This is a genomic window from Sphingomonas sp. PP-CC-1A-547 (assembly GCF_003610375.1).
GTDB lineage: Bacteria > Pseudomonadota > Alphaproteobacteria > Sphingomonadales > Sphingomonadaceae > Sphingomonas.
In genome coordinates, this window is the sequence record NZ_RAPZ01000014.1 from 112,525 (window position 1) to 170,195 (window position 57,671).

Below are 57,671 nucleotides of genomic sequence, written 5' to 3' on the forward strand. Positions count from 1 at the left end.
TGTTCCCCGACAGGTCGCCGCCGACGCAGAAGCCGGGCAGGCAGCCTCGGACCGCGCCGGAATTGTCGCGGGCGGGCACGCCATTCGAGCCATATTGGAACTGGAAGGGGCGGCCGCTCTGGTCGAACGCGGTGCCCTGCAGCGGACCGGCGGTGATGAGGCCGTATTTGGTGAAGTTATACGGCTGGGCGAAGTCGCGCAGGACATATTGCGGTGATCCGTCGTCGACGACGTTGCGGTTGATCATCGTCGTCTGCGTGAACCAGTCGCGACCACCGGCGAGGTCGGTGCCGAAATCGCCGGGGCCGACACCTGCTTCCTTGGCATATTCGCCGCTGACGACGAGGTGGAGTCGATCGTTCAGGTAGCTCCGTCCCGCGGCAAGCTGGATCAGGCCCTGGCCGTCGTCGCCGTAGTTGGTGATGCCGCCCTGGATGTTGCCCTTGAAGCCCTGGAAATGGGTGTCAGTGATGAAGTTGACGACGCCGCCGACCGCGTCGGATCCATAGGATGCGGACGCGCCGCCGTTGACGATGTCGACCCGCTTGATCAGCAATTGCGGGAGCAGGCTGACGTCGGTCACGCCGGTATAATAGGCGCCGACGACGCGCTGGCCGTCGACCAGAGTGAGTGTACGGATCGTGCCCAGGCCGCGGAGCGAGAACGAGCTCAGGCCCTGCTGGCCGCTCGACGTGCTGAACGTGTTGGTCGTCGAGCCGCTCGATCCCTGCAACGACGGCAGCTGCGCGATCGTCGTGAAGACGTTGGGCTGCGCGTTGTTCTGGATGTCGGCTTCGCTGAAGACCGTGGTCGGCGTCGGGGCGGTAAAGCCGCTCGACTGGATCCGGGAGCCGGTGACGATGATGTCGGCGGTTCTGACGGCCTCGGGTTCGGCGGGCCTGGGCGTCTCGGCGAGCGGCTCTGGGGCGGTGACGGTGTCGGTGGTTTGCGCTGGGGCGGCCTGTGCGAAAGACGGCGCTGCGTATAGCGAGAGGATGAGCGCGGCGATGCTGCTCGATCCGGCGATGAGGGTTCGCCGTTGCCGTGTAGTCGGACTGGAAACGGTAGAAATCGAACGTGCGGCCGCCGCTAAACGCGATGTCTCTTGCGCCCAAACGCTGGCGCGGACGTGAGCCGACAGAGTCGTGATACTGGAAACCATTGCATCCTACCCCCTTTTTAGGCGCGCCGATTTACCGGCGTTCCTGCAGCGTCATCCCGCAACTCGATGTTGCTGTTTGATAACGTTACCACGCAACAATGCGTCGACATCGTGGAGGAGTCAATACTCATACTATCGGTGGCGTAGGGTGGAGGTCGTCGACGTCCGCAGAAACGGCGAATGGCGTTAAGGCGTGGCGTCGTCCTGTGGCGGCGACGTGGACTGTCGCTTGACGATTTCGTGGTCCAATACCCGGTCGGCGCGCTTGGCGAGTGTTCTCGGCGGCGTGGCGATCTCCGCGACCAGCAGGCCGAGCGCTTCTGCGGCGAGGCGGCGGACCGGCTGGTGCACCGTGGTCAGCGGCGGCCACAGCATCACCGCCGCGGTGGTATCGTCGAACCCGACGACCGTCAGTTCGCGGGGTACGTCGAGCTGTCGCCGATGCGCGACCGACACGACGGCGGCAGCCATGTCGTCGTTGCTCGCGAAGATCGCGGTGGGGGGCGGATCGGCCTGGAGCAACTGGTCCCCGGCGGCGAGTCCCGAGGCAAAGCTGAAATCGCCCTGCGCGATCGTTGCGCGAACGCCCGGATGTTCGCGCACCGCGGCGTAGAAGCCGTCGAGCCGCTTGAGACTGGCGACCTGGTCTGGGTTGCCGACGACGAACCCGAGCCGGCGATGACCCATCGCGATCAGCTCGCGCGTCATCTCGTACGCGGCGAGACGATCGTCGATACGGACGCAGATCACGTTGTCGACATCGTGCGCGCCGACCGCCGCCACCGGCACGCGCGCCTCGCGCAACACGTCGAGGACCGCGGCGGACTCGCTCAACGGCGGCGCGCAGATCATGCCGGATATGCCCGATGCGACCAGATTCTCCAGCGCGGCGGGGCTCGGTGGACGGCCGTCCTCGCCCTTCAGCAGGATCAGGCGCGCGCCGCGGATCGAGGCCTCCTCGAACACGCCGGTGAGGAAGTCGCTCATGAACGCGGCGCTCGGGTTGGCGTAGATCACGCCGATCTTGAGCTCGGTGGACGTGACTAGGCTGCGCGCGGCGAGGTTCGGCGTGTAGCCAAGCGCGTCGATTGCATCCTGGACGCTGGCGCGCGTGGTCGGATCGACGCTGGCGCGGCCGTTGATGACGCGCGACACCGTCATCGGCGATACCCCGGCCTGCGCGGCGACATCGATGATCGTCGGGCTGCGCGAGCGCCGAGCGCGTTCCTTCACACCGATCCCTTCAACCCCGCCCGACGATCGTCACGTCGAGCCCCTCAATACGAACCATACACTTCGAAGCGACCTAGACCTTTGGCCCCGCGATGCAAGTTGGTCGGATCTCGACCAGAGTATGCCGACACGCCGAACGTCCATGTTGACGTTATCATTAGTCTGCGTAATGTATCTAGATATGCGCTGCGACATCGGGGTCGAACCGGCGCGTCGCGATCATCGCCGCAATGGCGAGCACGCACAAAAGGGGAGAGGTCGATGAAACCGGTCGTCGCAGCGTTCGTCCTGTTCGCGGGTCAAGCCACGGTCTCGGTCTCAGCCGAGGCGCAACGGGCTCAGCCGATCGCCGTCCGGATCGACGCAACGGCGCGGTCTGCGGCGGTCACACCCTATGAATACGGCATGTTCATCGAACCGATCGGCGGACTCGTCGCGCGGACGCTGTGGGCGGAGATGCTCGACGACCGCAAATTCTACTACCCGATCGGCCCCGCCGCCAGCGACGCGCCACCACCCGTCAACGCCGAAGGGCGGCCCGGTGTCCTCTACCGCAAATGGCGCCCGATCGGCGGCGACGCGGCCGTGACGATGGACACGCAGCATTCGTACGTCGGTACGCAGAGCGCGCGGATCGCGGTGTCCGCCGACCATGTCACCGGCATCGGCCAGAGCGGGATCGAGGTCGTCCGCGGCCGGCGGTATGTCGGCAAGCTCAGGCTGAGTGGCGAGCCAGGCGTGGCGGTGACGGTGGCGTTGGTTTGGGGCGATCGGCCGCAGGACCGGCAGGTCGTGTCGTTGCCGACGCCGGGCGCGGACTGGAGCGAGGCCAGCTTCGCGTTCACGCCGACCGCGGCGGCGACCGATGCACGGCTGGAGATCACAGGCACTGGCACCGGCCCCGGCGTTTTTCGGGTCGGCGTGGTGTCGCTGATGCCGGCGGACAACGTCAATGGCTGGCGCGCGGATGCGACCGCGATCGCGAAGTCGCTGAACTCGGGCTTCTGGCGCCTACCTGGCGGAAACTTCCTGTCCGACTGGGATTGGCACGAGGCGATCGGGCCCCGCGATGCCCGCCCGCCGATGTTCGATCACGCCTGGAGCGCGATGCAGCCGAACGATCTCGGCATGGACGAATGGATGGACCTGACGCGTATCCTGGGCGTTGAACCCTATGTCACGGTCAATGCCGGGCTGGGCGATGCGAACTCGGCGGCGGAGGAGGTCGAATATCTCAACGGCGCGGCGACCTCCGAATGGGGCGCCAAGCGTGCGGCGAACGGTCATCCAGCACCCTACCGCGTCAAATGGTGGAACATCGGCAACGAACCGTTCGGCTGGTGGCAGATCGGCAAGACCTCGCTCGATTATTTCATGATCAAGCACAATGAATTCGCGAAGGCGATGCGCGCGAAGGATCCGTCGATAACGCTGATCGCATCGGGCGCGATGCCCGACCAGTTGCATCCGAAGGGCGTGCAACAGAACTCTTCGATCGAAAGCATCCAGGCGAAGTTCGGTACCGAGGAGGACTGGACCGGCGGCTTCTTCGCCAAGGCATGGGGCAATTTCGACGGCATCACCGAGCATTGGTATGATCGCGCGGAGAAGCGACCCGATGCGCCGGCCGCCGACGAACTGATCGAGTTCGTCCGTTCGCCCTCGAACCATGTTCGCATGGAGGCGGAGGAATGGGCGATCTACGAGACGAAATTCCCGAAGATCCGCGCTGCCAAGACGTTCCTGTCGATCGACGAATATGCGTACATGGCGGGGCCGCCGACGCTGAAATCCTCGCTGGCCTATGCGATGGTGTTCCAGGAGATGCTCCGCCACACCGATTTCCTGACGATGTCGGCGTTCACGACCGGCGTCTCGACGATGGACATCTCACCATCCGCCGCGACCCTCAACGCCACTGGCACCGTATTTAAACTGTACGGCGAGCATTTCGGCGCCGGGACGGTTCCGCTGAAAGTCGATGGCGATGTACCGCAACCAGAGCCGAAGTATCCGGTCGGTCATGCGCATCCCAAGGTGCGCGCGGGCAGCCCGACCTATCCGCTCGACGTGATCGCGGGGCTGTCGCGGGACGGCACCAAACTGCGCGTCGCAGTGGTGAACGCGACGTTCCGGCCGCAGCGACTGAACCTTGCGCTTTCCGGCATGAGGCTGCGCGGCGGCGGCAGGCGCTGGGTCATGACCGGCAGGACGGTGGAGGCGGCGAACACGATCGCCTCCCCGAACGGCGTGAGGATTACAGAGAGCAAGGTGGCGGCGACGCGCACCGTGATGGTACCCGCGACCTCCGCAGCGATCTACGAGATGCCGATCGCGGCGGCGCACTGAGCCGGACCGCGACCGCGCCGCGCGTGGCTCCAGTTGCTCTCGACCGCAATTCGACGCGTTTTTGCAGCAGCAATGCTTGCCTAAGGCGAGCGTCGGCGGCTACCACGCGATGATAACGTTACCGAGGGGGTGAGGGTGCGGCGCTTCAGGAATATCCGCTGGACCATCATCGGTCTGTTCGTGGTGGCGATGGTCATCAACTATCTCGCACGCAGCGTGCTCGGCGTCGCGGCGCCGGCGATCATGGCCGAGCAGCATATCAGCGCCGCCGAATATTCCTGGATCACCGGCGCATTCCAGATCGGCATCATGTTCCAGCCGCTCGCCGGCTATGTGCTCGACGTGGTCGGGCTGAAGATCGGCTTCACGCTGTTCGTCGCACTGTGGTCGCTGATTACGATGGCGCACGGACTGGCGACCGGCTGGATGGGGTTTGCCGGCTTGCGCGGTGCACTGGGGCTGGTCGAGGGATCGGCGCAGCCCGCGGGCATGAAGCTGGTGGCCGAATGGTTTCCGGCACGCGAGCGCGGCGTCGCGGGCGGCATCTATCAGATCGGTGCCTCGTTCGGCGCGGTGTTCGCGCCGCCGTTGGTGGCCTGGGCGGTGCTCAACCATAGCTGGCGCGCAGCCTTCTTCATCGCCGGTGCGCTCGGGCTGGTGTGGGTGATCGCCTGGCTATTCTGGTATGCGCCGCCCGCAAAACATCGACGGCTGTCGCCGGCGGAACGCACGCTGATCGTCGAAGGGCAGGAGGCATCGCTTGCCACGCATCGCAAGCGTCCCCCGCTCGGCGAACTGCTGCGGCGTCGTAACCTGTGGGCGATCGCGGCGGCGCGGTTCCTCGCGGATCCGGTGTGGGGCATGCTGTCGTTCTGGATGCCGCTATACCTCGTGCAGGTGCGCCATTTCGATCTCGGCCAGATCGCGATGTTCGCGTGGCTGCCGTTCCTGGCGGCGGACCTCGGATGCCTGTTCGGGCCGATCGTGGTGGCGTGGCTGCAACGGCGCGGCGTCGACCTGATCGATGCGCGGCGTGGCGCCTTCACGGTGGGTGCGGTGCTGATGACGGGGATGATGTTCGTCGGCACGGTGACCAGCCCGATCGCGGCGATCGCGCTGCTGTGCCTCGGTGGTTTCGCGCACCAGACGCTGTCGGTGACGGTCATCACGCTGTCGTCGGACCTGTTCCCGCAGGATCAGGTCGCGACCGCGACGGGGATGTCGGGCACCGCCGCCAATCTCGGCGTACTGATCTTCACGCTGGTGCTCGGCTCGATGGTCGCGGAGGTCGGCTACCAGCCGTTCTTCATCCTGCTCGGACTGCTCGACCTGGTCGGCGCCGCACTCCTCTGGGTCCTGATACGAAAGCCCGCATGACCATTCGCAACCCGATCCTTCCCGGCTTCAATCCGGACCCGTCGATCGTCCGCGTCGGCGACGATTACTACATCGCGACCTCGACCTTCGAATGGTACCCAGGCGTCCAGATCCACCACTCGCGCAACCTTGCGACCTGGCGGCTGGTGACGCGGCCGCTCAACCGCGCGAGCCAGCTGGACATGCGCGGCAACCCGGACTCGTGCGGAGTATGGGCGCCGGACCTGAGCCATGCGAACGGCCGGTTCCACCTGATCTACACCGACGTGAAGCGTTACGGCCAGACCACGATCGACGGTGCGCGGGGCGCGTCGCTGCGCGATTTCCATAATTACTGGGTGACGGCGGAGCATATCGACGGGCCGTGGTCCGATCCCGTCCACCTCAACAGCAGCGGCTTCGACCCGGCGCTGTTCCATAACGATGACGGGCGGAGCTGGCTGCTCAACATGCTGTGGGACCACCGGCCGGGCGGGCGGCGCTTTGCCGGGATCGTCGTGCAGGAGATCGATCTCGCAACGGGTGGCATGCTCGGCGACCGTCGCATGATCTTCGAGGGGACGTCGCTTGGCTTCACCGAGGGCCCGCACCTCTACAAGCGCGACGGCTGGTATCACCTGCTGGTCGCCGAGGGCGGCACAGAGCGCAATCATGCCGTCGTGATGGCCCGGTCGCGGTCGCTGTTCGGCCCGTACGAGGTGCATCCGGATGGCCCGGTACTGACCGCGGCGGGGAAGCAGGGCGCGCCGTTGCAGCGGACCGGGCACGGCGATCTGGTCGAGACGCCGACCGGCGAAACCTGGATGGTGTATCTGTGCGGGCGACCGCTGCCCGTCAGCGATCGATGCGTGTTGGGACGCGAGACCGCGATCCAGCCGATGCGCTGGGGCGAGGACGGCTGGCTGCGGACGCTCGACGGCGACGCGAGTCCGGCGTCGGTCGTGGAGGATGGCATGGCCTTGGCCGCACCCGAACCGCGGCGCGATCGCAGCGCGTTCGATACCGCGACGCTGCCCGAGGCCTTCCAGTGGCTGCGTACTCCGGATGCCGACCGGTTGTTCAGCCTGACCGCGCGGCCCGGTTATCTGCGCCTCTACGGCCGCGAGACGATCGGGAGCCATTTCACGCAGTCGCTGGTCGCGCGCCGGCAGCAGGCGATCGCCTACGCCGCCGAGACGCTCGTCACGTTCGAACCGCGTCACTTCCAGCAGGCGGCGGGGCTGGTCTGCTACTATAATTCGACGAAGTTCCATTACCTGCACGTCACCGCCGACGACGATGGCCGGCGTGTGCTCCAGGTGCTGTCGGCGATACCGACCCCGCTCGGCAGCAGCGTGATCACCCAGCCGATCGCGATCGACGCGGGACCGATAGGACTGCGGGTCGAGGTGGATCGCGAAAGCCTTCGCTTCGGATACCGGTGTGCGGGATCGAGCGCGTGGACTTGGCTCGCGGACCGGTTCGATGCGAGCATCCTGTCCGATGAGGCGACCCTGCCGGGCCTGCCCAACTTTACCGGCGCCTTTGTCGGGATGGCGTGCCAGGATATGTCGGGCGCGGGCGAACCGGCCGATTTCAGCTATTTCGAGTATGTCGAAGCCGGCGGCGACTGAGCGGACTGAACGCGGCGTCGATCCGCGTTCAATCCGTGACCACTGGCCCAGTCTTACGCCGCGATCTTCAAGTCCTGCATCACGTCGGCGGTGATCGAGAGGCTCCGCTTGCGCGCTTCGTGATCGTAGATCGCGCTGGTCACCATGACCTCGTCGACGCCGGTCCGCTCGACGAACGCCGCGATCCCGCGCGCAACCTTGGCCGGACTGCCGACCGCCGAGCATTGCAGGACGTGGTCGAGGATCTGGTTGCCCTGCGCACCGAGCGACTCGCGGTAGCCGGCGAGGGGGGGCTTCATCTTGCCGGGGTTGCCGGTGCGGAGCGCGACGAACGACTGTTGCTGCGAGGTCGCGAGCAGTTCGGCTTCCGCATCGGTCTCGGCTGCGAAGACGTTGAAGCCGGCCATGACGTGGGGCTTGGCGAGGCGCGCAGAAGGGCGGAAATCGCGGCGGTAGATCGCCAGTGCGGCATCGAGCGCGTCGGGGGCGAAGTGCGAGGCGAACGCGTAGGGCAGGCCGAGCGCGGCGGCCAGTTGTGCGCCGAACGTGCTGGAGCCGAGGATCCACATCTCGACGTCTGCGCCTGCGCCCGGGGTCGCGACGATGCCGGTCTGGCCGTCGTTGGCGAAGTAGCTTTGCAGCTCCATCACGTCCTGCGGGAACGCGTTCGCGTCTGTTTCCAGCGTGCGGCGCATCGCGCGGGCGACGCGCTGGTCGGAGCCGGGCGCGCGGCCGAGACCCAGGTCGATGCGGCCGGGGAACAGCGCGTCTAGCGTGCCGAACTGCTCGGCGATCGTCAGTGGCGCGTGGTTGGGGAGCATGATGCCGCCCGAGCCTACGCGGATCGTCTTCGTGGCGGCGGCGATGTGCGCGATCACGACGGCGGTTGCGGCGGACGCGATGCCGGTCATGCCGTGGTGCTCGGCGACCCAGTAGCGCTGGAACCCGACGCTCTCGGCGTGCCGCGCGAGGTCGGCCGCGTTGGCGAGCGATTGGGAGACGGTGCCGCCTTCGATGACGGGGACCAGATCGAGCAGGGAATAGCGTGTCATGCGGCAGAGATAGGTACCGAGCGGTAGCTTATCCAGTGTTTGGGTCGAATGGTTTGTTTGGCTTCGGCTCCCCTCCCTGGAAGGGAGGGGTTGGGGGTGGGTCGGGTTCCGCATGTTCGCAGGGTTGTGGCTCGATCGGGCCGACCCACCCCCGGCCCCTCCCTTCCAGGGAGGGGGGAAGAAGTTAGAAGCCCAGGCTGTAGCGCATCGCCATGCCGTAATCGTTGGGCAATGCCGCGAAATTGCCAGGGTCGCGGCGGAAGAACAGGTTGGTGTCCAGGCCGCCGCCGAACGCGGGGACGCCGTAGCGCATCTCGACATCGAGTTCGCGGCCCTGCGGGGCGAGGTTGAGGCGCTGCGTGGTCCAGTCGGTGACGGTGTTGCTGGCGTAATCGAAATACGTTGGCAGTCCGAGGTCGATCCCGCCGCGCGCTACGCGCAACGGTTGTGCGATGCGGAGGCCGAGCGTGTCGTGCCCGAACACGCCGTCCTTGCCGATGTCGGCGGCGAGGGCGTTGGTGCGGACCAGGCCGTCGCCGCTGAGACCGCCGCGGACGGCCGCGCGGGTCCAGCCCTGGCGCATCGATCCGCCGATGCTCCAGCCGCTCCCCGCATCGAACCGCGCCTTCGTATCGACGAACCACGTCGCCGCGCGCGTCCCGCCGAGCGCGGCGTCGAAGCGTGCGCCGAGGACGGTGTCGCGCTCGTCCATCCGTGTGGCGGCGACCATCGTCGACAGCGCGCCGAAGCGTCGATCGACTGCAAGCGAGACGCGGTTGTAGCCCGAGCGTTGCCAGCGGCCGCGCAGGCGGAGGTCGTTGTCACGTTGCGTCAGGACGTCGCCATTCTCGATGCCCGCGGTGAAGCCGAACCCGCCGACGCTCTGCCGCATCGCGCTGGAGGCATGAATGCTGCTGTCGAAACCAAGGCCGCCGGTGTTGGCGATCAGGAAGGCGGGTTCGGACTGGCCCGACAACTGTGCACTGAGCGCGCCCGATCCTTGTGCGAAGCCGAAGCCGAACGACAGCGTGCTGCCGAGCTTCTGCGTCACCATCCCGGCGATCGCGCGCGCGCTGGTCGCGTCGGCGGTGGAGAGCGAGGTGCGATCGAGCGCGACGTCGCCGTTCGCGCGCGGCGCTAGCGTCATCGATACGGTCATGTTGCCTTGCGCCAATGCGACCGTGCGGAATCGCGACTGGAGCGCGCCACCGAGCGAGCGTTCCGGGCTGCGGCGGGCGATCGTCTTGGCGAGGTCAATCGCGAAGGCGCGGCTGTAGCCGTCGAGGATCACCGCGCCGAGTTCGCCCTGGGTTGCGTCGCCCATCGGCGCGGACAGGCTGGCGTTGCTGATCGTAGAGACGACCGCTTTCGATCCTGCGATCGAGGTCGTGCCGAGCGGCTGGAACGCGCGCGTCAGGTCGAGCACGCCGTTGCCGTAGACCGCGTCGACTCCGGGCGCGCCGGCGTCTCGCGCGCTGCGAAACAGGATGTCGACGATCTGCGCGCCGGTCAGGTTGGGGAAGGCTTGGGCGAGCAACGCCACCGCGCCGGAAATCTGCGGCGCGGCGAACGACGTGCCCGACCAGAGATAGGCGGTATCGGTCGCGTCGGGCGCACGGACGCTTTCGCCGACCGCGGTTAGGAAGTGCGCAGCGCCGGTCCCCGCGCGGTCGCTGAAGGTGGATATTCCGTTGCTCGCGCCGACCGAGCCGGCGATGATCACCTGGTTGCGGCCCTGTGCTTCGCCGGCGACGTTGGTGAACGGATCGGGATTGACCGAACCGTCATTGCCCGCGGCGATCACGACGACCAGCCCGGCGGCAGTCGCGCGGCCGATCGCGTCTTTCAGGCTCTGCGGCATTTCGGAGCCGCCGAGCGAGATGTTGACGACTTTCGCGCCTGCCGTGCGTGCCGCATCGAGCCCGCGGGTGATCGCGTCGGTGCCGAACTTGCAGCCCGAATCCTCGTCGTCCTTGCTGGCGGTGGCGCAGGTGCCGGGACGATCGGCGCGCAGGACGATCAAGGTCGCGTCGAACGCCACGCCGTGCGAGCCGCCGCCGTTGCGGCGGCCGGCGAGCGTGAAGGCGACCGCGGTGCCGTGGCCGCCCTCGTCGTCGATCGATGCGTTGCCGGCGACGTCCTGCGAGGCCGACGAGACCCGGCTGCCGAACTCCTGGCTTTGCAGGTCGATACCGCTGTCGATCACGCCGACGCCGATCCCCTTGCCGGTCGCGCCGACGTTGTACGCGGCCAGCGCGTTCATCGAGACCGCGCCGACGGTCGCGCGATATTCGCTGGTGTCGTTGCTGGACGGCGTGGGGGCGGGCGCCGGTGCAGGGCTAGGCGTTGGGGCTGGCGTCGGAAGCGGCGTTGGCGTCGGGGTGGAAACGGCGGGAGGAGCCGGCGTGCTGTTGATGCCGCCCCCACCGCCCCCACAGGCGGCGAGCAGCAGGCCGCTTGCCACTGCCGCCGATCTCAGCAGCCCCGCCTTCGTGCCGCGCATGCATCCCGCCCTTTTGTGATTTCCCGTAACGTACTGGAATGCAAAGTCTTACGCGATCGTAAACATCGGCTATCGAGGTCGGCAGCGTCGCACCCCGCTTGTCGCCGCGCGCCGTGGTCCGTAGAGGTTCCGGCCGATGCTTGCCCGCCTTGACCCCCGCCTTGACCATGTCCGCAACTGGATCTTCGATCTCGACAACACGCTGTATCCGGCGAGCGCGGACCTGTTCGCGCAGGTCGACGCGCGGATGACCGGGTTCATCCAGGATCTGCTGGGGCTGGAGCATGACGAGGCGCGGCGCGTGCAGAAGGGGTATTTCCACAATCACGGCACGACGCTGTCGGGGTTGATGGCCGAGCATCACGTCGATCCGCACGCGTTCCTGGCGCATGTCCACGACATCGAGATGGACGTGTTGGAGCACGACGCGCCGCTGGTCGCCGCGATCGCCAAGCTGCCGGGGCGAAAACTCGTCTTCACCAATGGCGACAAGCCCTATGCGCTGAGGATCCTCGACCGGCTCGGGCTCGGCGAAAGCTTCGAGGCGATCCACGATATCCACGCGATGAACCTGATGCCGAAGCCGCATGCGTCTGCCTATGCCGGGTTCTGTGCCGCATTCGATATCGACCCGCGGGAGTCGCTGTTCGCCGACGACATGGCGCGCAACCTGACGCCGGCCAAGGCGATCGGGATGACCACCGTGTGGATCGACAACGGCTCCGAGCAGTCGCCCGACGTCGCCCGCGATCACATCGATTTCACCGTGCCGGTGCTTGCGCCATGGCTCGAAACCATCCTGGAGACATCATGACCTTGCAGACCATCATCGACGCCGCCTGGGACGACCGCGCGAACCTTGGCCTCGATACGAAGGGCGAGGTTCGCGACGCCGTCGAGTCCGCGCTGGCGATGCTGGACGCAGGGACCGCGCGCGTTGCCGAACCGACCGCTGATGGCTGGCAGGTCAACCAGTGGTTAAAGAAGGCCGTGCTGCTCTCGTTCCGGCTCAACGACAACGTCGTGATCGACGGCGGTTCGGCGGGGTCCCCGGGGTTCGACAAGGTGCCGTCGAAGTTCTCGAGCTGGGGTGAGACCGAGTTCCGTACGGCTGGCATTCGCGTCGTTCCCGGTGCGGTCGCGCGGCGCGGGAGTTTCATCGCCAAGGGTGCGATCCTGATGCCGAGCTTCGTCAACATCGGCGCCTATGTCGGCGAGGGGACGATGGTCGATGCCTGGGCGACGGTCGGGTCGTGCGCGCAGATCGGCAAGAACGTGCATCTGTCGGGTGGTGCCGGCATCGGCGGCGTGCTCGAGCCGTTGCAGGCGGATCCCGTCATCATCGGCGATGGCGCCTTCATCGGCGCGCGCGCGGAAGTGGCGGAGGGCGTCCGCGTCGGCGAGGGCGCGGTGCTGTCGATGGGCGTGTATCTGGGCGCCTCGACCAAGATCATCGACCGCGCGACCGGCGAAGTGTTCAAGGGCGAAGTGCCGCCCTATTCCGTCGTCGTGCCGGGCTCGATCGGTGGCGGGGACGGCAAGCCGGCCTTGTATTGCGCGGTGATCGTGAAGCGTGTCGATGCGCAAACGCGTTCCAAAACCTCGATCAACGACCTGCTGAGGGACTGATCGGGTCGACAACCCGGCGGGCGCTGCCTATCCGGGTCGAAACATACCGAGGAGATAGACTTTGACCGCTGCTGCCAGCCAGGTTCTCGACCGCGTACTCGTCCTCGAAATGGTCCGCGTGACCGAGGCGGCGGCGATCGCCGCCTCCACGCTCGTCGGGCGCGGTGACGAGAAGGCAGCGGATGCAGCGGCGGTCGAGGCGATGCGCGAGGCGCTCAACTCGCTGTACATGGACGGCACCGTGGTGATTGGCGAGGGCGAGCGCGACGAAGCCCCGATGCTGTTCATCGGCGAGAAGGTCGGCTCGGCGATCGGCAAGGGCCCGAAGATCGACATCGCGCTCGATCCTCTGGAAGGCACGACGATCTGCGCGACCGCGGGGCCGAACAGCCTCGCCGTGCTGGCGATCGCCGAGGAGGGCGGGCTGCTCAACGCGCCCGACGTCTACATGGACAAGATCGCAGTCGGGCCGGGCTATCCTGAGGGCATCATCGATCTCGACAAGACGCCGACCGAGAACATCAACGCCGTCGCCGCCGCCAAGGGCGTGCCGGCGCGCGACCTGATCGTGTGCGTGCTCGATCGTCCGCGTCACGAGGCGCTGATCGCGGAGCTGCGCCAGGTCGGTTGTGGGATCATGCTGATCGGTGACGGCGATGTCGCCGGCGTGATCGCGACGTCGGATCCCGAGACCACGGTCGACGTGTACATGGGGTCGGGTGGCGCGCCAGAGGGCGTGCTGGCGTGCGCGGCGCTGCGCTGCGTCGGGGGCCAGTTCAAGGGACGGTTGCTGTTCCGGAACGACGACGAGCGTGGGCGTGCGGCGAAGTGGGGAATCACCGATCTCGACAAGCAGTATGACCTTTCGGAACTGGCGAAGGGCGACTGCATCTTTGCGGCCACAGGCGTGACGGATGGCTCGCTGCTGGCGGGCGTGAAGCGGAAGAAGGGCAAGATGACGACGGAGAGCGTGGTTATGCGCGCGTCTTCGGGGACGGTGCGGTGGGTGAAGGGTGAGCATCGGACTGATTGATTGGGCGACCATCGCAGTTGGAAAGTAAGCTCCACCCCGGCGAAGGCCGGGGCCCAATTGGGGAACGCCGCTAACGGAGCGATGCGCTTAGTTACTCTGGACGTTCCAATTGGGCCCCGGCCTTCGCCGGGGTGGAGCGATGGGTTAGGCTGGTGACCCAACCACCATGTGTCCCCGCGTAGGCGGGGACCCAGACTGGACTCCCGCCTTCGCGGGAGAACAAGGTTAGGGAGGTATGCGTATGATCCTTCCCAACGCCCTTCTCCTCGTCACGATCATGAGCCTCGTCTGGTTCCTCAAGGGCGACCTGCTCGGCTACCGCCGGATCAAGCGCCTCTCCGACACAGCATCGCGCGAGAAGACCTACCGCCTGTGGATCGCCAAGGCCGCGATCGGCTTCGTCCTGCCGGCGGTGATCGGACTAGCCCTGCTCGGCCGCCTCGACGCGCTCGTCACCGTGCCGCCCGAGTTCGACGCCCTCCGCACGCTCCTTCCCAGTTTCGAAGGCTACAGCCGCGTGGAACTGCTCGGCATGATCGGCGGCAGTGCGCTGGGTGGCCTGATCATCGGCGCGGTGCTCGCGACGCGGCGCAACTGGCGTATCCTCAAGACGATCGGCAATGTCGGCTCGCTGCTTCCCCGCAACCGGCAGGAGATCGCGCATGCCGCCGCCATGTCGATCGCGGCGGGCGTGTCCGAGGAGCTCGCCTTCCGCCTGTTCCTGCCGCTGCTGGTCGCGCTCGTCTCCGGTAGCGCGTTCGTCGCGTTCGGTGTCGCGGTCGCGGCGTTCGGCGCGATGCATCTGTATCAGGGGCGGGCGGGCGTGATTGCGACCACGCTCGTCGGCGCGCTGATGGCGGCGGTGTATCTGATGACTGGGGAGCTGTGGCTGGCGATGGTCCTGCACGCGCTGATCGATCTCAACTCGCTGGTATTGCGCCCGATGTTGACCGGAGCGTGGCGCGCGGCTTGACTTCGCACCCGCGGGTTCGTCCAATCGCGGCACGGTCCACGAAGGGAATTCCATGTTGCGTCACGCCCTCCTGCTCGCGCTTGCCGTCACCGTAGCCGTCCCGGCCGCCACGCTCGCGCAGACCGCGCCGCAAACCGTGACCCAGTCGCCCTTCACGTTCGAAGAGGTGATGGTGCCGATGCGTGACGGGGCGAAGTTGCAGACGGTGATCATGCGGCCGCGCGGCATGACCGGGCCGCTGCCGATCCTGCTCCAGCGAACGCCCTACGGCGTGCCCGATGCGCCGTTTCCCACCGCCGATCGCTTCGCGCCGTTGATGAAGACGGCTATGTGTTCGTCTTCCAGTCGATGCGCGGGCGGTTCAAGTCCGACGGGGTGTTCACGCTGTCGACTGCGGTCCATCCGAACGATCCGAAGGCGGTCGACGAGGCTACGGACGCCTATGATACGGTCGGCTGGCTGGTGAAGAACGTCCCCGCCAATACTGGTAAGGTCGGCATGTGGGGCGTGTCCTATCCGGGGTTTGCCGCCGCCGTCGCGCTGGCGAACCCGCATCCGGCGCTGAAGGCGGTGTCTCCGCAGGCGGCGTGGATCGATTACTGGCAGTCGGACGATCTGCACCGCAACGGCGCGCTGCGGTTAAGCTATGCGACCGACTGGGTGTCGTCGCTGCAACTCGACAAGACGAAGAATTCCGACTTTGCGTATCCGAGCGATACCTACGACTATTTCCTCAAGGCCGGCTCGGCGGAGGCGATCGACCGGAACGTGTTCAAGGCGCGCGTGCCGATGTTCACGTCGCTGCTTGATCGCCCAAATCACGATGCGTTCTATACCGCGCAACGCTGGACCGATGCGCTGGGCAAGACGACCGTGCCGACGCTGAACGTCGCGGGGTTCTGGGATCAGGAGGATCCGTGGGGATCGTGGCAGATCTACGCGCGTCAGAAGCGCAACGATCCCAACCACCTCGCGCAGATGGTGGCGGGGCCGTGGCGGCATGGCGGGTGGCAGGGGGTGGCGGATCACCTCGGACCGATCCCGCTTGGGACGGCGAGCGGCACGCAGTTCCAGGAGCAGATCCAGGCGCCGTTCTTCGCATACTGGCTGCACGGCAAGGGGCCGCGGCCGGACTTCGCGGCGAAGATGTTCCAGTCGGGGTCTAACGTGTGGAAGACCTATGCCGCCTGGCCTCCGATGGGCGCGAAGGCGACGGAGCTGTATTTGCGTGCGGACGGTAGCCTGTCGTTCACCGCGCCGGCCGCTGGCGAGGCATGTCGCGACTACGTGTCCGATCCGGCGAACCCGGTGCCGTTCCGTCGGCGACCGATGTCGGCGACGTATGCCAGCCCGGACTGGGCGTGGTGGGAGGCGGACGATCAGCGCTTCGTCGATCACCGGCCCGATGTTCTGGGGTATGTGTCGGAGCCTTTGACTGCCGACCTGACGGTGACGGGGGCGCTGTCGGCCACGTTGCAGGCATCGACCAGCGGGACCGACAGCGATTTCGTGGTGAAGCTGATCGATGTGCTGCCCGACGATACCGAGTCGATGACGGGGCGTAGCCTTCAGCCAGGCGACTATGCCCGGACGCTCAACGGGTATCAGTTGCCGATCGCGATGGAAGTGCGGCGAGGGCGGTTCCTGGCGAGCGATACGGCGCCACAGCCGTTGGTGCCGGGGAAGGTGGTCGCGTGGGACGTGCCGCTGCGTGACCACGATCATGTGTTCAAGGCGGGGCACCGGATCATGGTGCAGATCCAGTCGAGTTGGTTCCCGATGATCGACCGCAACCCGCAGTCGTTCGTGCCGAACATCGGGCGGGCGAAGGCGGGCGATTACGTGAAGGCGACGCAGAAGGTTTGCGTAGGCTCGCGGATTACGTTGCCGGTCATGCGCTAGGGTCTGCGGACAGCTGCCCACCCCGGCGGAGGCCGGGGCCCAGTTGGAAAGGTCGCGGTAACGGAGCGCGGTCCTTCGTTATTACCGTCCCCCAACTGGGCCCCGGCCTCCGCCGGGGTGGTGCTCTCTGGCGTCCAGATCAGTTCTTCATCCGCCAGCCGGTCTTGAAGATCCAGGCGATCGCGATCAGGCACACGGCAAGGAAGCCCGCCGTCACCGCGAGGCTCACCCCGACCGCGACGTCGCCTACCCCGAAGAAGCTCCAGCGGAAACCGCTCACCAGGTACACGACCGGGTTGAACAGGCTGAAAGTCCGCCAAGGCTGGGGCAGCATGTCGATCGAGTAGAATGCGCCGCCGAGGAAGGTCAGCGGCGTGATCAGCAGCGCGGGGACGAAGTTCAACTGCTCGAAGCCGTTGGCCCACACGCCGATGATGAACCCGAACAGGCTGAACGCGACCGCGGTGAGGATCAGGAAGGCGATCATCGCGAAGGGGTGTTCGATGCGAAGTGGCACGAAGAACGAGGCGGTGGCGAGGATGATCAGCCCGAGGATCACCGACTTGGTGGTCGCAGCGCCGACATAGCCGATCACCATCTCCATCGCCGAGACGGGCGCCGACAACAGCTCGTAGATCGTGCCGGTGAATTTGGGGAAGTAGATGCCGATCGACGCGTTCGAGATGCTCTGCGTGAGCAGCGACAGCATGATCAGGCCGGGGACGATGAAGCTGCCGTAACCGACGCCGCCGACCTGCTGCATCCGGCTGCCGATCGCGCCGCCGAAGACGATGAAATAGAGCGAGGTCGTGAGGACGGGTGTGACGAGGCTCTGCCACAGCGTGCGCAGCGCGCGCGCCATTTCAAAGCGATAGATCGCCCAGATGCCATGGGTATTCATGCGCGTTCTCCGACGAGATCGACGAAGATGTCTTCGAGGCTCGATTTGCTGGTTTCGAGGTCCTTGAAGCCGATGCCGAGTTCGCTGAGCTTGCGGAGCAGCGACGGGATGCCGGTGTGATCGGCCTGCGCGTCGAATACGTAGCGGAGGCGCTTGCCGTCGTCTTCCAGCGAGAGGTCCCAGTCGGCGAGTTCCGGGGGAAGCGCCGTCATCGGGTCCTGGAGCGCGATGTCGAGTTCGCGCTTGCCGAGCTTCTTCATCAGCGACGCCTTGTCGTCGACAAGGAGGAGCTTGCCCTTGTTTATCACACCGACGCGGTCGGCCATTTCCTCGGCTTCCTCGATGTAATGCGTCGTCAGGATGATCGTCGTGCCGCCCTGGCGCAGGCGGTGGACGAGCTTCCACATGTCGCGGCGTAGCGCCACGTCCACGCCCGCGGTGGGTTCGTCGAGGAACAGGATCTCGGGCTGGTGCGCGAGTGCTTTCGCGATCAGTACGCGGCGTTTCATGCCGCCGGAGAGTTCGCGGATCTTCGCGTCGCGCTTGTCCCAGAGCGAGAGGTCGCGGAGCACCTGTTCGATGTACGCGCTATGCCCCGAGCGGCCGAACAGGCGGCGGCTGAAGGTGACGGTGGCGAGCACCGTCTCGAACATGTCGACGTTGAGTTCCTGCGGGACGAGGCCGATGCGGCTGCGGGCCTGCTTGTAGTCGCGGATCGCGTCGTAGCCCGCGACCTTGATCGTGCCGGCGGACGGCGTGACGATGCCGCAGATGATGCTGATCAGCGTCGTCTTGCCGGCGCCGTTGGGGCCGAGGAGGGCGAAGATCTCGCCCTTCTGGATGTCGAGGTCGACGGGGTGGAGGGCTGTGGTGCCGCTCTTGTAGGTCTTGGTGACGCCCGCGATGGACAGGATCGGTTCGGTCATTGGCACCCCTTTTTGTGAGGGGAAGATGGGGGTGGGGGGGGAGGAATGATAGGGCTTCCCTCCCCTTCTTGTTCTCCCGCGAAGGCGGGAGCCCAGACTGGGTCCCCGCCTTCGCGGGGAAACAAGGAGAGGAGCGGTTAGCCGGCGCGGGCTGCCGCTACGGCTTTCTGGAGGTCTTCCAACGGCAGCGCCCCCGACAACACGCGGTCGCCGACCACCCAGCTCGGGGTGCCGGTCATGCCGAGTTTGGCGGCGGTTTCCATGTTCTTGGCGATTTCGGCGTCGGCGGTCTTGGTGAAGCTCGCCTGCGTGGTGTCGACTCCGGCCTTGCTCGCCGCGGCGGCGATCGAGGCGTCGCTGACCGGGCCGCCGGCGTAGAGCGCGTCGTGGAAGGTGGCGAACTTGCCCTGTTGTGCGGCGGCGAGGCTGGCGCGGGCGGCGATGCGGCTTTCGGCGCTGAGGATCGGGAGTTCGCGGAAGACGACGCGGACTTTCGGGTCGGCGGCAATCAGCTTGGCGATCATCGGCAGGCTCGCGCGGCAGTATCCGCAGTTATAGTCGAAATATTCGACGAGCGTGACGTCGCCCTTGGGATTGCCGGCCCAGGCGCTGCCGAACGGCGTGACGATCGCGTCGCGGTTCGCGGTGACGGTCTTGCCGGACTCGCGATCGCGCAGTTTCTCCATCGCCTCGGGGAGGATCTCGGGGTGCGCCAGGACATAGTCGTGGACGATCGATTCGACCTGCGCGCGCTCTACGCCGCCGCCTTGGCGGTCATAGCCCCAGACCGCGAGGCCTCCGATGACGGCGCCAGCGACTGCGATTGCCGGGAATGTGAGTTTGCTCATTTGCGGCGCTTATACTGCTTGGGGTTGTCGTCCATCTCGTTCTGCGCGGCCATCGCGATATCCTGCGCGCGGATCCAGTCGGTGGTGTTGGCCGGGATGTTCGCCAGCGCATATTGCGCGCTCGCCGAGGCGGTCCGCATGTCGCCGCCCATGCTGGCGCGCTCGGCGGTGGCGAGCGCGGCGCGCGCGGTATCGCCGGTCAGTTCGTAGACGGTGCCGAGCTGCATCCAGGCGAACGGGTTCTGGTCGTCGCGACCGACCGCGGTACGCAGGACCCTGGTCGCTTCGGGGTAGTTCGCCTTGTTCTCGGTCGCGATCAGCGCGTGGCCGAAGGTGGTGGCGATCAGCGGATTGTTGCGCGAGCCTTCGGTGGCTTCGCGTAAGGGAGTCAGCGACTCGACCGGCTTGCCCGCTTCGAGCAGGATCTGGCCCTTGATCTCGAGGAAATACGGGTCGGTGGGCTCGGCCTTTACCAGGGCGTTGGCTTCGGCGTCGGCTTTGTCGGGGTAGCCGGCTTTGTGATACGCATAGGCGCGGGCGTAGTGCGCGTAGATCGACTGGTTGCTGGGCGGGTAGGCCTGCAGCGTCTGGTCGGCGGGCATGACGTAGCCGGCGAGCTTCGCCTTCACGCGGCGGAAGCGTTCCTCGAGCGCGGCGTCGGGCTTGTTCGCCCAGGCGGGCGAGGCTTGCAGGTCGGCGGTGAGCGTCGCGACGCGCTCGCCCGAGAGCGGATGCGACTGCATGAAGGGATCGATGTTGGCCGTGCCGAAGCGATATTCCTGCTGCTGCAATTTCTTGAAGAAGCTGAGCATGCCGCGGCCGGAGACGTTCGCCTCGCGCAGGAATTTCGCGCCGGTCGCGTCGGCGGTCGATTCCTGGACGCGGCTGAACGAGAGGTAGCTGCCCATCGCCGCCTGCTGACCCGCGGCCATGATGCCGGCACCTGCCTCGCCGCTGCCGGCCGCCATCGCGGCGAGGCCGAGGACCATCGAGAGCAGGTACATGCCCATTGCGGGCTTGGTGCCGCGGTCGGCGAGGACGACGTGGCCGTCGGCGATGTGGCCGAGCTCGTGCGCGATGACGCCCTGGACTTCGTTGGCGTTGTCCGCGGCCTGGATCAGGCCTGAGTGGACGTAGACGGTCTGCCCGCCGGCGACGAAGGCGTTGATCGACTCGTCGTTGATGAGGACGACCTTTACGTCGCGCGTCGAGAGCCCGGCCGCCTTGATCAGCGGGTTCGACATCTCCGCGAACATGGTTTCGGTCTCGGCGTCGCGGAGGATCGACTGAGCCTGGAGGGGCGTCGTCCAGAGGAGGAGGGCGGTGGCTGCGGCGGCTACGAAGCGCTTCATATTACGGGGTATCGTCGATTGGGGGCGGGGGGGCAATGGTCGTGCGGTCGGGCGTGCGGTGGAGTGAAGTACAGGAAGTGCAGACGCTGGGAGCGGTTTTGCGGTTGGTGGGGAGTGTTGGTGGCATTGGGGGAGGGGAGCAGGGTTTGGGTGTGTAGGACAGGGGTTTGGGGGGGGCTTGATAGGTTGCTGCGCCGTCTATCGGCCACTTCGCCGGCTATCGGTTTCCTCCCTGACTATCAGGGTACCGCCCCGGCGGAGGCCGGGGTCCAATTGGGGGACCGGGCTAACTGAGGGTGGTGCTTCGTTATTGCCACCTTTCCAATTGGGCCCCGGCCTTCGCCGGGGTGGTGTTGGGTCGGGGGGAGTTCGGCGTGCGTCACTACGGCGCTGGAACTCAAACCTCGTACCGCCCGCGTGGCTTGTTCACCCGCGAAGGCGGGTGCCCAGTCTGGGTCCCCGCCTTCGCGGGGAAACATGCTTTTGTCGGACGGAGCGTCTCACCGGTAGCTTCCGCTTCCCCACAAACGAAAACGGGCGCGGCCTTTCGGTCGCGCCCGTTCTTTGGTCACGGCGTTCGGCGTTAGCCGAAGGTGCGCTGCCACCAGCCGCGGCGGGGGGCGCCGTCGGGGTCGTCGTTGGCGCCGTCGTTGGCGTCCGAGGTCGCGACGTCCTGGGGTTGGACTTCGGCCTTGGGCGGGGTGGTTGCGATCGGCTCGGCGAGGGGCTCGCTGGTAGGCGCCGCGTCGCCGGCTTCGACGATCGGCGTCTTCCGTGGGCGACCGCGGGGCTTGGCGACCTTGACGGGGGCTTCCTCGACGACCGGGGCTTCCACGACTGCATCCGACGCCTTGCGGCGCGCACGCTTGGGCTTGGGCGCCGACGCTTCGATGGTTTCGGCGGGCGTTGCGCTCACCTCGTCCATCGTCGCTTCCGCAACCGCTTCGCGACGGCGACGACCGGGCTTCGGTGCAGCCGGCTCGGCCGCGACGGGCTCCGGAGCGATCGGCTCAGGAACCACGGGCTCCGGTGCAACCGTCTCGGCGTCTGCTTCGACCGCGCGTGGCTTGCGACCACGACGCGCCTTGGGGGCTGCATCGGCGACCGCCTCAACGATGTTCGCCGCAGCGGCTGCCGCACGGGCACGCGGACGACGGCGCATCTTCGGACCCTCGGCGACTTCCGCCACCGGAGCTTCCTCGACGACTGGCTCGAATGCCGGCTCGTAAGGCGGCTCGGCGTAGGTCGACTCGACCGGCTCGTACGCTTCCGGCTCGGGAGCCTCGGCGATCAGCTGGGCATCGTCGACGCTGCTGACGGCGACCGACTGGCCATTCTCGGCACCCTGCTCGTTGCGGCGACCGCCACGACGTCCCCGACGACCGCGACGACGACGGCCTTCGCCCTCTGCGCCATTGGCCTGCTCGGATGGCGCACCAGCCGAGACCAGGTCGCCACCGCCGACTTCGACGATGTCGCCCTCGACCTCGTCGATCTCCTCGACGTTGGTGTCGGCGTCCTCGAAATTACCGTCCTCGTTGACGCCCTCTGCCGCACCTTCCTCACCGGGACGTGCACGACCGCGACGACCGCGACGACGACGACGCTTCTTGCCGCCTTCACCGTCCGCATCGCGAGCCTCACGCGGCGCACGCTGCTCGCCATTGCTCTCGCGGGGCTCACGACCCCCCTCACGACGGCGCGGCTGCTCGGCCTCGGCCTCCTCGACTTCCTCTTCCTCGATCTCGTCCTCGATCTCCTCGGGGAGGTCGTCCTCGTCTTCCTCGATGATCTGGACGAACTTCGGGGCGTGCGCGGGCGGCGGGCCGCTGGCCTCGACCGTCATATGCGCGCCTTCCTCGTCCTGGCCGGGGATGATCTCGACGATCACGCCGTAGCGATCCTCGATCTCGGCGATGTCGGCGCGCTTGCGGTTGAGGATGTACACGGCCGCTTCCTGGCTCGCGCGCAGGGTGAGCAGCGAGCCGCGACCACGCGCGGCCTCGTCCTCGATGAGGCGAAGCGCGGAGATGCCCGACGACGACGCGGTGCGGACCAGGCCGGTGCCCTCGCAATGCGGGCAGGCGCGGGTCGACGCTTCGAGCACGCCGGTGCGGAGGCGCTGGCGGCTCATTTCCATGAGGCCGAACGACGAGATGCGGCCGATCTGGATGCGCGCGCGATCGTTCTTGAGCGCCTCCTTCATCGCCTTCTCGACCTTACGGACGTTGGAATTGTTGTCCATGTCGATGAAGTCGATGACGACGAGCCCGGCCATGTCGCGCAGGCGGAGCTGACGGCCGATTTCCTGCGCGGCCTCGAGGTTGGTCGCGGTCGCGGTCTGCTCGATCGAATGCTCGCGCGTCGACCTCCCTGAGTTGATGTCGATCGAGACGAGCGCCTCGGTCGGGTTGATGACGAGGTAACCGCCCGACTTCAGTTGGACGACGGGGTGGTACATCGCGGCAAGCTGATCCTCGACGCCGGCGCGCTGGAACAGCGGCACGGGATCGGCGTAATGCTTGATGCGCCGCGCGTGCGTCGGCATCAGCAGGCGCATGAACTCGCGCGCCTGGCGATAGCCGTCCTCGCCCTCGACGATGACCTCTTCGATTTCCTTGTTGTAGATGTCGCGGATCGCGCGCTTGATAAGGTCGCTGTCGCCGTAGACGAGCGCGGGGGCCGACGCCTTCAGCGTGGCTTCGCGGATGCCGTCCCAGAGGCGGGCGAGATAATCGAAGTCGCGCTTGATCTCGACCTTCGAGCGCTGCAGGCCCGCGGTGCGGACGATGCAGCCCATCGACGGCGGCAGCTGCATGTCGGCCATGATCGTCTTGAGGCGCTTGCGATCGCCCGCGTTGCTGATCTTGCGCGAGATGCCGCCGCCGTGCGACGTGTTCGGCATCAGCACGCAGTAGCGACCGGCGAGGCTCAGGTACGTGGTCAGCGCTGCGCCCTTGTTGCCGCGCTCCTCCTTGACGACCTGGACGAGCAGCACCTGGCGGCGATGGATCACGTCCTGGATCTTGTAGCGGCGGCGCAGGTTCATGCGACGCTCGCGCAGGTCCTCGACCGCGGCATCGTCGGCGCTCGGCTTGCGTTTCCGTCGCGGGGCTTCGCCGGATTCGCCGCCCTCGAGTTCTTCGGCAACGTCGGGGTCTACACCGCCATCGTCCTCGAAGCGCTCGATGTCGTCCTCGTCGTCACCCTCGTCTTCGTCCGAATCGTAGTCGGCGCGCAGAGCGGCTTCCTCGGCGGCGTGCTCTGCCTCTTCACGGAGCAGCGCGTCGCGATCTTCCTTGGGGATCTGGTAGTAATCGGGGTGGATCTCGCTGAATGCGAGGAAGCCGTGGCGATTGCCGCCGTAATCGATGAACGCCGCCTGGAGCGACGGCTCGACCCGCGTGACCTTGGCGAGGTAGATATTGCCCTTGAGCTGCTTGCGTTCGGCACTCTCGAAATCGAATTCCTCGATCCGGTTACCCTTGACGACTGCAATCCGGGTCTCTTCCCGGTGGCGTGCGTCGATCAGCATGCGCGTTGTCATTATAGATTCTCCGCGCGCGCGCCGGGCCTGTCGGCAGCCGTCGCGCGCTTGATGGTGGTGCGGTCGGGCACGGACGCCCGGACTCGCGGATGGTATGCGAAACTGCCTCTGCGCGAAGTGCATGCCGCGGGAACTCTCCCTGCGGCGCCCGCACGACCGCGAGTCCGTCGGCGAAGGCCGGTCGGAGTGCGGGGCGGGGGGAATGCGTCATTCGAGCGTCAACCTGAATTGCCGCGCCGGCGAGAATCCGCTGGCGGGCGTAGAGACCGGCGCGTCGCTGGTAAAATCCAGGCGACACACGGCTGTACGACAGGACTAGCACTGCATACCCGATCTCGCAACTAGCCCCGGAACCGTCGCTTTCACGGGCGTTTCGGCTCGAATTAGGGGCAGCGAGGCGCAGACTTGCCGGGGCGGCAGAGCCTTGCCGGCCAATACGTGGCAAACGGCAAATTAACCGCACTGCGCAACCGCGTCTTGTGATGCGAGGCGCTATCGCTCGCTCGCAGAGATCGGATGTATCGATCAAAGGGGTGTAGCATGGGTTTTCGCTGGACCGGCGGCAGGACCGCACGGCAAGGACGTGGGGTGTTGACGGTCATCGCCCTCATCGCCGGCTGGCTGGCGAGCGTCCCCGCCTGGGCGGCGACCGTGCAGAGCGTCGCGATCAGGGATGGGCGGATCGTCATCCGCTTCGACGAGGCGGTCGGCGATGCCGCCAGCCGCGTGCTGACCGGACCGCGCCAGATCGCGGTCGACGTGTCGGGTGCGACTCCGGGGCGGGAGGTCATGGGGCGCGGTCTGGTGACCGGCGTCACGCAGATGCGCAGCGGGCGATCGGGAATGCGGATGGTGTTCGATCTGGCCGAGCCGGCGATCGTGACCGATGGCGGGTTCGACTCCGACGGGCGCGAGTTGACGCTCGCATTGCGCACGGTCGATTACGATCAGTTCGCGGAAGCCGGGATCGCCGGGCCGCTGAACTTCTTCCCGTTCAATTTCGGGGCTGCGTCACGGCCCAAGTACAAGGTGTCGGTGCCGGTGCCGCCCAAGGCGCGGGGCATGAAACTGCCGCGCGTGCAGGGCGACGATACGCGACCGCTGGTGGTGATCGACGCGGGGCATGGCGGTGTCGATCCCGGCGCGATCGGGCCGAACGGACTGCGTGAGAAGGACGTGACGCTGAAGGTCGCCAAGGCGATCCGCGACGAGTTGCTCGCGTCGGGGCGCGTGCGCGTGGCGCTCACGCGGAACGACGACCGCTACCTGATCTTGCGCGAGCGCTACGGCGTGGCGCGGCGGTTGAAGGGTGATCTGTTCATCTCGATCCATTGCGACAGCACGGGTTCCGAGAACGCTACCGGGGCGACGGCGTACACGTTGTCGGAGGTGGCTTCGGACAAGGAAGCGGCAAGGCTGGCGGCGCGTGAGAACAAGGCGGACGTGATCTCGGGCGTGAACCTCGGCGAGGCGCCCGCGGACGTGTCGTCGATCCTGATCGACCTGACGCAGCGCGAGACGATGAACGCCTCGGCGACCTTCGCGCGGCTGCTCGGGCGGGAGGCCAAGCCGTTGATGCCGTTGAAGGCGAACTTCCACCGGATGGCGTCGCTGATGGTGCTGAAGGCGCCGGACATGCCGTCGATCCTGTTCGAGACGGGGTATATCTCGAACCCGCAGGATGCTGCGTTCCTGGATAGCGACGAGGGGCGGCACCGGATCGCGGAGAGCGTCACGCGGGCGGTCGAAGTGCATTTCGCGCGGCGGATGGCGGCGCGGTAGGTCTGGGTTGCGGGTCGAGTCAGCCCGCCTTTATTCTCTGTTTTCCTGCGCACGCAGGAATCCAGGATCAAGCAGAACGACGCCGTCCGGCATGCGAGACTCCTGGGCTCCTGCTTTCGCAGGAGAACGATCGGGTTTGAGAGACTCGCTCGTCACGGTCGATACGGTTTCCTCACGCCCCACATCATGTCACAAGTCGCCCGAATTGCTTTGAGGCTGACCAGATGACCGACGCGACGCGGGGCGTAACCGACACGGGCCCCGAGACCAGCATGCGCGAACTGACGTTTCGCGGGATCGTGCTCGGCGGGATCATCACGCTGCTGTTCACCGCGGCCAACGTGTATCTCGGGCTCAAGATCGGGCTGACGTTCGCGACGTCGATCCCCGCCGCGGTGATCTCGATGGCGGTTCTGCGGTTGTTCAAGGATTCGACGATCCTCGAGAACAACATCGTCCAGACGATCGCGTCCGCTGCGGGGACACTCGCGGCGATCATCTTCGTGTTGCCCGGCCTCGTGATGATCGGCTGGTGGCAGGGCTTTCCGTTCTTCACCACCGCGGCGATCACGATGTTCGGCGGCGTGCTCGGCGTGCTGTTCTCGGTACCGCTGCGTCGTGCGCTCGTCGTCGACACTCTGCTGCCGTATCCGGAAGGCCGCGCGGCTGCCGAGGTGCTAAAGGTCGGCGCAGGTAGTCGTGAAGGCGGCGAAGAGAGTGCGCGCGGGCTGGGCATCATCGTCGCCAACGCGGTCGTCTCGGCGGGGTTCGCGATCCTGACGCAGACCAAGCTCGCCGCCGCGGAGGCCGCGACGTGGTTCCGCGTCGGCGCTGGCGCGACCGGGATTTCGGGCGGGCTGTCGTTCGCGTTGCTCGGCGCGGGGCATCTGGTCGGCATCTCGGTCGGCATGGCGATGTTCGCGGGCGTGGTGATTGGCTGGTGGATATTGCTGCCGATCCTGACCTCGGGCGGCAGCGTCACCGGGACCGCGGAAGTGATCGCCAACACCGTGTTCCGCTCGGACGTGCGCTTCTTCGGTGCAGGCGTGATCGGCGTCGCGGCGATCTGGACGTTGCTCAAGATCGCCGGGCCGGTGGTCGGCGGCGTCCGCTCGGCGCTCGCTGCGTCGGCGGCCAAGCGTGGCGGTGAGGTGTTGGCGCTGGAAGAGCGCGACATTCCGATCGGGATCGTCGGGATCGGCTCGCTGGCGATGCTGGTGCCGATCGGCATCCTGCTCTGGACCGTGCTTCTGGGTGGGCCGCTGGAGGCGTCGGCGATCGGACTGATCGCGGGGAGCCTCGTGTTCATCCTCGTCATCGGCCTCGTGATCGCGGCAGTGTGCGGATACATGGCGGGGCTGATCGGCGCGTCGAATTCGCCGGTGTCGGGGATCGGCATCCTCGCCATCCTCGCGGCGTCGATCCTGCTGGTGTCGTGGTTCGGCCGCGCGGTCGAGCCGGGGACGACGCAGGCGCTGGTCGCGTACGGGCTGATCGTGACGGGGATCGTGTTCGGGATCGCGACGATCTCGAACGACAATCTGCAGGATCTGAAGACGGGCCAGCTGGTTGGTGCGACGCCGTGGAAGCAGCAGGTCGCGTTGCTGATCGGCGTGGTGTTCGGCTCGATTGTGGTGCCGCCGGTGCTCAACCTGCTGGGGAGCACGCTCGGGTTTGCGGGGGCGCCGGGGGCGGGGCCGAATGCGCTGGCGGCGCCTCAGGCGGCGTTGATCTCGGCGCTCGCGAAGGGTGTGCTGGGGGGGAACCTCAATTGGGCGATGATCGCGTATGGGGCGCTGACTGGCGTTTTGGTGATCGCGGTCGATGAGTTGCTCGGCAAGGCGGGCAAGCTGCGGTTGCCGCCGCTTGGTGTCGGGCTTGGGGTGTATCTGCCGATGTCGGTGACGTTGCCGGTGACGATCGGGGCGGTCGTGGGGTTTGCGTATGATCGTTGGGCGGACCGTGCGCGGGATCCTGAACTTGCCAAGCGGATGGGTGTGCTGACCGCTACCGGCATGATCGTCGGGGAGTCGCTGTGGGGCGTTGGCTTTGCGGGGATCGTGTATCTGACCAACAAGGAGACGCCGCTGGCGATTGTTGGGGATGGGTTTGCGAGTGTGGCGCTGGTTGGCGGGACGCTGCTGTTCGCGGTGCTGACTTGGGTGATGTACCGGCGGACGATGGCGGCTTCGCGGTAACGCGCACGCACTGAAGTAAGCTTGTTTCTCCGCGAAGGCGGGGATCCAGACTGGGCTCCCGCCTTCGCGGGAGAACAAGATTCGGTCGGGACCTTGGCCCGTTCCACCACCCCGGCGGAGGCCGGGGCCCAATTGGAAAGGCGGGCGTAACGGAGCGCAGTTTGCCGTTATTTGCGTCCCCCAATTGGGCCCCGGCCTTCGCCGGGGTGGTGCTTACGCGTGGGAGAAGGATGGCGTCCGTCTGGACGCCCCCCCGTCACTTCATCGCGGCAAGCATGTCCTTTATCGGCACGAACGCGAAGCCCACCGAGCTGTCCGCGATCCCGTACGGCATGAAGATCGTATCGCCATGCTTCAACGCGCCGCAGCTGTAGACGACGTTGGGCACATACCCCTCGCGGTCCTGATCCTTCGCGGCGAGGATCGGCTGGCTCGTCCGGCCGATCACCTTCGACGGATCGTCCTTGTCGAGCAGTACCGCGCCGATCGAATACTTCCGCATCGCGCCGACGCCGTGGGTGAGCAGCAGCCAGCCCTCGTCGAGCTCGATCGGCGGGCCGCAATTGCCGATCTGCACCAGCTCCCACGGATATTCGGGCGTCAGGATCTTCTCGCCGTCGTCCCAGTCGGTCAGCGTGTCGGACTTGAGCAGGAACAAATTCTCGCCGTCCTGCCGGCCGATCATCATGTACTGGCCGTTCACCTTCCGCGGGAACAAGGCCATGCCCTTGTTGCGCGCGGCGGGGCCGGTCATCGGCACGAGGTCGAACGCGCGGAAATCGCGGGTGCGCATCAGTTCGGACTGGATCACCGAGCCGTTATACGCGGTGTAGGTGCCGATCCACTCGTAATCGCCGTCCTCGTGCTGGAAGCGGACGATGCGGAGATCCTCGAGGCCCTTCGACTGCGCCTGCGTGATCGGGAAGATTACCGTGCCGCTCAGCGTGCTGTCGCGGTGGCGATAGACGGTGACGGGGCCGATCGGCATCTCGTCCTCGCCGCTGCCGACCGCATCCGTGGCCGTCGCGAACGGCGGCTCGGGCGCGAGCTTCATCTGGTTTTCGCAGGTGATGATGCCTTCGCGGAACGCCACGGAGGAGATGTGACCCTCGCCGACCGCGCGCAACGACATGAGAATGCGCATCGAGCCCGGCGGCATGCCCGACTGGTCGAAATGCGGCACCGCACTGGGGTTCATCAGCGCGGCGGCGGCATAGCTGTATTCGTGGCAGAAATACGCGCCGATCAGCTGGCGCTTCTCGTCGCCGATCTCCGCACCGTTCAGCCCGAGCATGTCCTCGATCTGGTCGTAGCGCGTCATGAACACGCGCCGCGTCTGCCAGTGGCGCGCCTCGAAATCCTTCAGCACGACCTCGAGTTGCGCGCGCGCCTGTGAGGGCGACATTTCCAGCACTTCGCCAACGAGCCGCTCGGTGCGGCTCGGTGCGCCGCCATGACCGCCCCAGGCGATATGGAACGGCCGCACGACGACACGCGAAGGGTCCGCGTGCAGCCGCAGCTGGTGGTTGAACAGATCCATCGTAGCAGTGCCCCGCGTCGTTCCACTCAGCGCACCGTCGCCTGTCAGGCTGTCACTAGCGTGGCTAGGCGACGACGCGCGCCGCTCCTGCCACGCTTTGCGCTGCCTTTGATACCCCTGAAATGGCACAACTTGCGAGTTGGAGTGCCAAAATCGACTCGGCGCCCTGGTTTCGGTTGAGCCCGTTGGGCATCAGGCCGTCATAGCAACCGCCGTCCGCGACGCTGGCCAGCGGCAGGTCGAGGTCGTTGACGCCGAGGAACCAGCCGTATGCGCGCAACGCCTCGTCACGCCAGCGCACGTCGCCGGTCGCGTCATACGCCGCGGCGCACGCGTCAACGGTCGCCTGCGCCTCCAGCGGCTGCTGGTCGAACTGCAACGGCTCGGCATAGGGCCGGTTGAAGCTCTCCGACCCGACCGCGCGGAAACGACCCTCGGGCGAGGTCTGCTTGGCGACGATCCAGTCGAGCGTGGCGAGACCGCAGTCGATCAGGTCCTGACGGCCAAGCGCCTGACCTGCGCGGATCAGCGCCTGCGGAAGCCGCGTATTGTCGTAGGCGAGGACGATCTCGAACCACTGCCACTCGGGACGGCGGGCCTTGGCGAGCAGGTCGAGATGGACCTTGGGGAAGGCTTCGAGGATCGACAGCGACAGCTGGTGACCGGGCTTGGCCTCCAGCATCGCCGCCGCGCCTAGCATTGCGAACGCCTGCGCGCGAAGGCTGCCGAGCTCCAAGGCCATCGACGCGGTGGAGTCGAACATCGCGGTCGCCCAGTCGCGGTGCTTGGCGGCCTGCGCATCGCGCGCGGTGACGCCGAGCGACCAGAGCGTGCGGCCGTTCGAATCCTCCGAGCCCGAATCCTCGCACCAGGTGCGATCGAAGTTCATGAAGTTGCGGAAGCGGCGCGTGTCCGGGTTCCAGGCATACTGCACGAACGACGCATAGATCGTCATCCACTTGTCGCGCGTCACGTCGTCGAGACCCGGCATCGCGCTCATCAACATCAGCGCGCGGCAGTTATCGTCGATGCAGTAGCCGTGGCGCCGATCGGGGATCGAATAGATCGAATGCTGGAGCATGCCGGTCGAATCGCTCATCCGCTCGACCGCGGCGAAATCAGGCGTCAGCTGCTTCAGCGGGGCTGGCACCTTGGCGAGGCGAAAAGGGCGCGCCGCCACGATCGCACGGATCTCCGTCATCATCGCCTCGGCGAGCTTCGGCCAGATCATCGTACGGCCACGCGCATAGGCGCGCTCGGCCAGACGATTGCGATCGCGGTCGTTCGACATCAGCGCGTCGATCTCGCGCGCAAACGCGTCGACATCGCCGAACGGGACGAGCACGCCGTGGCCATCCGCGAGGATCTCGGTCGCGTGCACGTACGGCGTCGAGATGACGGGCTTGCCGACGCCGATCGCGTAGCTGAGCGTGCCCGACGTGATCTGCGCGGGGTTGGTATACGGCGTCACATAGACGTCCGCCGCCTGGAGGTAATCGAGCAGTTCGCCATGCTCGAGGAAGGCATCGACGAACGAGACGTTGTCGGCGACGCCCTTCTCGGCGGCGAGTGCCTTCAGCTTGTCGCGGTACTTCTCGCCCTCGTACGCGACGAGGTTCGGGTGCGTCGCGCCGAGCACGACGTACAACAGGTCGGGATGCTTCGCGATCACCGCGGGCAGCGCGTTGATGACCGTCTCGATCCCCTTGTTGGGGGCGAGCAGGCCGAACGTCAGCATGACCTTCCGACCTTCCCAGCCGAACTTGTCCTTCAGCGCGGCGGGATCGAGCAGGTCGCGATCGGGCACGCCGTGCGGGATCATGACGATCTGGCGCGAATTGGCACCGTAGACGCGCTGGAGAATGTCGCGGCCACGCTCGGCCATGACGACCACGCGGGCGGCGCGACGCAACAGCCCTTCGAGCACGCGGCGCTCGTCGGCATTGGGCTTTTCGAGGATCGTGTGCAGCGTGACGATGACGGGCAGCGTGGTGCGATCGAGCAGCGCGAGGATGTGCTCGCCTGCCGGACCGCCGAAGATGCCGTATTCGTGCTGAAGCCAGATCGCCTGCGCGCCGCTGGCCTCGATCTTCCGCGCGGTGTCGATATAGGCCGACAGATCGGGCTCGGGGATCGTGCCGGTGACTTCGGCCGGGTAGTCGTATTTGCCGGGGTGATCGTCCATCGCATAGACGTCGACGGCGATCTCGGGGAAGCGCGCGCGCATTGCCGTGAAAACGTCGGTCGTGAAGGTGGCGATGCCACACTGTCTCGGCAGGAAATTACCGATCAGCGCCAGTCGCGCGATATTCCCACCGTCCGCCGGTTTCACCATACCCTGTCCCTCGTTTGAGCGCGCACTTCTGGGAAAACCCGGTCGCGCATCCATTTGAACGGTTCAGGTAGCATAAAGTTTCATCACATACTGCAGTGCAGCACGGGAATACTAACAACCCAGATCAAACCTATTTTACGCGTGCCTCATCCGCGACCGCGATAGGAGGCGACCCCCTGGTCCGGCAGCCACAGATCGTGCGGCGGTGCACTCGATTGCCAGAACACGTCGATCGGGATCCCGCCACGCGGATACCAGTAGCCGCCTATCCGCAGCCACACCGGTTTCATCTCGTCGAACAGGCGCTCGCCGATGCCGACGGTGCAATCCTCGTGGAACCCGGCATGGTTGCGGAAGCTGCTCAGGAACAGCTTCAGCGACTTCGACTCGACGATCGTCTCGCCGGGGACGTAGTCGATGACGAGGTGCGCGAAGTCGGGCTGGCCGGTGACCGGGCACAGCGACGTGAACTCGGGCGCCGCGAACCGCACGAGATACGTCCGGCCCGGGCGCGGGTTCGGAACATAATCGAGCACGGCCTCTTCTGGAGAGGCGGGGAGGGCGCTGTTCTGGCCGAGATGCAATGGGTTCTGGGGAGCGGTCATGTGCCGCCATGTAGGATGCGATGACGCGCAAGAAAACCACACTCGTACCGATCCTCGGCGACCAGCTCACGATCGACCTCGCCTCGCTGCGGGATTGCGATCCGGCGGCGACGATCGTGCTGATGATGGAGGTCGACGAGGAAACGACCTACGTTCGTCACCACAAGCGCAAGATCGCGTATATTCTGTCGGCGATGCGGCATCATGCCGAGGCCCTGCGCGAGGCCGGGTGGGCGGTCGAATACACCAGGCTCGACGACCCCGATAACGCGGGCAGCTTCACCGGCGAGATCGCGCGCGCGGTCGAGCGGCATGACCCCGAGCGGATCGTCGTCACCGAGGGAGGCGAGTGGCGCGTGATGGCGATGCTCGAAAGCTGGGAGACGCTGTTCGGCATCCCCGTCGAGATCCGCAGCGACGACCGTTTTCTCGCCAGCCACGCCGATTTCGAGACATGGGCGGCGGAGCGGAAGTCGCTGACGATGGAGTGGTTCTACCGCCAGATGCGGACGCGCACCGGGCTGTTGATGACCGCCGGCAAGCCCGAGGGCGATCGCTGGAACTTCGACAAGGAGAACCGCAAGCCAGCGAAGAACGACCTGCTGATGCCGCGCCCGCTGGTGTTCGCGCCGGATGCGATGACTAAGGACGTGCTGGCGCTAGTGGCGGAGCGGTTCGCGGACCATCCGGGGAGCCTCGACGGGTTCGAATACGCCGTGACCGCGGAGGATGCGGAGCGACAGGCGGCGAATTTCTTCCGCCACGCGCTCGCGCAGTTCGGCGATTACGAGGATGCGATGCTCACCGGGGAGCGGCATCTGTGGCACTCGATCCTCTCGCCGTACATCAATTCGGGGCTGCTCGATCCGCTCGACCTATGCCGGCGCGCGGAGGCGGAATACCGCGCCGGTCGGGCGCCGCTCAACGCGGTCGAGGGGTATATCCGCCAGATCATCGGCTGGCGCGAATATATGCGCGGGATCTACTGGCGCGAGGGGCCGGATTATGTCGAGCGCAACTTCCTCGATCACCACCGTGAGCTGCCCAGCTGGTACTGGACCGGCGAGACCGACATGCACTGCCTGCGCGAGGCGATCGGCCAGACGCTGGAGACCGCGCACGCGCATCACATCCAACGGCTGATGGTGACGGGCAATTTCGCGCTGCTGATCGGCGCGGACCCGGCCAAGGTGCACCTCTGGTATCTCGAGGTGTATGTCGACGCGTATGAATGGGTCGAACTCCCCAACACGCTGGGGATGAGCCAGTTCGGCGATGGCGGCTTGTTGGGGTCTAAGCCGTATATTTCGTCGGGTGCGTATATCGACCGGATGTCCGATTATTGCGGGCAATGCCGGTATAACGTGAAGCAGCGGATCGGGCCGGATGCATGCCCGTTCAACGCGCTGTATTGGGATTTCCTGGCGCGGCACGAGGACAAGCTCGGGCGCAACAACCGGCTGGCGATGCCGTATCGCAACTGGGCGAAACAGTCCGAGGCGGACCGTGAGGCGACGCGCAAGCAGGCGGCCGGGTTCCTCGCCTCCCTCGACGCGAGCGGCCCGGCTGGCTACTGACCGATCGAGCATAAGGAGCCGCATATGGACGCGTTGGTAAGCACCGATTGGCTGGCGAACGAACTGGGCGCGGCATCAGGAGGGGGCGATCTGCGGATCGTCGACGCGAACTACGCGGAGGGCCGCGATGCGGCGGCGGAGTATGAAGCGGCGCATATCCCCGGCGCAGTGTTCATGAACCTCAGCGAGTTGCGCGATACCGACAGCGACCTCCCCAACACGCTGCCATCGGCGGAGAAGTTCGCAAGCAGGATGCAGACGCTGGGGCTCGGCGATGGCAGCCGGATCGTGCTGTACGACAGCTCACCCTGGCACACGGCGGCGCGCGCGTGGTGGATGCTGCGGCTGTTCGGCGCGCACAACGTTGCGATCCTCGATGGGGGGCTGGCCAAATGGCAGGCCGAGGGGCGCGAGACCGCGACGGGGAAAGAGACGCCGCGGCATCGTCACTTCACGACCTGGGCGGACCTGAAGGGCGTGCGCGATCTCGACCAGATGAAGGCGAACGTCGCAAGCGGCGCGGAACAGGTGCTCGACGCGCGGTCCGCGACGCGCTTCACCGGCGCGGAGGAAGACCCGCGGCCGGGCACCGCGCCGGGGCATATTCCTGGTTCGAAGAATCTGCCGCAAGGCGTTGTGTTCAACGCGGACGGGACGTGGAAGACCGGCGATGCGCTCAAGGCGGAGTTCGACAAGGCGGGCGTCGACTTGGCGAAGCCGATCGTGATGACCTGCGGCTCCGGCATCACCGCGTCGGTGCTCGCGTTCGGCGCGCACCTGCTCGGCAACGACGCGGCGCTGTACGACGGGAGCTGGTCCGAATGGGGCGGCGATCCCGAGACACCCAAGGCGACAGGCACAGCATGAGCGACACGAACAAGCCGGTCGGCGACGCGACCAAGGTCGTCCTCGCCGGCCGTCGTCCGGAGTGGACTCAGGGTATCGTCAGCCCGCCGGTCTGGCGCGCCTCGACCATCTTGTACGATTCGGTCGGCCACCTCCGCGAGAGCGCGACGCGCGATACGCATCACCGGCTGTTCTACGGGCGTAAGGGAACGCCGACGCAGTGGAGCCTCGCCGACGCACTGACTTCGCTCGAGCCCGGCGCGGAGGGGACGTTCCTCTATTGCTCGGGCGTCGCGGCGATCGCGGCGGCGTTGCTGTCGGTTCTGTCCCCCGGCGACGAACTGCTGCTGGTCGACAGCGCCTATGACCCGACGCGTGGCATGGCGGGCGGCCTGCTCAAGCGGTTCGGCATCACCACGCGCTATTACGACCCGATGATCGGCGCGGGCATTGCCGACCTGATCGGCGAGAACACGCGGGCGATCTTCATGGAAAGCCCCGGCTCGCTGAGCTTCGAGGTGCAGGACGTCCCCGCGATCGTCGCCGCGGCGAAGGCGCGCGGCGTGACGACGTTGCTCGACAACACCTGGGCCACCCCGCTGTTCTTCCCCGCGATCGAGCGCGGCGTCGACCTGACGATCCTCGCCGGCACGAAATACGTCGTCGGTCATTCGGACGTCATGCTCGGCTCGGTCACCGCCGGCCCTGGCCATTTCAAGAAACTCCGCGAGACGAGTTTTCAGCTCGGGCAGGTCGCCAGCCCTGACGATTGCTGGCTCGGCAGCCGGGGCCTGCGGACGATGGCGGTGCGCCTCGCGCAGCATCAGTCTAGCGCGCTGACCATCGCTAAGTGGCTGCAATCGCGATCCGAAGTCGCGCAGGTACTCCACCCTGCGCTTCCCGACTGCCCCGGCCATGACCTGTTCGTACGCGACTTCAAGGGCTCCAGTGGCCTGTTCTCGTTCGTCCTGAACGGCGGTGATGAAGCGTCCCGCGCCGTCCTGATCGACACCCTGCAACTGTTCGGCATAGGCTACAGCTGGGGCGGTTTCGAAAGCCTCGCCATCCCCGCCGACCCGCATCGCTATCGCAGCGTCACCAAGCGTGATGCCGCAGGCCCGATGGTCCGCCTTCAGATCGGCCTCGAAGACCCCGCCGACCTGATCGCCGATCTCGAAGCCGGGCTCGCCGCCTTCTCTGCCGCAAAGGTCTAGACGATTTCCGATCGAGGCGTGTCCGCGCGGGAGGCTGACGCACCCATCTTCGGCCCCGCGTTCCAGGCCGAGCTGGACACGCTGTTCCGTTGGCGCCGAGACGTCCGGCGGTTTCGGCGCGATGCGTTGCCGGGCGGGCTGCTCGACCGGTTGCTGGAGGTCGCCAACGCCTCGCCGTCGGTCGGGCTCAGCCAGCCGTGGCGGTTCGTCACGGTCGACGACCCGGCCCGTCGCGCCGCGGTCCACGCGGACTTCGAGGCGTGTAACGCGGCGGCGTTGACGACGCAGGAGGGGGAGAGGGCAGCCACCTACGCGCGCCTCAAGCTTGCCGGGCTCGAACGGGCGCCGTGCCACGTCGCGGTGTTCGTCGAACCCGATCCGGAGCAGGGCCACGGACTTGGACGCCGGACGATGCCCGAAGCCGTCGCATATTCCGCGGTCATTGCGGTCCATACGCTCTGGCTCGCTGCTCGCGCGCAGGGGATCGGCCTCGGTTGGGTCTCGATTCTCGACCCCTCGCGCATCCGTACGATCCTCGACGTGCCCGGGACCTGGTACCTCGTCGCGTATCTGTGCATTGGTTATCCCGAGACCGACGCGGTCATCCCCGAACTCGAGCGCGAGAGTTGGGAAAACCGACGGTCGACCAATGTTCTAGCACGCTGAACGCACGTTGGACGCGACGGCTGTCTTTGAAATGAGTGTGGCGGTTGCGCAACATGCGTGCTGTCAAAGCCCGATTGTACGCAAGATTCGCTTGTGCGGCGCACCATGGGCTGTCATCGCGGTGTCACCGTTGGAAAGACCGCACTGGGGTTCGGCCCCGAAAGATGCGGCGTCCACGGATGCAGGGCGGACATCGACTTCCGGTATCGAAAGGGAAACGATGCGCTTCACCACACTTCTTCTCGGCGGCATTGTTTTGGCTGCCGCAACGCCAGCGTTAGCGCAGGACGACACCGCACCTCCCAAGGAGGTCACGGTCAGCGGCGCGGTCGGGCTCGTCAGCGACTATCGCTTTCGCGGCGTGTCGCAGTCGGACGAGAATCTCGCCGTCCAGGGCGGCATCACGATCACGCACAAGAGCGGGCTGTATATCGGCACCTGGGGTTCCAACCTCGCAGGCTGGGGCACGTTCGGTGGCGCGAACATGGAGCTCGACCTGATCGCGGGCTACAAGGTGCCGGTCGGCGGCGGCGCGCTCGACGTCGGCGCGACCTGGTACATGTACCCGAGCGGCTTCGACAACACCGACTTCATCGAGCCCTATGCCAAGCTGTCGGGCACCGTCGGTCCAGTCGCACTGCTCGCCGGTGTCGCCTACGCGCCCAAGCAGCAGGCGTTGGGGCCGTGGTATACCAACGGTGCGTCGGCGGCGGCCGGCGTATACGACCGGGTGAATGCCAAGGACGACAACCTCTATCTGTGGGGCGACGTCAGCAGCGGGATCCCGAACACCGGGCTGACCGTGAAAGCGCATGTCGGCTATTCGAACGGCAACAAGGGCCTTGGCCCATTCGCGACCAGCGTGTCGCCGACCGGCGAGTATTTCGACTGGCTGTTCGGGGCGGACTACGTGATCCCGACGACGCCGCTGACGCTGGGCGTCGCGTATGTTGATACCGACATCGGCAAGGGCGAGTCGGCGTATCTTCAGCCGAGCTTCAGCCGAGGCCAGGACGGCAATGGCTCGATCGCCAACGGCAAGGTACTGGTGTCGCTGACCGCGGCGTTCTGATCGCTCTGAGGGGAGGGCGCCCCTGAACCTTGTTTCCCCGCGAAGGCGGGGACCCAGACTGGGCTCCCGCCTTCGCGGGAGAACAAGGAAGGGCGCTCTGAGTTTGGATCAGGGCCTCCAACTCATCGATCGCCCCATCCGACCCGTCATCCTGGGCTCGACCCAGGATCCAGAGTCGCACGCGTCGCGCTCCATGGCTCTGGACCCTGACTTTCCTCAGGATGACGGGGGAGGGCGGCGGAAAGAACCGTCAGACACGAAAAGGGCGGCCCCGCGAGGAGCCGCCCTTTTTTCATCAGCCGCTAGGACTCGATCAGTTCGCGGTGGTCTTCGCGTCCTGGCCGTCACCCTCCGGCGCCGCGACGATGTCGCGCGTCGTCGAACCCTTGTCGACGACCGTCGTGGCGGGATCGCCTGCGCTGGAGCGGATGCCGGGATCGTCATTGTCGGCGCCCGCATCAGCGACGACACCCGACTCGGCCGGGCTGCGCGCAGCGGCTCCACCGAACAGCGCGTCTAGCGTCTGGGCATTGGCCGCGGTATCCTGCGGGCGGGCGGCGCCCGGCTGCGGCGGGACCAGCGCGAAGTCGGGCGGGATCACGAGCGGCGCCTGGCGCGCGACGGCGAACTCGTCCGGGCGTGCGCGATCGAGGCTTCGGCCTGCCCCGCAACCCGAGAGCAGCGCGACGCAGGTGAGGCCGGCGGCCAGGGGTACGAACTTACGCATGGGAATTCTCCACAGGGGGCTTCTCGCGCACGAGGAGCGCCCGAACAAGCAGGACGAGCACGCCGACAGTAATGGCTGCATCGGCGACATTGAAGACCAAAAACGGACGCCACTCACCGATATGCAGGTCGCAGAAATCGACGACGTAGCCGAGCCGGATCCGGTCGAGGATATTGCCGATCGCGCCGCCGAGTACGAAGCCCAGCGCGACCTGGTCGGCGGGGTTCTTCTCACGCGTCATCCACACCGCGACGCCGACCGCGATCGCGCCGGTCAGCAGCACCAGCGCCCAGCGGGTCAGGTGGCCGTCGGCGGGTAGCAGGCCGAGCGAGATGCCGATGTTGGGCACGAAGCGCAGGTCGAAGAACGACGTGATCGTCTGCGAGTCGCCGAGCGAATCGATCCCGAGCGGCTTGGTCACCGCCCATTTGCTGATCTGGTCGGCGAGGAAGAGCGCGATCGCGGCGCTGAACCCGGCCTTTGGCAGGTTACGCATCGGCCACTACCTCGTTGCATCGGTTGCAGAGGTCGCCATCGACGGTGACCTCGGGGAGGTGGCGCCAGCAGCGGCCGCATTTGTGGAAGTCGGTGCGCGTCACGGTGACCGCGTCGCCCGGCGTGACCTTGGCGACGATGAACGCTTCGGCCAGTTCCGCAGCTTCAGTCGCCCCAAGAGGCGACATCGATTTGATCGTGACCTCTGCCTCCAAACTCGAACGCACGGTCTTTTCGCGACGCATGGGTTCGATGGCTTCGGTAACCGTTTCGCGAAGTGCACGGATCTGCGTCCACTTCTTCCCGACTTCGACGCCATCCTCCACCTCGGGCAATGACGGCCATTCGAGGTAGTGCACCGAGCTGTCGTCGTTGGGGAAGCGCGACTGCCACACTTCTTCCGCGGTGAAGCAGAGCACCGGTGCGGCGTAGCGGACCAGCGCGTGGAACAGCACGTCCAACACCGTGCGGTACGACCGGCGCTTGATGTCGCTCGGGGCGTCGCAATAGAGCGAATCCTTGCGGATATCGAAGAAGAACGCGGACAGGTCTTCGTTCGCGAAGTCGGTCAGCAGGCGCGTGTAGCGGTTGAACTCGTAGGCTTCCGCCGCCTGGCGCAGTTCGGTGTCGATCATGCCGAGGCGGTGGAGCACGTAGCGCTCCAGCTCGGGCATGTCGGATACGGCGACGCGCTCCGACTCGTCGAAGTCTTCGAGCGCGCCGAGCATGTAGCGGAACGTGTTGCGCAGCTTCCGGTACGCGTCGGAGGCGGTGGCGAGCACCTCCTTGCCGATCTTCACGTCGTCGAAATAGTCGGTCGAGGCTACCCACATGCGCAGGATGTCGGCGCCGGACTCGCCGATGATCTTGAGCGGATCGACGACGTTGCCGAGCGACTTCGACATCTTCCGGCCCTGGCCGTCGAGCGCGAAGCCGTGGGTGAGGACCGCGTCATAGGGGGCGCGACCGCGCGTGCCGCAGCTTTCGAGCAGCGACGACTGGAACCAACCGCGATGCTGGTCCGAACCTTCGAGATACAGGTTCGCGCGGGTGCCTTCGCCGTAGCGTGCTTCGACGGTGAAGACGTGCGTGCAGCCCGAGTCGAACCAGACGTCGAGGATGTCCTTCACGACCTCATAGTCGGCGAGGTCGTAGTCGGGGCCGAGCAACGCCTGGTGGCCGTCGGCATACCACGCGTCCGCGCCGTTCTCGCGGAAGGCTTCGACGATGCGGGCGTTCACGGCGGGGTCGTTGAGGTACTGGCCGGTGGCGCGGTCGACGAACAGCGCGATCGGGACACCCCAGGCACGCTGGCGCGAGATGACCCAGTCGGGGCGGCCCTGCACCATCGACGTGATCCGGTTTTCCGCACGCGCGGGGATCCAAGTGGTCGCTGCGATCGCATCTAGTGCGATTTCGCGGAGAGTGGCGCCGTTGCCACTCTCTACTCCCCTCCCGCTTGCGGGAGGGGTTGGGGGAGGGGAGGCGTCGAGCGCCGCATTTGCGGCACTGCCCTCCCCTAACCCCTCCCGCAGGCGGGAGGGGGACTCTGTGTCGCTCCGGTCCATCGGGATGAACCATTGCGGGGTCGCGCGGAAGATCACCTTGGCCTTCGAGCGCCACGAATGCGGGTAGCTGTGCTTGAAGTCGTCGCTCGCCGCCAGCAGCGCACCTGTCTCGCGCAGGTCGGTACAGATCGGGCCGTCGGCGCTCACGAACTTCTTGTTGATGACGCTGCCCTGGCCGCCGAGCCATGCCCAGTCGGCGCGGTACATCCCCGCGCCGTCGATCGCGAAGACCGGGTCGATGCCGTATTGCTTGCAGAGTTCGAAATCGTCCTCGCCGTGGTCCGGCGCCATGTGGACGAGCCCGGTGCCTGCATCGGTCGTGACGAACTCGCCGGGGAGGAACGGGCGTGGCTTCGCGAAGAACCCACCGAGCGCGTGCATCGGGTGGCGTGCGGTGGCGTCGGCGAACGCAGAACCCTTCCCGCGCCAATGGATGGCAACGCCACCCTCCTCTCCGTCACCCCGGCGGAGGCCAGGGCCCACCTCACCGCGGTCTTCCCCGTTGGTAAGTGGGTCCCGGCCTCCGCCGGGATGACGGGGGGGGAGGGTACGGGCGTAAAAACTCTCGATGAGCGCCTCGGCGACCAAGTATCGGCGATCGCCATCCACCAGCAGAACATACTCAATCTCAGGCCCATAGCTCAGCGCCTGGTTCACCGGGATCGTCCACGGTGTCGTCGTCCAGATCACCGCATGCGCGCCGACCAGTTCGGGCGCGTTCGGCGCAGAGTCGATCTCGAACGCCACGTCGATCTGCGTGGAAACGATGTCCTCATACTCGACCTCGGCCTCGGCGAGCGCGGTCTTCTCGACCGGCGACCACATCACCGGCTTGGCGCCGCGGTACAGCTGGCCGCTCTCGGCGAACTTGAGCAGCTCGCCGACGATGGCGGCCTCGGCCTCGTACTTCATCGTCAGATACGGATCGGCCCAGTCGCCCATCACGCCGAGGCGCTCGAACTCGGCCTTCTGCACGGCGACCCACTTCTCGGCATAGGCGCGGCATTCGGCGCGGAACTGGTCGACGGGGACGTCGTCCTTGTTGAGCTTCTTCGCGCGATACGCTTCCTCGACCTTCCACTCGATCGGCAGGCCGTGGCAGTCCCAGCCGGGGACGTACGGCGCGTCCTTGCCCATCAGCGACTGCGAGCGGACGATGATGTCCTTCAGGACCTTGTTCATCGCGTGGCCCATGTGGATGTCGCCATTCGCGTACGGCGGGCCATCGTGCAGGATGAACCGCTCGCGCCCGAGCCGCTGTTCGCGCAACCGGTCGTAGATGCCGAGCTTGGCCCAGCGCTCCAGGATCGCCGGCTCCTTTGCGGCGAGGCCCGCCTTCATCGGGAAGTCGGTCTTCGGCAGGAAGACGGTATCGCGGTAATCGCGGGCGGGCGCGGGAGTATCGGTCATAAGTGAGCCGGGCTGTAGCGGGTAGCGGCTCACGTTGCCATCCCTGTCCCGCTCTTGCTCCCCTCCCCGGAAGGGAGGGGCTGGGGGTGGGTTGGTTCGGAATTGCCGTCACGTCCGCCAAGCGGCCGACCCACCCCCAACCCCTCCCTTTCAGGGAGGGGAGAAACCGAGGATCGCGCGCGCACGAGCGCAGTCGGCATCCATCTGGGTCATCAGCGCTTCGAGACTGTCGAACTTCGCTTCCGGGCGGAGATACTCGACCAGCGAAACCTCGACGCGACGGCCGTACAGATCCTCCGAGAAGTCGAAGAAATACGGTTCCAGCAATTCCTTCGGCGGATCGAAGCTCGGGCGGATGCCGAGGTTCGCCGCGCCCTTCAGTACGCGGCCGTCCTCCAGCCGCCCGGTCACCGCATAGATCCCGTATGCCGGGCGAAGATAATTGCCCATGTCGAGATTGGCGGTCGGATAGCCGATCGTGCGGCCCAGCTTGTCGCCGTGCTGCACCACGCCCTCGATCGCGAACGGTCGCGTGAGCAGGCGCGTCGCGGTCGCCATGTCGCCGCTGCGCAAGGCATCGCGGATGCGCGTGGACGAGACGGTCTCGCCGTTCAACGCGACCGCGCCGACGGTTTCCGCGCGGAACCCGTGGACCGGGCCCCGCGAGGCGAGCGTGTGGACGGTGCCGGCCTTGCCCTTGCCGAAGGTGAAGTCCTCGCCGGTGACGACGCCGCCAACGCGGAGATTGTCCTCGAGCCGCTGGGCGATGAACTCCTCGGCGGTCAGCGCGGCGAGATCGCCGTCGAAATGGAACACCACCATCGCGTCGGCGCCCGCTTCCGCGAACAGCCGCTCGCGCTGGTCGAGCGTGGTGAGGCGGAACGGCGCGGTGTCGGGGCGGAAATGGCGGACCGGGTGCGGATCGAACGTCGCCACCAGCGCGGGGCGGCCCTCCGCTTTGGCCCAGGCGATCGCGCGCGCGACCACCGCCTGGTGACCGAGGTGGAATCCATCGAAATTGCCCAGCGCGACGATCCCGTTCGCGAGATGCGAAGGAATGGACGCGCCGCCGTCGAGCCGCTGCATGCGCGGTTCAGTAACCAGCCGCCGCGAAAGGCGATAGTCCTTCCGTGCGGTCGTCTCCCGCAACTCCTTGTTCTCCCGCGAAGGTGGGAGTCCAGCCTGGGCTCCCGCCTTCGCTGAAACAACTCAGGGGCGGGTGAGGGTGACGAAGCTATAAGCGGGCCGTTGCTTTTCGCCTGGGTGGTCCTCGCGAGCGATCTCGCGCCAGCCCTCGAACGCGGGGACGACGGCGTCGCCTTCGGGTTCGTCATGGACTTCGGTCAGTTCGATCCGGTCCGCATGGGGGAGCAACTGCGCATAGATCTGTGCGCCGCCGATCACCGCGACGTCGTCACCCGCGATCGCCAGCGCTTGCTCGACCGAATGCGCGACCTCGGCGCCTTCCGCGCTCCAGTCGCCCCGCGTCAGGACAATATGCCGGCGGCCGGGAAGGGGGCTCGGGAAACTCTCGAAGGTTTTGCGCCCCATCACCATCGGCTTGCCCATCGTCAGCGCCTTAAAGCGCTTCAGGTCCGCGGGGATGCGCCAGGGGAGCTGGCCATCGCGGCCGATGACGCCGTTGGTGGCGCGGGCGAGGTAGAAGGTGATCATGTTCCGGTCATGCCGGAATGAGGGAAGGGGGGCTACACTTCCGTTTAAGTCGGCATACTCTACCTAACGAACAACCACCCCGGCGGAGGCCGGGGCCCAATTGGGAAACGCTGCTGATGGACGCCGCGCCCTGTTACTCCGACCTTTCCAATTGGGCCCCGGCCTTCGCCGGGGTGGTAGATAAGCGGTGTGGCTCACCCCGGCGCATGCTGCTTCACATACGCCTCGGGATCCTTCTCGACGACCGTCACCCCGTTCAGATGGTTCGCCTCGAACGCCGCAAACCGGACGCCCAGTTCATGCCGCTCTTCCAGCGTCGCATGCTTGCGGAAATCGGTCAGACCCTGGCGTTCTTCCTCCGCCAGATGATCGCTGTTCGCCTTGTTGCATTCGCCGACCGCCTCGAACCAAGCGTCCGAGCCGACCGGATGCTTGTCAACCGCTTCGCCGGTGTCGCGGATGTCGTTGTGATCCTCGATCGCGTCCTCCGTCTCCTCGGCGGCCGAACCTGCGTCGTTGCCGCCGGTGCCGATCTTCATCAGCCGCGGGTAGAAGAAGCGCTCCTCCGCCTCGGCATGCGCGTCGAGCAGGTTCTTGAGGCGGGTCCAGAGCGCCGACAGCGCCTCGGTATCCTTGGCGTCGATCGAATCGATCTGCGCGAACAATGCGCGCTGCTGCGCGTGTTCATCGAGAATGAGCTGTGTGATATCCATGCGCATCTGAACCGCACAGCGCCCGCCCGGTTCCTATTGCGATTCGCTCTCGTCAGACCGCGACGGGCGCCTTGATATGCGCCTGCGCGACGTAGTCGTGGAGGACGAAATCCTCATACTCGTACACGTCAATCGAGTCCGGCTTCCGCAATATTTCAAGGCGCGGGAGAGGTCCGGGCGCGCGCGTCAGTTGCAGTTGCGCCTGCTCCAGATGGTTCGAATAGAGGTGGCAATCGCCGCCGGTCCAGATGAACTCGCCGACCTCCAGCCCGCATTGCTGCGCGAGGATGTGCGTGAGCAACGCGTAGCTGGCGATGTTGAACGGCACGCCGAGGAAGATGTCGCCCGAGCGCTGGTAGAGTTGCAGCGACAGCTTGCCGCCCGCGACATGCGTCTGGAACAGGCAGTGGCACGGGGCGAGCGCCATCGCGTGGAGGTCGCCCGGATTCCATGCGCTGACGATCTGGCGGCGCGAGGCGGGGTTGGTTTTGATCTGCGTTATGAGTTCGGCGATCTGGTCGATATGGCGACCGTCCGCGGCGACCCAGTCGCGCCACTGCTTGCCATAGACCGGGCCGAGATCGCCCGCTTCGTCCGCCCATTCATCCCAGATCGCGACTTTCCGGTCCTGCAACCAGCGGACGTTGGTATCGCCGCGGAGGAACCAGAGGAGCTCGACGATGATCGAGCGGAGGTGGAGCTTCTTGGTGGTGAGCACGGGGAAGCCCTGCGCGAGATCGAACCGCATCTGCGCGCCGAACACGCTGAGCGTGCCGGTGCCGGTGCGGTCCATCGTCTCGACGCCGGTCGAGAGTACGCGGTCCATGAGGTCTAGATATTGGCGCATCGGGTTTGCGTAGCGATGCAGGGGCAGGGGCTCAAGCGGATGTAGTTGCGCGTGCGATCGACGGTGTCGCGGGGCAGGCGGGTATGTGCTGCGACCGTCCGAGTCTTCCCCTCGTATCGCCGACCTCGCCGCGGCGCGGGCGCTGTTCGCTGGGCTGCGTGATGCCACGGTGGAGACGGTGGCGGTCGCGTATCTTGATCCGAATCGGAGGCTTCTCGGAATGCGGCATGTCGTCGGGGGGCGGGATCAGGTGACGATCTCGATCCGGACGGTCGCGGTGGATGCGCTGGCGTTCGGTGCTCACGGGGTGATCATCGCGCATAACCATCCGAGCGGGGATGCGACGCCGAGTGCGCGGGACGTCGCGTTCACGCGGGCACTGGCGGCGGGGTTGCGGACGTTGGAGGTGGTGTTGCTCGATCACCTGGTAATCGCGGGGGACGAGGTGGCGAGTTTGCGAGCGATGGGGATCGTCTGACTTGTCGCATCTATCCCGACCGAACCTGTAGCTAGCCTCAGCGAGATGGGGCCGTCTCCCAGATGACGACACAAAAGCTTGTTTCCCCGCGAAGGCGGGGACCCAGCCTGGGCTCCCGCCTTCGCGGGAGAACAAGGAAGCGTGGGCTGTCGTCGGACTGCAAGCGACCGGTTCACAACTCTGCGGGAATGGCGTGGTGTGGGGAGCGCCTTCCAAACACACCACCCCGGCGAAGGCCGGGGCCCAATTGGGGGGGCGTTGCCAACTACGCACAGTTCGTCGTTACTGCGACCTTTCCAATTGGGCCCCGGCCTACGCCGGGGTGGGGCATCCGGATCGGTTAGGAATGAGAACCAGATGTCATCCGAGCCGGCACGCCCGGATCGCTTCCGGCGCCGGACGCGGCCCAGACGCACGGAACGTCGCGATGTAGCCCCCGGCCGACGGCATGTCGTCGGTATCCACCTGCGTATACCCGACCGCCGCGAACTCGCACTTCAGCAGTGCCGGCGGCGTGCCGTGATTCTGCGTCGGCCGGTTAGCATCGACCACCACCACCAGCCCGTCGGGCTTCAGCGACGGCCGCAACCGCCACAGGAACTCGTAGGGCTGCTCGATCTCGTGATACATGTGCACCATCAGCACCCGGTCGAAACTCGCCTCGGGCAGCTTCGGATCGTTCGCCTCGCCCAGCTTCACGCTGACGTTCGCCAGATCCTCGCGCGCGACGCGTTCCGCCAGCTGGTCGCGCACCGCCGGGATGATGTCCTCCGCAAGCACACGACCGTCCTTGCCGACGCGTGCCGCGAGGCGGATCGTGTAGTATCCCTCGCCCGCGCCGATATCCGCGACCGTCATGCCCTTGCGGATCTCGCCCTTGTTCATGACCTCGCCGGCCTCGTTGAGCCGATCGCGCGCTTCCTCGTTCGACCAGCGCGTCGAGACGATCGACGCGACCGGACGGTCGGCGGCGGGGAACACTGGCTCCTTGGGCTCGCGCTTGATCAGCGGCTTGCTGCCGTCACACGCGCATAGCGCAAGCATCGGCAGGACCATCAGGGCAAGGACACCCCGCAAGCTCAATCGACGTCCTCCACCTCGACGGCCTCGCCGGTCACGCGCTGCGACAGCGCTGCCGCCATGAACATCTCGAGGTCGCCGTCGAGCACGTCCGACGGGCTGGTCGAGACGACGCCGGTGCGCAGGTCCTTCACCATCTGGTACGGCTGAAGCACGTACGATCGGATCTGGTGGCCCCAGCCGATGTCGGTCTTGCCGGCGTTCTCGGCATTCGCCGCAGTCTCGCGGATCGCCAGTTCGCGCTCGTACAGACGCGCGCGGAGCTGATTATACGCCTCGGCCTTGTTCTTGTGCTGCGAGCGCTGGTTCTGGCACTGCACGACGATCCCGGTCGGGATGTGCGTGATGCGCACCGCCGAGTCGGTCGTGTTGATGTGCTGGCCGCCTGCACCCGACGCACGGTATGTGTCGATTCGCAGGTCGCTCTCGTTGTATTCGACCTCGATATTGTCGTCGACGACCGGATACACCCAGACACTCGCGAACGACGTGTGCCGCCGCGCCGCCGAATCGTACGGGCTGATCCGCACGAGCCGGTGCACGCCGCTCTCGGTCTTCGCGTAACCGTACGCGTTCTCACCCTTGAGCAGCAGCGTGGCGGACTTGATCCCGGCCTGCTCGCCCGAATGCTGGTCGACCAGTTCGACCTTCAGCCCGTGGCGTTCGCCCCAGCGCGAATACATCCGGCTGAGCATGCCTGCCCAGTCCTGGCTCTCGGTGCCGCCCGCGCCCGCGTTCACCTCGATATAGGTGTCGTTGGCATCGGCCTCGCCCGCGAGTAACGCCTTGATCTTGTCCTTGTCGGCACGCGCGGCGAGTTCGGCGAGCGACGCAACGCCGTCCGCCTCCATCTCGGTATCGCCCTCGGCCTCGGCCATCTCGATCAGCTCGGCGGTATCCGACAGCTCGCTCTGGATCGCGCGTGTCGCGCTGATCGCCTCGTCGAGACGACGACGCTCGCGCATCACCTCCTGCGCGGCCTTGGGATCGGACCAGAGCGCCTGATCCTCGACGCGCGCGTTCAACTCGTCGAGACGACGCAGCGCGCGGTCCCAATCGAGGAAGCGGCGCAGCAGCGCCAGCGCGTCGTTGATGGTGTCTACGTGAGCCTGCGCTTCGGCGCGCATGATATTCTCCAATAATTCCGCCGCCCCGGCGGAGGCCGGGAATTTCGTCGTCCCAGCGGAGGCCGGGATCGCCGTCCCAAGCGAGCGGGGCGGGTCACCGGCGGGCGCCGGGATGACGTCTATATAAGCGCGCTAGTAGATTCCGCCTTGTCTTTGCAAGAAATCGCTGTCGCGCGGGGCTTCGGCCTTCTTCACCGCGGTCGTCGTCGTAGCAGCCGTGGGGGCAACATCGGAGCGACGCGCGGCGCGCCGCGGCTCGCTCTCGGGCTTGAACGCTTCCCAGATCACCGCGGGCTTTGGATCGCTGGTGTCGGGCCACGTGCCATAGACCGGCCGGCCGCTACCGCGATCGATCCGAACCATGCGGATTCCGGGGGGGGCGCGGAACGGCAGCTTGGGCAGATCCTCATACGCCTTCACCGCGAACTGCTTGAAGATCGGCGCGGCGAGCGTACCGCCTTGTGCCGCGCCACCAAGGTTCTTCGGCGTGTCGAAACCGATGTACAGCCCGCCGACGAACTGCGGCGTGCCCCCGACGAACCACACGTCGGTCGGGCCGTTGTTCGTGCCGGTCTTGCCGAACATCGGCCGGTCGAGATCACGCAGGGTCACCGCGGTACCGCGCTGGACGACGCCTTCGGTGATGTGGACCATCTGATAGGCGGTCATGGCGTCGAGCACCTGGCGCTGGCGCGTGATCGGCCGCGGCATCGGCTTGCCGTCCCAGTCGGGCGCGTTGCAGCGATCGCAGGGCCGCCAGTTCTCGGGCCAGATCACCTTGCCGTGGCGATCCTGGACGAAGTCGATCAGCGACGGCGGGCCGCCCTTGCCGTTGTTCGCGAGGATCGAATACGCGTTGACCATCCGCCCGACGGTCGTCTCGCCAGCGCCGAGCGCATAGGAGAGATAGGGCGCGTAATCGCCGACGCCCATCTTCTTGATCGTCGCGACCACCTTCGGCATGCCGGTCTGCGCGGCGGCGCGCACGGTCATCAGGTTGCGTGACTGCTCGATACCCCAGCGCATCGTATGCGGGCCGGACCCACGCGAATTGCCAAAGTTGCGGAAGCATTTCTGCCCCAGCCGCGCGCCCTGATAGACGCAGAACGGCCCGTCGACGATGATCGACGCGGGCGTCATGCCGTTGTCGAGCGCGGCGGAATAGACGATCGGCTTGATCGTCGAGCCCGGCTGGCGCATCGCCTGAGTCGCGCGGTTGAACGCCTGCAACCGGTCGTCGAACCCGCCCTGCATCGCCAGCACGCGGCCCGACGCAGGCTCCTCGACGACGAACGCGCCCGAGACCTTGGGAATCGCCCGTAACGCGAACGAACCACCGTCCGGCGCCACCGCGATGATGTCGCCAACCTCGATCGCCCCGAACGCGTTGCCGCCCTTGCCGCGCACCGGCATCTGCGCCGCGTAGCGTGGCAACGTGCCGGTCTTGCCGGTGCGGAAGCCGAGGCTCCAGGCGTTGCCGTCCTTGCCGGTGACAATCGCCGCGACCCAATCCCGATAATCGAGCGCGATATTGCTGTTGAGCAGAGGCTGGAGCCAGTTGTCGTCCTCGATCTCGACATGACGGATCGGGCCGTTCCAGCCGCGTCCGCTGTCGAACCGCACCAGGCCATCACGCAAGGCCTGCTGCGCGAGATCCTGCAACTTCGCGTCGAACGAGGTCCGCACCCACAGCCCGCCCGAATAGACGCTGTAGGGGCCATCCTTCGCGTTCTCGCCGAACTTGGCCATCAACTGGCGGCGGACTTCCTCGACGAAATACCCGCCGACGCTCTCGAACTTCGGCGTGCGGCGCATCACCGCGCCGAGCGGCTCGGCATTCGCCTGGTCATGCTGCGCGCGGGTGATGAAGCCGTTGTCGAGCATCCGGTTCAGCACGTAATTGCGCCGCGTCATGGCCTTCTCGGTGTTGCGCACCGGATCGTAGTTCGACGGACCCTTGGGCAGGATCGCGAGATACGCCATCTGCGCCAGATCGAGCTGGTCGAGGTCCTTGTCGAAATAGGCGTGGGACGCCGCCTCGACGCCGAACGCGTTACGGCCGAGCGCGATCTGGTTGAGGTACAGCTCGAGGATCTGCTCCTTGGTCAGCGTGTCCTCGATCTTGTACGCCAGCACCGCCTCGCGCAGCTTGCGCGACGGCGAATAGGCGTTGCCGATCAACAGGTTCTTCGCGACCTGCTGCGTGATCGTCGAGCCGCCCTTGGCGCGCTTTCCCGTGCCGAGCTTGGTCGCATAATCGTACACCGCGCCGGCGAGGCCGGGATAATCGACGCCGTGATGCTCGAAGAACGACTTGTCCTCGGCGGCGAGGAACGCCTTTACCAGCAGCGGCGGATATTCGGCATAGCTCAGCTCGACGCGCCGTTCGCGGGCGTAGCTGTGGATCGGCGCGCCATCGATCCCGCGGACGTTGGTCGGCAGCGGTGGCTCGTAGGTGCGCAACGTGTCCACGGAAGGCAGGTCACGCATGACCGCGAACCAGAACGCGAAGATCGCGACGAAGCCGAGCGCGACCAGCGCCAACGCCGCCTTAGTCCACCGACTCGCCCACGCACGCGAGACCCTGCCGCGCAGCCGGTCGGAAGTGCGGCCTGTCGCCGTCGTCGAGGTGGGGGAGGGATCGGACGCCATGATTACTGGCGGAGCGTCTAGCAGGTTCGCGAGCGCTTGCCAGCCTTCGGTGGTGGGGGGGGCGGGGTGGGCTGTCGCAACGCGTTCGGCAAAGGTTGCTGCTCCAAGCTCGCCCGGTGCTAAGTCCGCCCGCCTATGCGCACCACCCCGGCGAAGGCCGGGGCCCAATTGGAGAGGTAGCAATAACGGAGCGCAACGGCCTTCACCGCCGTTTCCAAATTGGACCCCGGCCTTCGCCGGGGCGGTATGGTTGGCGGTTGGGTAAGCCATCGACTTCCACCGAGCCCAGCGATCCTCCCCCGCCAGGGGGAGGTGGCGCGAAGCGACGGAGGGGGAGGATACGAAACATCGGTTTCCCTTACCTCCCCCTCCGTCAGGCAAGTGCCTGCCACCTCCCCCTGGCGGGGGAGGATCGAAGGCGCGCAATCATCGGTTTGAACCCGCGCCTTCCCAAGGGACCGCTCAAGCAAAACCTGTCGCCAACCCCGCTACTGTGGCAGCAGGCGCGCATGACCCCGCCGCCGCTCCCGATCCTAGCCGTACTCCCCGAGCTCCTCGCCACCCTACGCGACCGCACCTCCGCGGTCCTCGTCGCTCCCCCAGGTGCCGGCAAGACCACGGCAGTAGCGCCGGCCCTCCTCACCGAACCCTGGTGCACCGGCGAGATCCTTCTCCTCTCCCCCCGCCGTCTGGCCGCCCGCGCCGCCGCCGAACGCATGGCCTCGACTGCTGGCGAGCCCGTCGGGCAGACCTTCGGCTACGCGACCCGCATGGACAGCAAGCGCTCCGCCGCAACGCGCGTCACGGTCATCACGGAAGGCATCTTCGTCGCGCGCATCCAGGCCGACCCCGAACTCGCCGGCGTCTCCGCGGTGCTGTTCGACGAAGTCCACGAACGCAGCCTCGACGGCGATTTCGGCCTCGCGCTGGCGCTCGACGTTCAAGCCGGCTTCCGCCCCGACCTCCGCATCGTCGCGATGTCCGCAACGCTCGACGGCGCAAGGTTCGCGGCGTTGATGGACGAGGCCCCCGTCATCGAAAGCGAAGGCCGCAGCTACCCACTCACCCTCCGTCACATCGGTCGCCAAGCCGAACTCCGCATCGAGGACTCGGTCGCCGCCGCGATCCGTCGCGCACTTGGCGAAGCGGAGGGCGGCGTGCTCGCCTTCCTCCCCGGCGTCGCGGAGATCGAACGCACCGCCGACCGCCTCGCCAACCTGCCCGACGACATCGTCCTCCACGAACTCCACGGCAGCCTCGATCCCGCAGCCCAGCGCGCCGCGATCCTTCCCGAACCGGACGGCCGGCGGAAGGTCGTGCTCGCCACCAGCATCGCCGAGACCAGCCTGACGCTCGACGGCATCCGCATCGTCGTCGACTCCGGGCTGGCGAGACGCCCCCGCTACGACCGCGCGGCGGGGATGACGCGCCTGGTCACCGAACGTGCGAGCCAGGCGGCGGTCACGCAACGCGCCGGCCGCGCCGCGCGGCTCGGACCGGGCGTGGCGTATCGATTGTGGGAGGAAGCGGCGACGGCCGGCCTTCCACGGTACGACCCGCCAGAAATCCTGGAGGCGGACCTGTCCGCGCTAGTCCTTGCCTGCGCACTTTGGGGCGTCGGTGATCCGCGAGACCTCCGCTGGATCGACCCGCCCCCCGCCGCCGCGATCGACGAGGCGATGGCGCGGCTGACGACGTTGCAGGCGATCGAAGACGGCCGTCCGACGTCGCATGGCCGCGCGATCGCGAAACTGCCGATGCCGCCGAGACTGGCGCACATGCTTCTGCGGGCGGGGGAGCGCGGCTTGGCAAATACGGCAGCCCAAATCGCAGTCCTGCTCGGCGAACGCGGCATTGGAGGTCAGGACGTCGATCTAGAAACCCGCCTCCGCCGCTGGAAAACCGAACGCGGGTCCAAGGCGCAGGCGGCAAGAGCGATGGCGGACAAGTGGGCACGCCTTGCTCCCCTCCTGCTTGCGGGAGGGGTTGGGGGAGGGCGCGACATACCCCAAGTGCGCGGCACTGCTGGGTCAGCCCCTCCCCCGACCCCTCCCGCAAGCGGAAGGGGGGCAGAAGTTTGCGTCGCGCTGGGCTTCCCCGACCGTGTCGCACGCCGCCGTGATCCGTCCGGCGAAACCTGGGCCTCGGTCGGCGGACGCGGGTTCAAACTCGACCCGACCTCACCACTCGCCCGCTCCGAATGGCTCGCCGTCGCCGACATGCAGGGCTCTGCCGCCGGCGCGCGCATCCTCTCCGCCGTAGCGATCGACCAGGCTACCGTCGAAACCCTCTTCGCCGATCGCATCGACTCCCGCCGCACCGTCACGTTCGACCCGACGACCGGCGGCATCCAGACGCTGCGCGAACGCCGCCTCGGGGCGATCCGTTTGTCGAGCGGCCCCGACAGCGGCGCCGACCCAGACGCGATCCTTGCTGCGCTCATCGACGGCGTCCGCGAGCACGGCCTCGCGCTGCTACCATGGAGCGACGGCGCCCAGGCCCTGCGCGACCGCGCCGCCTATGCCGGCGTCCCGCTCGACGACGCGACCCTGCTCGACCGCGCCGACGAATGGCTCGCACCGCTTCTGACCGGCAAGCGCCGACTCGACGTGATCGCCCCCGGCGCGCTCGCCGAAGCCTTGCGCAACCTGCTCGGCTGGGACGCGATGCAGACGATCAACCGCCTCGCGCCGCCCGATTTCACCAGCCCCGCCGGCAGCACGCACGCGATCGACTACGCAGCCGAAGGCGGGCCGCGCGTCGAACTCCGGGTTCAAGCGCTGTTCGGGCTCGCAATCCACCCGGTGATCGGCGAGGCGCGCGTACCGCTGGTGCTGAGCCTTACATCCCCCGCCGGCCGCCCGATCCAGACCACACGCGACCTCCCCGGATTCTGGGCCGGCAGTTGGACCGCGGTGGCGAAGGAAATGCGCGGCCGCTACCCCAAGCATCCCTGGCCCGACGACCCCGCTGCAGCGTCCGCCACACTGCGCACGAAAAAGGCGGATGCAAGGGCCGCCGGTTCGCGATAAGGGGGGCTCATGCCAACCGCCCGTATCTTCCAGCGCCCCAAGAACGCCATGCAGTCCGGCAAGCACCGGACCGACGCCTGGCAGCTCGAATTCGAACCGTCGGAGCCCAAGCGCCCCGACCCGCTCACCGGCTGGGCCGGCAGCGGCGACACCCGCGACCAGCTGCGCCTGCTGTTCCCGACTGCAGAAGCCGCGATCGCGCACTGCGAGCGCGAGGGGTTCGGCTACACCGTCGTGCCAGCGCCGCAGAAGACGCTGAAGCTGCAGAGCTACGCGGACAACTTCAAATAAGCCCGCGGGAGCGGCGCTAGGCCCTCCCGCACCTCCTTGTTCTCCCGCGAAGGCGGGCGCCCAGTCTGGGTCCCCGCCTTCGCGGGGAAACAGGTCTTGGTTAGAGGATCGACCCAGCCAGGATCAGCAGCATCTTGGTATCGATCGCCACGCCCGCCTTCCGCTTCTCGGCCACGAACGCCGGCACGTCCGCCAGCGGCACCCGGTGCACCGTGATGTTCTCGTCGCCATCGCCGCCGCCATCGCTCACCTTCGTGAGCCCGGTCGCGCGGACCAGCGTGAAGCATTCCGACGTCATCCCCGGCGACGAATAGAACACCCCCAGGTCCTCGATCGCGTCCGCGCGGTAGCCAGTCTCTTCCTCCAGTTCGCGGCCGGCGGCTACCGCGACGCTCTCGCCCGCGGTTTCGTCACCGACCAGCCCGGCCGGCAGTTCGAGACACGCGCGGCCCAGCGGCACGCGGAACTGCTCCACCAGGATAACGTCGCCCTCGTCGATCGCGACGATTACCGCCGCTGCGATCTCGCCCTGGCGCGCGGCGAATTCCCATGTGCCTTCGGTCTGCACGGTCAGGAATTTCCCGGCCCATACGGTCTTGCTCATAATTCGATCAGCCTGTCCGGAAGTTCGTTCACCGGCGCACCGGTCCGTGGAAAATGTTCGGCGAGCACCGCCCCGATCTGCGCAACCGCGTCTGCCATGCCGTCGGCGGGACGATCGTCGCGAACGCCGGCAAGCACTGCCGCCATCGCCGCGCCCCAGGTCTCGTTGGGCACGCGCGAGTGGATCGCGTCGTCGGCGATGATCTCCGCGCGGTGCTCGGCCAGCGACAGATACAGCAGTACGCCGGTCGAGCCCTTGGTCCGCTTCTCGGCCCCCGCCCGGAACAGGAGCAAGGCCCGCCGCCGCACGCGCCGCGCCTTGGTCGCACCCGGGGTCAGCGCGAGCCGCGCCGGCGTCCATGCCAGCACCAGCCGCACCGCCAGGAACACAAGGGTTACCAGCACCAGCGCGACCACGTACAGCGCACCCTGTGGTGCCGCCTGCCAAGGATCGACCCGCGCGTAGATATGGTCCGCCGCGACCGGATGGTACGCGAGCAGCGCCAGCGTCAGCAGCATCGCCAGCGCGCCCCAATGCATCGACACGTCGTGATAGGCATCGGACTGCCGTGCGACGATCGTGACGATCTCGCCGGTCGTCGCGGTCTCCGCCTTGGTGACCGCGGCGGTGACGCGGTCGTGGTCGGTGTCGCTCAATCGCATGTCACCATCCCCCCGATGCGCCGCCGCCGCCGCCGGATCCACCGCCGCCGCCGCCGAAACCACCACCGCCCCAGCCGCCGCCGCCGCTATCGCTGCCGCCGCCCCAGCTTCCGCCGCCGCCACTGCCGCCGCTGCGGGTCATCGCGTCGGCGATGCTCCACAACACGATCGGCAAGGCGCCACTGCCACCGCTCCGGCTGCCGCCATCGACGTAATTCTTGCCACCCGCGCGCCGCGATATCATCGGAATGACGATCGCCGCCAGGACGATCCCGAAGAAGATCAGCCCGATCGGCACACCGCCGCCGCCTGAGTTCGAACGACGATGCGTCTTGTCATACTCGGCCGCCGCAGCCGTAACCTTCGCGCGCGCCTCCGCATCGGGCAGCGCAAGCTGGTCTGCCACCGCGTTGGTCCCCGCGACGATCCCGCCGGGAATGTCCCCCGCCTTGAAACGCGGCAGGATGTCCTGGTTGATGACGACGCTGGAGAACGCGTCGGTCAGCACCGGCTCAAGCCCGTAGCCGACCTCAATCCTCACCTTCCGGTCGTTCGGCGCGACCAGCAGGATCGCGCCGTTGTTCGCATCCTTCAGCCCGACGCCCCAGCTCCGCAGCAGGCTATTGCCGTAATCCTCGATCGGATAGCCTTCGAGATCGGGCACCGTCGCGACCACCAGCTGGTTGCCGGTCGTCTTCTGGAGCTCGTCGAGCCGCTTGGTCAGCGCCGCTTCCTGATCGGGCGGGATGACGTTCGCGGTGTCGACGACGAAGCCGGTGAACTTCGGGAAGGTCTGCGCGGTTGCGGTACCGCTTCCCAGCAGCACCGCGAACGCCAGCGTCAGGAAATGGCGGAGCATAATGCCCCGATCAGCTCGCGTTGCCGAAGTTCACCGTCGGCGCGGTCTCGGCGCCCGGCGTGGTCGCCGCGAACGGCACCATCGGCTTGGCGCCATAGAAGATCTTTGCGCCGACCGCGTCGGGGAAGGTGCGGATCTTGGTATTATAGGCCTGCACCGCGCCGTTATAGTCGCGCCGCGCGATCGTGATGCGGTTCTCGGTGCCCTCGAGCTGGCTCATCAGCGTGGTGTAGTTGCCCTGGCTCTTCAGCTCGGGATACGCCTCCTGCAAACGCTGCAGCGACACGCCGACGGCACCCTGGACGCGCTGATACTGCTCCATCTTCGCCGGATCGGAGAGATCGGCGGCTGAAACCTGTACCGAGTTCGCGGCCGAGCGCGCTTGCGTCACCTGGACGAGGATGTCCTTTTCCTGCGCGCCTGCCGCCTTCACGGTCGCGACGAGGTTGGGGATCAGGTCCGCGCGGCGTTGATAATTGTTCTGGACGTCGGCCCAGCGTGCCTTCGCGGTCTCTTCCGCGGTCGGAATGCTGTTGATCCCGCACCCGGCCAGCGCCGATGCGAGGAGGATCGCGGCGGTACCGCGGGCGATTGGGGCACGTGACATCGGGGCTCTCCTGAATACCTGTATCACCCTCATAGGACAGTCGCGAGGGTTGGCGAAACCGAAATCGGTGGTTAGCGTCGGTGGTCCAACAGAGGGGGCGTAGATGCTCAAGGAATTCAAGGCGTTCATCATGCGCGGCAACGTGCTCGATCTCGCCATCGCGGTGATCATCGGCGCGGCGTTCGGCAAGATCGTCACGTCGCTGACCGACGACGTGCTGATGCCGGTAATCGGCAAGATCTTCGGCGGGCTCGATTTCTCGAGCTATTTCTGGCGGATGGGGCCGGTGCCGGAGAACTATGCGGGCTCGCTGAGCGATTACGCGGCATTGAAGAAGGCGGGCGTGCCGCTGCTCGGCTATGGCGCGTTCGCGACGCAGCTTGTCAATTTCGTGATCGTCGCGGGCATCATCTTCATGATCCTGCGCGTGGTGAACCGGACGGCGGCGCTGATCGAGCGCGAGACGGCAAGGTTGAAGCGCGAGGAAGAGGCGGTGGCCGTCGCACCTGCGCCGGAGCCGGTCGAGATCGCGCTGCTCCGCGAAATCCGCGACGAGTTGAAGGCGCGGGGGTGATCGCCATGTCCCTCTCCCCTGCGGGGAGAGGGAGGG

The 57,671-nt window shown here is 66.7% G+C and carries 45 protein-coding genes (1 of these 45 running past the window's edge); 19 read left to right on the forward strand and 26 right to left on the reverse strand.

Annotated elements, in window-relative coordinates; all coding sequences use genetic code 11:
* Both C8J39_RS15760 and C8J39_RS15765 read right to left on the reverse strand, forming a co-directional pair.
* Positions 1 to 1,162 carry the beginning of a TonB-dependent siderophore receptor gene (locus C8J39_RS15760; protein ID WP_183038019.1) on the reverse strand. 1,925 nt of this gene lie to the left of the window's left edge, so 1,162 of the gene's 3,087 nt are visible here — the first part of the coding sequence; the start codon lies at positions 1,160 to 1,162; the stop codon falls past the left edge of the window.
* Positions 1,163 to 1,348: 186 nt separating this feature from the next.
* Positions 1,349 to 2,395, reverse strand: a complete 1,047-nt coding sequence (locus C8J39_RS15765; RefSeq protein WP_120301329.1) for a LacI family DNA-binding transcriptional regulator — start codon at positions 2,393 to 2,395, stop codon at positions 1,349 to 1,351.
* Positions 2,396 to 2,656: 261 nt separating this feature from the next.
* Here C8J39_RS15765 and C8J39_RS15770 point away from each other — a divergent pair, with 261 nt between their 5' ends.
* From C8J39_RS15770 to C8J39_RS15780, 3 genes are all read left to right on the forward strand, one after another.
* Entirely contained in the window at positions 2,657 to 4,744 is a 2,088-nt protein-coding gene (locus tag C8J39_RS15770; RefSeq protein ID WP_120301330.1) for an alpha-L-arabinofuranosidase C-terminal domain-containing protein, read from the forward strand.
* Positions 4,745 to 4,879: 135 nt separating this feature from the next.
* The gene (locus C8J39_RS15775; protein WP_243650189.1) at positions 4,880 to 6,121 is read left to right on the forward strand and encodes an MFS transporter; all 1,242 of its coding nucleotides are present in this window, start codon (positions 4,880 to 4,882) and stop codon (positions 6,119 to 6,121) included.
* Entirely contained in the window at positions 6,118 to 7,734 is a 1,617-nt protein-coding gene (locus tag C8J39_RS15780; protein ID WP_120301331.1) for a glycoside hydrolase family 43 protein, read from the forward strand. Before C8J39_RS15775 ends, C8J39_RS15780 begins: the two co-directional genes overlap by 4 nt.
* A gap of 53 nt (positions 7,735 to 7,787) precedes the next feature.
* Here the strand turns inward: C8J39_RS15780 and C8J39_RS15785 are convergent, their stop codons facing one another.
* Positions 7,788 to 8,786 (reverse strand): LLM class flavin-dependent oxidoreductase, encoded by a 999-nt coding sequence (locus tag C8J39_RS15785; RefSeq protein WP_056065795.1) that lies wholly within the window; start codon positions 8,784 to 8,786, stop codon positions 7,788 to 7,790.
* 184 nt (positions 8,787 to 8,970) lie between these two features.
* Positions 8,971 to 11,289, reverse strand: coding sequence for a S8 family peptidase (locus C8J39_RS15790; RefSeq protein ID WP_120301332.1), 2,319 nt, complete (start codon positions 11,287 to 11,289; stop codon positions 8,971 to 8,973).
* A 136-nt stretch (positions 11,290 to 11,425) separates the two neighbouring features.
* Here C8J39_RS15790 and C8J39_RS15795 point away from each other — a divergent pair, with 136 nt between their 5' ends.
* The 5 genes from C8J39_RS15795 (at position 11,426) to C8J39_RS15815 (ending at position 16,826) form a co-directional block, all read left to right on the forward strand.
* The gene (locus C8J39_RS15795; RefSeq protein ID WP_120301333.1) at positions 11,426 to 12,103 is read left to right on the forward strand and encodes a pyrimidine 5'-nucleotidase; all 678 of its coding nucleotides are present in this window, start codon (positions 11,426 to 11,428) and stop codon (positions 12,101 to 12,103) included.
* Positions 12,100 to 12,918 carry a 2,3,4,5-tetrahydropyridine-2,6-dicarboxylate N-succinyltransferase gene (gene dapD / locus C8J39_RS15800; RefSeq protein ID WP_120301334.1) on the forward strand — a complete coding sequence of 273 codons (819 nt, stop codon included), beginning with the start codon at positions 12,100 to 12,102 and terminating at the stop codon, positions 12,916 to 12,918. Before C8J39_RS15795 ends, dapD begins: the two co-directional genes overlap by 4 nt.
* Before the next feature lie 61 nt (positions 12,919 to 12,979).
* A complete protein-coding gene (glpX, locus tag C8J39_RS15805) occupies positions 12,980 to 13,951 on the forward strand; it encodes a class II fructose-bisphosphatase (protein ID WP_056065803.1) in 972 nt (323 codons plus the stop codon).
* Positions 13,952 to 14,192: 241 nt separating this feature from the next.
* Entirely contained in the window at positions 14,193 to 14,924 is a 732-nt protein-coding gene (locus C8J39_RS15810) for a CPBP family intramembrane glutamic endopeptidase (protein ID WP_165895257.1), read from the forward strand.
* 330 nt (positions 14,925 to 15,254) lie between these two features.
* Positions 15,255 to 16,826, forward strand: a complete 1,572-nt coding sequence (locus C8J39_RS15815; protein ID WP_259457567.1) for a CocE/NonD family hydrolase — start codon at positions 15,255 to 15,257, stop codon at positions 16,824 to 16,826.
* 139 nt (positions 16,827 to 16,965) lie between these two features.
* Here C8J39_RS15815 and C8J39_RS15820 read toward each other — a convergent pair whose 3' ends face one another.
* From C8J39_RS15820 to C8J39_RS15840, 5 genes are all read right to left on the reverse strand, one after another.
* Entirely contained in the window at positions 16,966 to 17,727 is a 762-nt protein-coding gene (locus tag C8J39_RS15820; protein WP_056065813.1) for an ABC transporter permease, read from the reverse strand.
* On the reverse strand, positions 17,724 to 18,653 hold the full coding sequence (locus tag C8J39_RS15825) for an ABC transporter ATP-binding protein (RefSeq protein WP_120301336.1): 930 nt from the start codon (positions 18,651 to 18,653) through the stop codon (positions 17,724 to 17,726). The genes C8J39_RS15820 and C8J39_RS15825 overlap by 4 nt, the downstream gene beginning before the upstream one ends.
* A gap of 137 nt (positions 18,654 to 18,790) precedes the next feature.
* Complete coding sequence (locus tag C8J39_RS15830; protein WP_120301337.1) at positions 18,791 to 19,501, reverse strand: DsbA family protein; 711 nt, start codon at positions 19,499 to 19,501, stop codon at positions 18,791 to 18,793.
* Positions 19,498 to 20,853 (reverse strand): M48 family metalloprotease, encoded by a 1,356-nt coding sequence (locus C8J39_RS15835; RefSeq protein WP_120301338.1) that lies wholly within the window; start codon positions 20,851 to 20,853, stop codon positions 19,498 to 19,500. Before C8J39_RS15835 ends, C8J39_RS15830 begins: the two co-directional genes overlap by 4 nt.
* Before the next feature lie 583 nt (positions 20,854 to 21,436).
* Positions 21,437 to 24,400 (reverse strand): ribonuclease E/G, encoded by a 2,964-nt coding sequence (locus tag C8J39_RS15840; protein ID WP_243650186.1) that lies wholly within the window; start codon positions 24,398 to 24,400, stop codon positions 21,437 to 21,439.
* Between the two features lie 540 nt (positions 24,401 to 24,940).
* Between C8J39_RS15840 and C8J39_RS15845 the strand changes: the two genes are divergently transcribed.
* Together C8J39_RS15845 and C8J39_RS15850 are read left to right on the forward strand one after the other, a co-directional pair.
* Positions 24,941 to 26,182, forward strand: a complete 1,242-nt coding sequence (locus C8J39_RS15845; RefSeq protein WP_120301340.1) for an N-acetylmuramoyl-L-alanine amidase — start codon at positions 24,941 to 24,943, stop codon at positions 26,180 to 26,182.
* Between the two features lie 224 nt (positions 26,183 to 26,406).
* Positions 26,407 to 28,380 (forward strand): OPT family oligopeptide transporter, encoded by a 1,974-nt coding sequence (locus tag C8J39_RS15850; RefSeq protein WP_243650185.1) that lies wholly within the window; start codon positions 26,407 to 26,409, stop codon positions 28,378 to 28,380.
* A 256-nt stretch (positions 28,381 to 28,636) separates the two neighbouring features.
* Here the strand turns inward: C8J39_RS15850 and C8J39_RS15855 are convergent, their stop codons facing one another.
* From C8J39_RS15855 to queF, 3 genes are all read right to left on the reverse strand, one after another.
* Positions 28,637 to 29,920, reverse strand: coding sequence for a glycoside hydrolase family 130 protein (locus tag C8J39_RS15855; protein WP_120301341.1), 1,284 nt, complete (start codon positions 29,918 to 29,920; stop codon positions 28,637 to 28,639).
* Between the two features lie 64 nt (positions 29,921 to 29,984).
* A complete protein-coding gene (locus C8J39_RS15860; RefSeq protein WP_120301342.1) occupies positions 29,985 to 32,255 on the reverse strand; it encodes a glycosyltransferase family 4 protein in 2,271 nt (756 codons plus the stop codon).
* Between the two features lie 146 nt (positions 32,256 to 32,401).
* Positions 32,402 to 32,860 carry a preQ(1) synthase gene (queF, locus tag C8J39_RS15865; protein WP_120301343.1) on the reverse strand — a complete coding sequence of 153 codons (459 nt, stop codon included), beginning with the start codon at positions 32,858 to 32,860 and terminating at the stop codon, positions 32,402 to 32,404.
* Between the two features lie 20 nt (positions 32,861 to 32,880).
* Here queF and C8J39_RS15870 point away from each other — a divergent pair, with 20 nt between their 5' ends.
* From C8J39_RS15870 to C8J39_RS15890, 5 genes are all read left to right on the forward strand, one after another.
* Positions 32,881 to 34,437, forward strand: a complete 1,557-nt coding sequence (locus C8J39_RS15870) for a cryptochrome/photolyase family protein (protein ID WP_120301344.1) — start codon at positions 32,881 to 32,883, stop codon at positions 34,435 to 34,437.
* A gap of 24 nt (positions 34,438 to 34,461) precedes the next feature.
* Positions 34,462 to 35,304 (forward strand): sulfurtransferase, encoded by an 843-nt coding sequence (locus C8J39_RS15875; protein ID WP_120301345.1) that lies wholly within the window; start codon positions 34,462 to 34,464, stop codon positions 35,302 to 35,304.
* A complete protein-coding gene (gene metC, locus C8J39_RS15880) occupies positions 35,301 to 36,497 on the forward strand; it encodes a cystathionine beta-lyase (protein ID WP_120301346.1) in 1,197 nt (398 codons plus the stop codon). The genes C8J39_RS15875 and metC overlap by 4 nt, the downstream gene beginning before the upstream one ends.
* An 18-nt stretch (positions 36,498 to 36,515) precedes the next feature.
* On the forward strand, positions 36,516 to 37,163 hold the full coding sequence (gene bluB / locus C8J39_RS15885) for a 5,6-dimethylbenzimidazole synthase (protein WP_207896986.1): 648 nt from the start codon (positions 36,516 to 36,518) through the stop codon (positions 37,161 to 37,163).
* 220 nt (positions 37,164 to 37,383) lie between these two features.
* Entirely contained in the window at positions 37,384 to 38,235 is an 852-nt protein-coding gene (locus tag C8J39_RS15890; RefSeq protein WP_120301347.1) for a TorF family putative porin, read from the forward strand.
* A gap of 313 nt (positions 38,236 to 38,548) precedes the next feature.
* On the opposite strand, the gene C8J39_RS15895 is transcribed toward C8J39_RS15890, so the two are convergent.
* From C8J39_RS15895 to C8J39_RS15925, 7 genes are all read right to left on the reverse strand, one after another.
* Positions 38,549 to 38,962 (reverse strand): DUF3035 domain-containing protein, encoded by a 414-nt coding sequence (locus C8J39_RS15895; protein WP_120301348.1) that lies wholly within the window; start codon positions 38,960 to 38,962, stop codon positions 38,549 to 38,551.
* Positions 38,955 to 39,458 carry a signal peptidase II gene (gene lspA / locus C8J39_RS15900; protein ID WP_120301349.1) on the reverse strand — a complete coding sequence of 168 codons (504 nt, stop codon included), beginning with the start codon at positions 39,456 to 39,458 and terminating at the stop codon, positions 38,955 to 38,957. Before lspA ends, C8J39_RS15895 begins: the two co-directional genes overlap by 8 nt.
* Positions 39,451 to 42,435, reverse strand: a complete 2,985-nt coding sequence (locus tag C8J39_RS15905; protein WP_120301350.1) for an isoleucine--tRNA ligase — start codon at positions 42,433 to 42,435, stop codon at positions 39,451 to 39,453. Before C8J39_RS15905 ends, lspA begins: the two co-directional genes overlap by 8 nt.
* Before the next feature lie 150 nt (positions 42,436 to 42,585).
* Positions 42,586 to 43,521 carry a bifunctional riboflavin kinase/FAD synthetase gene (locus tag C8J39_RS15910; protein ID WP_120301351.1) on the reverse strand — a complete coding sequence of 312 codons (936 nt, stop codon included), beginning with the start codon at positions 43,519 to 43,521 and terminating at the stop codon, positions 42,586 to 42,588.
* Between the two features lie 123 nt (positions 43,522 to 43,644).
* Complete coding sequence (locus C8J39_RS15915; protein WP_120301352.1) at positions 43,645 to 44,109, reverse strand: dihydrofolate reductase; 465 nt, start codon at positions 44,107 to 44,109, stop codon at positions 43,645 to 43,647.
* A 194-nt stretch (positions 44,110 to 44,303) separates the two neighbouring features.
* Positions 44,304 to 44,822 (reverse strand): hemerythrin domain-containing protein, encoded by a 519-nt coding sequence (locus C8J39_RS15920; protein WP_120301412.1) that lies wholly within the window; start codon positions 44,820 to 44,822, stop codon positions 44,304 to 44,306.
* A gap of 52 nt (positions 44,823 to 44,874) precedes the next feature.
* The gene (locus C8J39_RS15925; protein ID WP_120301353.1) at positions 44,875 to 45,669 is read right to left on the reverse strand and encodes a thymidylate synthase; all 795 of its coding nucleotides are present in this window, start codon (positions 45,667 to 45,669) and stop codon (positions 44,875 to 44,877) included.
* An 85-nt stretch (positions 45,670 to 45,754) separates the two neighbouring features.
* Here C8J39_RS15925 and C8J39_RS15930 point away from each other — a divergent pair, with 85 nt between their 5' ends.
* Positions 45,755 to 46,147, forward strand: coding sequence for a JAB domain-containing protein (locus tag C8J39_RS15930; RefSeq protein ID WP_120301354.1), 393 nt, complete (start codon positions 45,755 to 45,757; stop codon positions 46,145 to 46,147).
* 360 nt (positions 46,148 to 46,507) lie between these two features.
* Here the strand turns inward: C8J39_RS15930 and C8J39_RS15935 are convergent, their stop codons facing one another.
* The 3 genes from C8J39_RS15935 to C8J39_RS15945 all read right to left on the reverse strand — a co-directional run bounded on the left by C8J39_RS15935 (position 46,508) and on the right by C8J39_RS15945 (position 51,006).
* On the reverse strand, positions 46,508 to 47,191 hold the full coding sequence (locus tag C8J39_RS15935; RefSeq protein ID WP_243650183.1) for a class I SAM-dependent methyltransferase: 684 nt from the start codon (positions 47,189 to 47,191) through the stop codon (positions 46,508 to 46,510).
* A 35-nt stretch (positions 47,192 to 47,226) separates the two neighbouring features.
* Positions 47,227 to 48,354 carry a peptide chain release factor 2 gene (gene prfB, locus C8J39_RS15940; protein ID WP_056051599.1) on the reverse strand — a complete coding sequence of 376 codons (1,128 nt, stop codon included), beginning with the start codon at positions 48,352 to 48,354 and terminating at the stop codon, positions 47,227 to 47,229.
* 132 nt (positions 48,355 to 48,486) lie between these two features.
* Entirely contained in the window at positions 48,487 to 51,006 is a 2,520-nt protein-coding gene (locus tag C8J39_RS15945; protein WP_120301355.1) for a penicillin-binding protein 1A, read from the reverse strand.
* A gap of 509 nt (positions 51,007 to 51,515) precedes the next feature.
* On the opposite strand from C8J39_RS15945, the gene hrpB reads away from it, so the two are divergent.
* Together hrpB and C8J39_RS15955 are read left to right on the forward strand one after the other, a co-directional pair.
* Positions 51,516 to 54,038 (forward strand): ATP-dependent helicase HrpB, encoded by a 2,523-nt coding sequence (hrpB, locus tag C8J39_RS15950; RefSeq protein ID WP_120301413.1) that lies wholly within the window; start codon positions 51,516 to 51,518, stop codon positions 54,036 to 54,038.
* A gap of 9 nt (positions 54,039 to 54,047) precedes the next feature.
* Positions 54,048 to 54,329 (forward strand): ETC complex I subunit, encoded by a 282-nt coding sequence (locus C8J39_RS15955; protein WP_056051595.1) that lies wholly within the window; start codon positions 54,048 to 54,050, stop codon positions 54,327 to 54,329.
* A 100-nt stretch (positions 54,330 to 54,429) separates the two neighbouring features.
* Here C8J39_RS15955 and C8J39_RS15960 read toward each other — a convergent pair whose 3' ends face one another.
* The 4 genes from C8J39_RS15960 to C8J39_RS15975 are packed head-to-tail and all read right to left on the reverse strand — an operon-like array spanning position 54,430 to position 57,061.
* Positions 54,430 to 54,933, reverse strand: coding sequence for an NUDIX hydrolase (locus C8J39_RS15960; protein ID WP_404969364.1), 504 nt, complete (start codon positions 54,931 to 54,933; stop codon positions 54,430 to 54,432).
* Positions 54,930 to 55,595, reverse strand: a complete 666-nt coding sequence (locus C8J39_RS15965) for a TPM domain-containing protein (RefSeq protein WP_120301415.1) — start codon at positions 55,593 to 55,595, stop codon at positions 54,930 to 54,932. The genes C8J39_RS15960 and C8J39_RS15965 overlap by 4 nt, the downstream gene beginning before the upstream one ends.
* Before the next feature lies 1 nt (position 55,596).
* Positions 55,597 to 56,454: a YgcG family protein gene (locus C8J39_RS15970; protein WP_120301356.1), complete on the reverse strand. Its 858-nt coding sequence runs from the start codon at positions 56,452 to 56,454 to the stop codon at positions 55,597 to 55,599.
* A gap of 10 nt (positions 56,455 to 56,464) precedes the next feature.
* On the reverse strand, positions 56,465 to 57,061 hold the full coding sequence (locus C8J39_RS15975; RefSeq protein WP_056065884.1) for a LemA family protein: 597 nt from the start codon (positions 57,059 to 57,061) through the stop codon (positions 56,465 to 56,467).
* A 103-nt stretch (positions 57,062 to 57,164) separates the two neighbouring features.
* Here C8J39_RS15975 and mscL point away from each other — a divergent pair, with 103 nt between their 5' ends.
* Positions 57,165 to 57,635 (forward strand): large conductance mechanosensitive channel protein MscL, encoded by a 471-nt coding sequence (gene mscL, locus C8J39_RS15980; protein WP_120301357.1) that lies wholly within the window; start codon positions 57,165 to 57,167, stop codon positions 57,633 to 57,635.
* Positions 57,636 to 57,671 lie beyond the last annotated feature (36 nt).

Coding starts and splice junctions, on each gene's coding strand:
- C8J39_RS15795 (WP_120301333.1), top strand. CDS start 11,426: ATGCTTGCCCGCCTTGACCCCCGCCTTGACCATGTCCGCAACTGGATC.
- C8J39_RS15830 (WP_120301337.1), bottom strand. CDS start 19,501: ATGAGCAAACTCACATTCCCGGCAATCGCAGTCGCTGGCGCCGTCATC.
- C8J39_RS15970 (WP_120301356.1), bottom strand. CDS start 56,454: ATGCTCCGCCATTTCCTGACGCTGGCGTTCGCGGTGCTGCTGGGAAGC.
- C8J39_RS15860 (WP_120301342.1), bottom strand. CDS start 32,255: ATGGTGAAACCGGCGGACGGTGGGAATATCGCGCGACTGGCGCTGATC.
- C8J39_RS15845 (WP_120301340.1), top strand. CDS start 24,941: ATGGGTTTTCGCTGGACCGGCGGCAGGACCGCACGGCAAGGACGTGGG.
- queF (WP_120301343.1), bottom strand. CDS start 32,860: ATGACCGCTCCCCAGAACCCATTGCATCTCGGCCAGAACAGCGCCCTC.
- C8J39_RS15915 (WP_120301352.1), bottom strand. CDS start 44,109: ATGATCACCTTCTACCTCGCCCGCGCCACCAACGGCGTCATCGGCCGC.
- C8J39_RS15955 (WP_056051595.1), top strand. CDS start 54,048: ATGCCAACCGCCCGTATCTTCCAGCGCCCCAAGAACGCCATGCAGTCC.
- mscL (WP_120301357.1), top strand. CDS start 57,165: ATGCTCAAGGAATTCAAGGCGTTCATCATGCGCGGCAACGTGCTCGAT.
- C8J39_RS15910 (WP_120301351.1), bottom strand. CDS start 43,521: ATGCAGCGGCTCGACGGCGGCGCGTCCATTCCTTCGCATCTCGCGAAC.
- C8J39_RS15890 (WP_120301347.1), top strand. CDS start 37,384: ATGCGCTTCACCACACTTCTTCTCGGCGGCATTGTTTTGGCTGCCGCA.
- prfB (WP_056051599.1), bottom strand. CDS start 48,354: ATGCGCGCCGAAGCGCAGGCTCACGTAGACACCATCAACGACGCGCTG.
- C8J39_RS15770 (WP_120301330.1), top strand. CDS start 2,657: ATGAAACCGGTCGTCGCAGCGTTCGTCCTGTTCGCGGGTCAAGCCACG.
- C8J39_RS15870 (WP_120301344.1), top strand. CDS start 32,881: ATGACGCGCAAGAAAACCACACTCGTACCGATCCTCGGCGACCAGCTC.
- hrpB (WP_120301413.1), top strand. CDS start 51,516: ATGACCCCGCCGCCGCTCCCGATCCTAGCCGTACTCCCCGAGCTCCTC.
- C8J39_RS15785 (WP_056065795.1), bottom strand. CDS start 8,786: ATGACACGCTATTCCCTGCTCGATCTGGTCCCCGTCATCGAAGGCGGC.
- C8J39_RS15855 (WP_120301341.1), bottom strand. CDS start 29,920: ATGGATCTGTTCAACCACCAGCTGCGGCTGCACGCGGACCCTTCGCGT.
- C8J39_RS15905 (WP_120301350.1), bottom strand. CDS start 42,435: ATGACCGATACTCCCGCGCCCGCCCGCGATTACCGCGATACCGTCTTC.
- metC (WP_120301346.1), top strand. CDS start 35,301: ATGAGCGACACGAACAAGCCGGTCGGCGACGCGACCAAGGTCGTCCTC.
- C8J39_RS15825 (WP_120301336.1), bottom strand. CDS start 18,653: ATGACCGAACCGATCCTGTCCATCGCGGGCGTCACCAAGACCTACAAG.
- dapD (WP_120301334.1), top strand. CDS start 12,100: ATGACCTTGCAGACCATCATCGACGCCGCCTGGGACGACCGCGCGAAC.
- C8J39_RS15960 (WP_404969364.1), bottom strand. CDS start 54,933: ATGAGCAAGACCGTATGGGCCGGGAAATTCCTGACCGTGCAGACCGAA.
- C8J39_RS15875 (WP_120301345.1), top strand. CDS start 34,462: ATGGACGCGTTGGTAAGCACCGATTGGCTGGCGAACGAACTGGGCGCG.
- C8J39_RS15820 (WP_056065813.1), bottom strand. CDS start 17,727: ATGAATACCCATGGCATCTGGGCGATCTATCGCTTTGAAATGGCGCGC.
- C8J39_RS15790 (WP_120301332.1), bottom strand. CDS start 11,289: ATGCGCGGCACGAAGGCGGGGCTGCTGAGATCGGCGGCAGTGGCAAGC.
- C8J39_RS15945 (WP_120301355.1), bottom strand. CDS start 51,006: ATGGCGTCCGATCCCTCCCCCACCTCGACGACGGCGACAGGCCGCACT.
- C8J39_RS15920 (WP_120301412.1), bottom strand. CDS start 44,822: ATGGATATCACACAGCTCATTCTCGATGAACACGCGCAGCAGCGCGCA.
- C8J39_RS15975 (WP_056065884.1), bottom strand. CDS start 57,061: ATGTCACGTGCCCCAATCGCCCGCGGTACCGCCGCGATCCTCCTCGCA.
- C8J39_RS15895 (WP_120301348.1), bottom strand. CDS start 38,962: ATGCGTAAGTTCGTACCCCTGGCCGCCGGCCTCACCTGCGTCGCGCTG.
- lspA (WP_120301349.1), bottom strand. CDS start 39,458: ATGCGTAACCTGCCAAAGGCCGGGTTCAGCGCCGCGATCGCGCTCTTC.
- C8J39_RS15935 (WP_243650183.1), bottom strand. CDS start 47,191: ATGCTTGCGCTATGCGCGTGTGACGGCAGCAAGCCGCTGATCAAGCGC.
- C8J39_RS15810 (WP_165895257.1), top strand. CDS start 14,193: ATGATCCTTCCCAACGCCCTTCTCCTCGTCACGATCATGAGCCTCGTC.
- C8J39_RS15925 (WP_120301353.1), bottom strand. CDS start 45,669: ATGCGCCAATATCTAGACCTCATGGACCGCGTACTCTCGACCGGCGTC.
- C8J39_RS15840 (WP_243650186.1), bottom strand. CDS start 24,400: ATGACAACGCGCATGCTGATCGACGCACGCCACCGGGAAGAGACCCGG.
- C8J39_RS15835 (WP_120301338.1), bottom strand. CDS start 20,853: ATGAAGCGCTTCGTAGCCGCCGCAGCCACCGCCCTCCTCCTCTGGACG.
- C8J39_RS15965 (WP_120301415.1), bottom strand. CDS start 55,595: ATGCGATTGAGCGACACCGACCACGACCGCGTCACCGCCGCGGTCACC.
- C8J39_RS15850 (WP_243650185.1), top strand. CDS start 26,407: ATGACCGACGCGACGCGGGGCGTAACCGACACGGGCCCCGAGACCAGC.
- C8J39_RS15780 (WP_120301331.1), top strand. CDS start 6,118: ATGACCATTCGCAACCCGATCCTTCCCGGCTTCAATCCGGACCCGTCG.